Genomic DNA, 55,150 nt, shown 5'->3' on the forward strand with positions numbered 1-55,150 from the left:
CCGCTCGGCGAACCGGACGACGGCCGGGTCGACGTCCCGGGAGGCGAAGGAGTACCGCTTGATGATCCCGGCGAACAGGTCGGCGGTGGCCCGCCGCCCCTTCTCCACCAGGTCGGCCCGCTGCCCCAGCGCCTTGAGGACACCCGGCAGCACCCGCCGTACCGCGTTGACGCCCGCGACGGGCAGCCCGAAGTTGACCTCGCCCAGCCGCCCGGACGACGTGCCGACCAGGGCGACCGCTACCACCCGGTCACGGATCAGCTCGGGGTACCGGTCGGCCAGTGCCATGACGGTCATGCCGCCCATGGAGTGCCCGACGAGGACGATCGGTCCCTGCGGCACGGCCGCGTCGATGACGGCCTTCAGGTCCTGTCCGAGCTGGTCGATGTCGACCGGCACCCCGTCCTGCACCTGCCGCACACCCCGCCCGGACCGCCCGTGACTGCGCTGGTCCCAGTGCACGGTCCGTACGACACCCCTGAGCGCCGCGCGCTGGAAGTGCCAGGAGTCCTGGCTGAGGCAGTAGCCGTGGCTGAAGACGACGGTGACGGGCGCGGGGGCCTTGCGCCCGAACAGCCGGCGCCGGCGCGGCGACAGCGCGGGCGCGGCCTCCGGGTCGACGTCGTCGACCTCGTAGTACAGCTCGGTGCCGTCGTCGGCGTAGGCCTTGCCGGGGGTGCCGCGCAGGGAGCCGTACGGCCCGGTCGAGTCGAGGGCGAGCCGCGCCTTCTGTCGCATGCCACGCCCGACGGTGAGCCGCTCGATGGCCACGCCCGCCGCGGCTCCGGCGGCGACCACGCCTATCGCGGCGCCGGCGAAACCGGTCGCCCGGCGCCAGCCGGCGCCGGCCCCCGTCGCGGAGGCGAGGGCCATCGACGCGGCAGCGTCGACGACGGCCTCCGCACTGCTCTCGCTCACGTACCGCTCCTGTTCACTGGGTCGGGTGATACCGGTGTCGCACGACTGGCTGTTCTGACGCGCACTGTGCGGTTACCCCGCTTGTTCCTCGTTCACATAGACGCGGGGAACGCGCGTTCCGATGCGGGTCACGATTTCGTACGCGATGGTGCCCGCGGCCTGCGCCCAGTCCTCGGCGGTGGGCTCGCCCCGGTCGCCGGGGCCGAAGAGCACGGCCCGGGTGCCGGTGGGGGGCTCGTCGCCACCGAGGTCCACGACGAACTGGTCCATGGCGATCCGCCCGGCGACGGTGCGCCACTTGCCGTCGACCAGGACCGGTCCGGCCCCGGAGGCGTGGCGCGGGATGCCGTCCGCGTAGCCGACCGGCACGAGGCCGAGGGTCGTGTCGCCCGGGGTGACATAGCGGTGGCCGTAGCTGACGCCATGGCCGCCGGGGACCCGCTTGACCAGTGCGATCGACGCCGACAGCGTCATCACCGGGCGCAGTCCGAAGTCGCCGGGGACGCCGAGCTCGGGGCTGGGCGAGATGCCGTAGGTCGCGATGCCGGTGCGGACGAGGTCGAAGTGGCTCTCCGGAAGGGTGAGCGTGGCGGGCGAGTTGGCGATGTGCCGCACCTCGGGGCGCACGCCCCGGCCCTCGGCGTGCGCCAGCATCTCCCGGAAGAGGGTGAGCTGGGCGGTGATGGAGGGATGGCCGGGCTCGTCGGCGCAGGCGAAGTGCGACCAGAGCCCGGTGACGCGCAGGAGTCCTTCGGACTGTGCGCGCAGGGCCTCGGCGACCAGCTCGGCCCAGTCCTCGCCGGGCTGGCAGCCGTTACGCCCGAGGCCGGTGTCGGCCTTGAGCTGCACGCGCGCGGGGACACCTGCTTCGCGGGCCGCCGCGACGAGCTCCCGCAGCGCCCACATCCCGCTGACGGAGACGTCGAGGTCGGCCTCGATCGCCTCCCGCCAGGGGCCGCCGGGCGTCCACAGCCAGCACATGATCCGCCCCGGCAGCCCCGCCTTCCGCAGCGCCAGAGCCTCCTCCGGCGTGGCGGTGCCGAGCCATCGCGCGCCCGCCTCGACCGCGGCGCGGGCACAGGGCACCGCGCCGTGGCCGTAGGCGTCGGACTTGACCACGGCCATGAGGGCCGCGCCCGACGCGCGGGCGCGCAGGGCCCGCACATTGGCCCGCAGCGCGGCCAGGTCGATCTCGGCGCGGGCGCGCAGCGGTGCGGTCGGGGCGGTTGCTGTCTCGTTCATGGCGCCCCCAGTGTCTCAGAGGCGACCGACACCGCCGATGAGCACGTCCCGGAACGCACCCAGGACGCACCCACGCGCGCGTGACGCGTGGGTCACAGGCTCAGACCGTGCCGGGCCAGGTACTTCACCGGGTCGATGTCGGAGCCGTACGGGCGCCGGGCGCGCACCTCGAAGTGCAGGTGCGGGCCGGTGGCGCGCCCGGTGGCTCCGCTGCTCCCGATCCGGGTGCCGGCCTTGACCTTGGCGCCCCGCGCGACCGAGATGCGCGACAGGTGGGCGTAGACGACGTACCGGGAATCGCTCAGCTTGATCGTCACGGCTTTCCCGTACGCCCCCGACCAGCTGGCCAGGACGACCACGCCGGTGCTCACCGCGTAAACCGGGGTTCCCGTCGGCACCGCAAGATCCACTCCGGTGTGGTAACCGGCCAGCCAGTTTCCCCGCACCCCGTAGCGCATGGTCACCCTGGCCCGTTTCCGGATGGGGCGAGTCCACTTGGCCGGTGCGAGGGCGCGGTCGCTGACCTCGACATCCTCGGCGGCCGCCAGCAGCTCCTCGTATTCCTGGTCGTAGTCGCTGCCGCAGTTGCCGCCGGGCTCTTCCTCTAACGGTTCCGGGTGGTCCTCGCGGAAACCGAGAACGGGACTCCCCAGAACGACTGCCGCTCCTCCCAGCCATTCACGCCGGGTGGTGCCTCGTATATTTGGCTCATCCATGCGGCCAGCGAAACATCGCCCTTTCAGCTCCGCATATTCGGCCGACCGGTATTGGTCCCATCAGGTACTAGTTGGCGGCTACTCGTCCGTTTGCCGGTGTGCGACGGGGTGGGCGGTTGCCGGGGCGCGGCGGCGGGGGCATGTTTCGCCGCCACCGGCGGAAAGCCCTCACGCGTCCGTCACGTCCCGCCATGCCGACGGCACCGCCTCGGCCACGTCGTGCGCCCCCACCGGTGCCCCGTCCGCCGCGAACCGTCCGGCGAGACCGTGCAGGTACGCGGCCGTGCTGCCGGCGTCCAGGGCGCTCAGCCCCGAGGCCAGCAGGGACCCCGCGAGGCCGGACAGGACGTCCCCGCTGCCGGCGGTGGCCAGCCATGCCGTCCCGGTCGGGTTCACGCGTACGGCCCCGCCGCCCGCGTCGGCGACCAGCGTGGTCGACCCCTTGAGCAGCACGGTCGCCCCGTAGCGCCCGGCGAGTTCCCGCACCGAGGCCAGCCGGGCCCCCTCTACCTCCTCGCGCGGCACCCCGAGGAGCGCGGCGGCCTCTCCGGCATGCGGTGTCATGAGGGTCGGCGCGGTCCGCGCGCGTACGGCGTCCCGGTCGGCGAGCCGCAGCCCGTCCGCGTCGATGAGCACGGGCACGTCCGACGCCAGCACCTCCGCGACGGCCGAGGCGTCGCCCCCGGCCCCCGGTCCGACAACCCACGCCTGCACCCGCCCGGCCTGCTTCGGCCCCTGATCCGACACGAGCGTCTCGGGGAAGCGGGCGATCACGGCGTCCGCGGCGGGCCCGACGTACCGCACGGCCCCGGCGCCGCCCCGCAGCGCCCCGTACACGGCGAGCACGGCGGCCCCCGGATACCGCGCGGACCCGGCGGCGATCCCGACGACGCCTCGCCGGTACTTGTCGCTCTCGCCGCTCGGCACGGGCAACAGCTGTCGTACGTCGGCGTGTTGGAGGGCTTCCAGCTCCGGCTCGGCGGGCAGGACGGCCTTCAGCCCGATGTCGACGAGCCGCACCGAACCGGCGTACTCGCGCGCGGGATCGATCAGCAGCCCCGGCTTGTGCGTCCCGAAGGTGACGGTCAGGTCGGCCCGTACAGCCGCGCCGCGCACCTCCCCGGTGTCGGCGTCGACGCCGCTCGGCAGATCGACGGCGACGACGGCGGCCCGGGACCGTTCGGCCACCTCCGCCAGCCGGGCGGCGTCGGGCCGCAGCCCGCCCTTGCCGCCGATCCCCACGATCCCGTCGAGGAGCAGGTCGGCTTCCTCGATCAGCCGCTCGGCACCGTCGGTCCCGACGGCCCGCCCTCCGGCCCGCCGCAGCGCGGCCAGCCCCGCGGAGTGGGCGCGTTCGGGCGCGAGCAGCACGGCGGTGACACCGGCGCTCCGCCGCGCGAGGCGCGCCCCCGCGTAGAGGGCGTCCCCGCCGTTGTCCCCGCTCCCCACGAGCAGCACGACCCTGCGGCCGTACACCCGCCCCAGCAGGTCCGCGCAGGCGGCGGCCAGTCCGGCGGCCGCCCGCTGCATCAGCGCGCCCTCCGGAAGCCGTGCCATCAGCTCCCGCTCGGCGGCCCTGACCGTCTCCACGTTGTACGCAGTACGCATGGGTCCGAGTCTCCCCCGTCGGCGACGATCTCGGTCAGACCGGTTGACACTTTTCCGCCAGCCGCCATGGCAGCTCTCCTCGGCGTGTGGGGACCGACTCTGGCCTCGCCGCCGTACAGCCGGTTGCCCCGTTCGCCTGTCGCCCTACCAAGAGCCTTCCGGCACGGCGGTCCCTGCCGCCGCCGCGGTGGCCGTCACCCCTCCGCGATCACGACGGCGGACGCGATCCCGGCGTCATGGCTGAGCGACACATGCCAGGACCGCACCCCGAGCGCGGCAGCCCGCGCGGCGACGGTCCCGGTGACCCGCAACCGGGGCTGCCCGCTGTCCTCCACGAACACCTCGGCATCGGTCCAGTGCAGCCCGGCCGGCGCCCCGAGCGCCTTGGCCAGGGCCTCCTTCGCGGCGAACCGGGCGGCGAGCGAGGCGATCCCCCGCCGCTCCCCGCTGGGCAGCGTCAACTCACTGTCCAGGAACAACCGCCGCGCCATCCCCGGCGTACGCTCCAGCGACGCCGCGAACCGCTCGATCTCGGCGACGTCGATACCGACCCCGATGATGCTCATCCGGGCACTTTACGATCCTCCCGGCGCCCTCAGGGTCAGCCCTGCCCAGGCGTCATCACCGGAACCGTCGTCTCCACGGGATCGCCGGGCTGCCACGCACCCGAAGTCCACTCCGGCGTGGGGGTCGGCCGGGGTGGGGCGGGGGGAGGAGTCGGGCCGCGGTTGGGGTTCTGGGGGATGCTGCCGGATCCACCGCCCGAGCCGCCCGCAGTCGTACCGGAACCACCTGTACGAATCGATCCCCCGGACCCACCCTCCTGGGACGAGGAAGTCAGCGCCCGGCGCGTCGGCGCGGATGTCGGGCTTGCCGAGGGCGTGGGGGACGCGGAGGGGGATTCACTCGGGGACGGGGACGCCGAGGGCTTGGCCTTGAGGGCATGCGCAGTCGGGGACGCCGAACTCGTCGGCGAACCTTCCGCACCCTTCGAGTCGGTCGAGCATCCGCCCACGCACAGGACGGTCAGGACCGTGGCCAGCCCGAAGGCGACGACACCCAGTGGACGTGCCGGACGCACGGGACCCCCATGTTCAGAACCAAGAGCGAAGAGAGTTTTACGCCGTCTTTACGCAGCCCGCAAGATCCTTACATGATTGCGCAGGTCGAAGTGACCATGATCATGCCAGATGTCAAGGAGACCGCTCACCGTGGAGCTTGAGATGACCGGCACGGCCACCCGTTACCTCTATCTCGCCCGGCACGGCGAGGCGTTGCCGGACGAGAGCGGGCTGACCGAGGCCGGCCGGGAGCAGGCCGCACTGCTGGGCCGACGCCTCCAGGACATTCCCTTCACCGCCGTTCACCACGGCCCATTGCCCCGGGCGGCACAGACCGCCCGTCTGATCCACGATCAGTTGAAGAACGTCCCCCTGCGCGTCTCGGAGGTCGCGGGCGACTACGTGCCCTACTTCCCCCAAAAAGACGAACTCCCGCCCGAATCCGCGGACCTCTACCTCCGCTTCCTCGCCGACACCACCGACGACGAGCGGGAGCAGGGCGCGGCGCTGGCCCGCCAGGCACTCGACCTGTTCACCGGCCCGGTGCCCGGCGAGGAGGACCGACACGAACTGGTCGTCACCCACAATTTCCTCGTCGCCTGGCTGGTCCGGGATGCCATGTGCGCCCCGAAGTGGCGCTGGCTCGGCCTCAACCACGCCAACGCGGCGCTCACGGTCATCTGTTACGCGCCCGGTCGAGCGGCCTCCGTCCTCGTCTCCAACGACATGCGCCACCTGCCCACCGAGCTGCGCTGGACCGGCTTCCCTCCCGAGTCGCACATCTGACCCCGCACCGGTCAGGCCGCGGCCAGCTCGCACCACACGTACTTCCCCCGACTGCCGTGCCTGGCCAACGGCTGCCACCCCCACAGGTCGGCGCACGCCTTCACCAACGCCAGCCCCCTCCCCTCCTCCGCTTCCCGCAACAGGTCCAACTCCCCGGGCGGCTCTGGAGGTTCGGGGTCCGCGTCCCACGCCCCGATCCGCAGCACCCCGGCCGACCGGCGCACCCGCAGGGCGGCGGGGCCCTTCGTATGGCGTACGGCGTTCGAGACCAACTCCGCCGCAAGGAGCTCCGCGGTGTCCGTGAGGCGGATCAGGCCGTGCATCGTGAGGATGAGCCGGAGGGTGCGGCGGGCGACGGTGACGGCTCGGAGGTCGTTCGGGATGTACAGGGTGTACCCCCAGGCCGGGGGTTCGTTTTCGGGCATGGATATGGGTCAACTCCGTTCAGAAGGAGGGTGGTTGGAGGCGGTGGCGGTGCCGCAGTCGTCACAGCAGGACGGAGCGGTGCACTTCCGCAGAGTATGCGTTGCGTCACTGACGGTAGGGCTAACATGTGGACCGAAGCAAGCGGATCACGTGATCCGCCCCCGGACGAGGAGCACCCCATGGTCCTGAGGCGCGAACCCACCGCACGCCAGGTGCGACTGGGGACCGAACTGCGCAGACTTCGCGAGGCAGCAGGACTCACCGCTATCGAGGCCGCAGCGCTGCTCGGGGCGAATCGCGCCCAGATGAGCCACATCGAATCCGGGCTCGCGGGCGTGAGCGAGGAACGTTTGCGTCGCCTCGCGTCCCATTACGCGTGCGCGGACAAGGAGTTCATCGAAGCGTTGGCCGAGATGGCCACCGACCGGACCCGTGGCTGGTGGGAGGAGTACCGAGGCCTGCTGCCCACGTCCTTCCTGGACCTGTCCGAGCTGGAGCACCATGCCCGGTTCCAGCACCACGTTGCCATCCTGTACGTGCCGGGCCTGCTGCAGACAGAGGACTACGCCCGTGCCGTCTTCTCCGACAGGCTCCCCGAACTCACCCATGACGAGATGGAGTTGCGCATCCAGCACCGGAAGGCGCGCCAGCGGATCACCATCCCGTACACGGCGGTGATCCATGAGGCCGCACTTCGGATCAGGGTCAGCGACCGCACCGCCTCAAAGGCCCAACTCGCCCGACTCCTCGAGCTGTCCGAGGCGGACCACATCACCTTGCGTGCCATCCCCTTCGACCTGAACGGCTTCGCCAGAGCCTCAAGCACGATGACGTACGTGGGCGGCCCGCTGCCCAAGCTGGACACGGTGGTCCGGGACACGCCCCATGGCTCGATCTTTGTCGACGCCGAGGCCCAACTGCGCAGTTATCGGACGCGCTTCCATATGGTGGAAGCCGTATCACTCGCACCGGACCAGACCCGGGACTTCATCCAACGGCTGGCAAAGGAGCTGTGAGGGACACCATGGACAACTGGCGGAAGTCGTCCTACTCCGGCGGCGGCGACGGCAACGAATGCGTCGAGATCGCCACCCACCCCACCCACATATCCATCCGCGACTCCAAGACCCCCACCCGAGCCACCCTCACCCTCCCCACCCCCACCTTCACCACCTTCATCAACGCCCTGAAGAGCGCCCCCCATAACTAACCCGCGTAACCCACCGTGTAGCGACAAGGCCGTTCGGCGCCGCGCCCAGCGGCTGGGGGCAAGCGGACCTTCAGCGACTCCGAAAAACCAACTCGCCGCTTCTTGAACTCGCTCCCGTAAAACTCAAGCCCGCGTCACTCGAACCCGAACCATCGTGTGAGTCCGTCCACCAGCTGATGAAAGAGCTATGAGGCCCCCATGGACAGCTGGCGGAAGTCGTCCTACTCCGGCGGCGGCGACGGCAACAACTGCGTCGAGATCGCCACCCACCGCACCCACATATCCATCCGCGACTCCAAGACCCCCACCCGAGCCACCCTCACCCTCCCCACCCCCACCTTCACCACCTTCATCAACGCCCTCAAGAACACCCCCATAACCCAGTAACCCCGCGTAACCCCTCCTGCTAGCCTGCGCAGCACCGCGTATCGACCAGGCCAGGGGGACCGTCGTATGGGCGAAAGTACTGTCGGCGGGGGCACCCCCCTGGTGACCGACCCGTTCGACGCGGTGCCCGGACTCGCGCCGCTGCGCGCCGCCGCGTGGGACGGTGACTGGGCTGCCACGCGGGCGTTCTTCGAGGGGATCCCCGTCGCCGATGCCGAGGGCGTCTCCTTCGCGGCAGCGCTCCTCGCCGGGGTCGACCGGACCGAGTGGTACCTGGAGAAGGCGGCGAAAGCAGAGCCCGCCGACCCCCTCCCCCGCACCCTCCTCGCCGAGCGGTACATCCACCTCGGCTGGCGCGCCCGCGGCCGCGGTCTCGGCAAGGACGTCTCGCGGGACCAGGTCGAGTTGTTCCACGACTGGCTGCGCAAGGCGGAGTTGCTGCTGATCGAGGTGTGTGCGGAGCGGCCGGCGTACGTCCCGGCGTGGACCGCCCGGCTGGCGACCGCCCGCGGGCTGGTGCTGGGGCAGTCCGAGGCCCGGCGGCGTTACGACCGGCTGGCGGAGCACTACCCGCACCACGTCCTCGCGCAGTCACGGTTGCTTCAGCAGCTGTGCCCCAAGTGGGGCGGTTCGTGGGAGGCCGCGCACGGCTTCGCCCAGGAGTGCGCGAGTGCCGCGCCGGAGGGATCGCACGCCGGCGTCCTGGTCGCCGAGGCCCACGTGGAGCACTGCGCCGAGCTGGACGGTGCCCAGGCCAGGGAGTACCTGCGGGACGTGTCCGTCCGCGACGAACTGCGCCGCGCCGCCCGCGCGTCCGTCCTGCACCCCGACCACCGTCGCGACTGGCAGTGGACCGACAGCCACAGCACCTTCGCCCTGGCCTTCTCCCTGGGCGGCCATCTCGGCGACGCCGCCCGGCACTTCGCCGCCCTGGGCGACACGGTGTCCGAGTCCTTCTGGCGGAACGTGCCCGACTGGAAGACCCGGTTCACGGAGTACCGCTCCGCCGCGTCGGCGACGCTCTGAGGGAGACGACACCCGACATGACCACACACGAGCACCCGCCCGCCGCCCCGGAAGTCGACGCCCGCCCGCAACTCGACGCCCTCGTCCGCCACACCACCGTCGACGGCATCCCCACCCTCTTCGCCCCGCGCCCCGGCGAGATCACCGCCGGTCTCGCCTTCCGAGTGGGCCATGCCGACGAGACCCTGCCCACCGCCGGCATCACCCACCTCGTCGAACACCTCGCCCTGTTCCACCTGGGCCTGTCCGACCTGCACTACAACGGCGCCACCGCGAGCACGTACACCCTCTTCCACGTCACCGGCGACGAGACGGAGGTCGTCACGTACCTCAACAGCGTCTGCGCGGCCCTGCGCGACCTCCCGATGGACCGGCTGGAAACGGAGAAGGAGATCCTGCGCACGGAGGCGGGCAGCCGTGGGCAGGGGCCCATGTCCCAGATGCCGCTGTGGCGTTACGGCGCCCAGGGCTACGGCCTGTCCAGCTACGACGAACTCGGCACCCGGAGCCTGACGGCCGACCAGGTGCGCCACTGGGCCGAGACCCGCTTCACCAGGGACAACGCCGTACTGTTCCTCACCACGGACCACGTACCGGACGGCCTGGACCTCAACCTGCCCGCCGGCCGGCGCCTCCCCACCCCCGCCCCGACCAGCACGCTCCCCGTCACACCCGCCTACCTCCGCGGGGAGGACGGCCACCTCGTGTTCACCTCCGTCGTGCGCCGCTCCACCGCGGCCGCCGTGTTCGCCGAGGTGCTGGGCCGCGCCCTCTTCCAGGACCTGCGCCAGAAGGGCGGCTACTCCTACTCGGCGGAGGCCGACTACTCCTCGCGCGACGCCGACTTCGCCACGCTCACCGCGTACGCCGACGCGTTGCCGCAGAAGCAGGACGCGGCGGTCGGCGGCTTCGTCGACGCCTTCGCGCGGCTACGCGCGGGCCGGATCGAGCAGGCCGAACTGGAGTCCGCGCGCGGGAAGTTGCTCAAGCGCTACGACGTCCCCGACCTCGGCGCGGCCCTGCTGCCGTCGTACGCGCTCAGCCTGTTGACCGGCCACCGGATCCTGACTCCCGAGCAGCACAGGGACGAACTCAGGGCGGTCGGGATCGACGACCTGCGCGAGGTGGCCCGGGAGGCGTGGGACGGCGGGCTGCTCCAGGTCCCGGCCCGGGGCGCCGAGTGGGCGGGCCTCACCCCGGCCCCCCGCTTCTCGCCGTCCGGGGTCTCCGGCACCCTGCACCCGTCCCTGGAGGACGACGACGTCACGCTGATCATCGGAGAGACGGGTGTGACGCTGTCGACGCCGGGCGGCCTGGTCACCGTCCGGTACGACGCCTGCGCCGCGATGACCACCCGCCCCGACGGAGCCCGGTGCCTGACCGGCCTGGACGGCTTCCGGATAACCGTGGAGCCGACGCTGTTCGGGGACGTCACGGCCGAGCGGATCGCCGTACTGGACAAGGCCGTTCCCGCCGCCGCGGTCGTCCCCCTCCCGGGCCGCCCGGCGGAGGAGATCCCCCAGCCCCGGGAACGGACCGCCTCCGACGCGCGGACCCCGACCGGCGGCCGGAAGCGGTCCGGGGACCGCAAGCCGGCGGCCGGGCGTGTGACGGGCCACTTCGTCCTCGTGACCGCGCTGGCCACCCTCTGGCCCGTCCTCCTCGTCACCCTCGTCGTCAACGGGATCAAGGGCTCGGAACCGATGGGACTCGCCACGATCGCCGGATGCGCGCTGGAGTTCCTGCTGATCCGCTCCGCCCGCAACCTGTACCGGACCGGGCAGCCGACTACTCCACCGTGACCGACTTCGCCAGGTTCCGAGGCTGGTCCACCTCGTTCCCCCGGGCCGTGGCCAGCTCACAGGCGAACACCTGCAACGGCACGGTCGCCACCAGCGGCTGCAGCAGGGTCGGTGTGGCCGGAATCCGGATCAGGTGATCGGCGTACGGCACCACCGCCTCGTCCCCCTCCTCCGCGATGACGATCGTCCGCGCTCCCCGGGCCCGGATCTCCTGGATGTTGGACACGATCTTGTCGTGGATCACCGACCGCCCCCGGGGCGACGGCACGACCACGACCACGGGCAGGTCTTCCTCGATCAGTGCGATCGGCCCGTGCTTCAACTCCCCCGCCGCGAAGCCCTCGGCGTGCATGTAGGCGAGTTCCTTGAGCTTCAGCGCACCCTCCAGCGCCACCGGATACCCGACGTGCCGCCCGAGGAACAGCACGGTGTTCTTGTCGGCCAGCGACCGCGCCAGCTCCCGCACCGGCTCCATGGTCTCCAGCACCCGCTCGACCTCACCGGAGATGTGCGACAGGTCCCGGATGACGGCGGAGATCTCGTCGCCCCACTTGGTGCCCCGCACCTGCCCCAGGTACAGCGCCACCAGGTAACACGCCACGAGCTGGGTCAGGAACGCCTTCGTCGACGCCACGGCGACCTCGGGCCCGGCGTGCGTGTACAGCACCGCGTCCGACTCCCGGGGGATCGTCGAGCCGTTGGTGTTGCAGATCGCGAGCACCTTGGAACCCTGCTCGCGGGCGTGCCGCAGCGCCATGAGCGTGTCCATGGTCTCCCCGGACTGGGAGATGGCGATCACGAGGGAACGCGGTCCCAGGATCGGATCCCGGTAACGGAACTCGCTGGCCAGCTCCACCTCGCAGGGGATACGGGTCCAGTGCTCGATGGCGTACTTGGCGATCATCCCCGCGTGGAAGGCCGTACCGCAGGCGACGATGACGACCTTGTCCACCTCGCGCAGCTCGGCGGCGGAGATCCGGACCTCGTCCAGGGTCAGGGAGCCGACCGCGTCGATCCGGCCGAGCAGCGTGTCGGCGACCGCCTTCGGCTGCTCGGCGATCTCCTTGAGCATGAAGTAGTCGTAGCCGCCCTTCTCGGCGGCGGAGGCGTCCCAGTCGATGTGGAACGAGCGGACGTCGGCGGGGCGGCCGTCGAAACCGGTGACGGTCACCCCGTCCCTTCGCAGCTCCACGACCTGGTCCTGACCGAGCTCGATCGCGGAGCGGGTGTGGGCGATGAAGGCCGCCACGTCCGACGCCAGAAACGCCTCCCCCTCCCCCACGCCCACCACCAGCGGCGAGTTCCGCCGGGCGCCCACGACGACGTCCGGCTCGTCCGCGTGGACGGCCACCAGTGTGAACGCCCCCTCCAGGCGCCGGCACACCAGCCGCATGGCCTCCGCGAGGTCGGCGGTCGCGGAGAACTCCTCGGCGAGCAGATGCGCGACGACCTCGGTGTCCGTCTCGGAGGCCAGCTCGTGTCCCCGCTCCTCCAATTCGCCCCGCAGCGCGGCGAAGTTCTCGATGATCCCGTTGTGGACGACCGCGACCCGCCCCGCGTTGTCCAGATGGGGATGCGCGTTGGCGTCCGTCGGCCCACCGTGCGTGGCCCACCGCGTGTGCCCGATCCCGGTGAGCCCGGTCGGCAACGGCCGGTCCACCAGCTCCTTCTCCAGATTGACCAGCTTCCCGGCCTTCTTCGCCGCCGCCAGCCCACCGTCCGCCGCCACGGCGACACCGGCCGAGTCGTACCCCCGGTACTCCAGCCGCTTCAGCCCGGCCATCACGACATCGAGCGCCGACTGCGCCCCCACGTATCCCACGATTCCGCACATGCGCGGCAGCCTAGGGGGCGCGGGGCACCGGATCACGGCACTTCGTGCCCGGATTCGGATATTGCGGTACCGGCGAGAACGAGCCAACCCGTTCCGTCACTCCCCCATCACCTTCACCGGCCCATCACAGAAGAAGCACAGGTTTTCCTAGCCCTCAGGGGGCTCACGCCCTCTTACGACAGCGCCCGACCTGGGGCGGCTTCACGCCAGGCAGCGGAAAGCCCTTGCCCGCACTCCCGACCACCTGCCTAAAGTGGCCCCGCTTGACCAGATCATGACCAATCTGGGAGGGCATGCACGACAGTCAGCGACCGGGGGGACAGTGTCGCTACGGGGGAGGGACCTTCTGTGCCGCACCATCTGCAATCCGCGTGTCCCACGCCCGCCTGCCAAAGGCGTCCCTGACGCCTGGCAAGACGAGGCCGACTCGTCAGTTCTTCACGACCCCTGAGCCGCCATCGGCGGGCTCCCGGTCGGTTCCTTGCGACGAAAAGGATGCGCTCTTGCGTTCCAGACCACCCGCCTTCCTGATATCGGCATCAGGAAGGCAAGGGGTTTTCGCCCGTGTCGTTCTCCTTCTGAGCGCAGTCGCGATGCTGGCGACGCTCGCCGTTCGGCCCGACCTCGCGGGACTCCTCGCGGGTGACGCCACGACCCGTTCCAGCGACAGGCGGGACGACTGGTTCGAAACCACGTCCGACGAGCAGTTGCGCTTCGACCAGTGCCTGATGACCGATGCCGTACGTCTGGGCGGGCCGGGCATGTACGGCCTCGCCCAGGACGCCTTGAACCAGACGCCGGCGAAACTGCGCGAACTCGCCGCCATGGACGGCGGCGGGTTCGACGGTCCCCTGCTTCAGGCCCATGAGAAGGACGAGAGCGCCTGGAAGGCCAACTGGGAGCGTCTCTACGCGAAGAGGAACGCCTGGGAAAAGCCCCTGGACGGCCTGGCGACCCCGCACGGGTTCAATGAGTCGACCTTCCACGATGTGCCCGGCGTCCACGACGGCGAGGACTTCTACGACCAGACCGGTCTGGGCAAGTGGGCCGGCGGCCCCGACTGGAACAAAGATTTCACCTTCTACGACCCCACCCCCGAGGCTGATGACAAGACCCTCAAGGCCGTCAAGGACCTCGGTACACCCCTTTACGCCGAGAAGCCCTACGACCCGTCCCTCCCGGCCGGGGAGCGGGATCGGCAGTACTACGAACAGCAAGCGTTCGAGGCGCTGTTCGACTCATTCCACGGCAAGGGTGCCGACGACGCCCGTCTCTTCCTGGCCTCCGGCGGCTTCCCCCGTACCTCCCCTGAGCCGGGCACTGTCGAGTACCGCATCGCCGTAGAGGACATGAAGACCCGCTTCGCCTCATGCGGATGGCGGGATCCGATCGACCCGAACAAGACCCTGCGCCAGGTGGAGGACACCGCCACGCAGGAGTGGCAACAGGAGATCGCCTCCCAGGCCGCCCAGCGCAACCAGATCCTCACCGCCAACCGCGACGCCACCACGGCCCTGACCAAGGGCGCCGAATCGATGGCCGATCTGCTCGGCCAGTCGTGGATCGCCGATCACCTGGCCCGCTGGCAGGACTACTGGGCCCCCGGTGGCCTCGGCTGGATCGGTGACTCTCCGGCGGTCATCCAGGTCGAGGCGGCCCAGGGCAAGTGCCTCGACGTGGCCGGTGCGAAGAAGACCGACGGCACCCCCGTACAGCTGTACACCTGCAACAAGACGGCGGGACAGCAGTGGAGGTTGGAGGCGTCCAACAACGCCTACGCCCTGATCAACGAAAACTCCCAGAAGTGCCTCGACGTCCAGAGCAGCAACCCCGCCAACGGCACGAAGATCCAGATCTGGACCTGCAACGGCAGCAAGGCCCAGCAGTGGAACTTCGACGTCCGCGCGGCGGGCGAGCTCCGCAATGTGGTCACGGACAAGTGCCTGGACCTGCACACCTTCGACAACAGCCAGGACTCGTGGCTGTGGACGTGCAACGGCACGAACCCGCAGAAGTTCCGGATCGTCCCCCAGGGCCACAAGGGCACGGACAGCCTGAGCTACCCGGACAAGGCCCAGTTCGACAAGGCCAAGGCGGGCATCACCGCGGCGCAGACCCAGGCGAAGAAGCAGCTCGACGCCATCAAGGCGCAGTTGGCGGCGGCGAAGAAGGCCGGCACCGCGAGCGACACCGCCGAGCAGGCCGCCTACCGGATCGCGGACGCGGGCGGCGCCCCGCGCGGCCGGGGTCTGCTGGTGGGGCAGCAGAAGGCGCAGGTGACACAGGGGGCCGTGGCCGGCCTGGAGGCCCTGGTGAAGGCCGCTGAGACCGCCGAGGCGGCCACCCGAGCCTCCGCCGGGGACAGCAAGACGATCGCCCAGCGGGCGCTGGCACAGGCGGCGCAGTCGAAGGCCGAGTTCCGCAAGGCCGCCGCCGCGGTGGCCGAGGCACAGGCCAAGGCCGCCGCCGATGCGGCCAAGCTGCACCGCGACAACGCCAAGAAGGACAAGGAGACCGCGGAGGCCAAGCTCGCCGAGACCCTCAAGGCCGAGGGCGACGCCAAGGCGGCTGCCGCCGACGCGCGCGCCAAGCGGCTGGCCGCCGAGGCCGAGGAGAAGACGGCCAAGGCGGAGAAGGAAAAGGCCGCGGCCAAGCAGGCCGAGGCCAACCAGCACAAGCTGAACGCCCAGGCAGAGGCAACGAACGCGCAGAACTCGAAGGAGAAGGCCGAGGCCGCCGAGCGAACAGCGGTCGCGCGCAAGAACGATGCCGTCACGGCCCGCGACCACGCCAAGGCCAAGCGCGACGACGCCTGGGAGGCCGAGCAGAAGGCCGACGCGGCCCGTGCCAAGGCCGACGCCAAGGGCGCCTACGCCGATTCGCTGGACGCGGGCGACGCGGCTACCGCGGCGCGCGCCGCCGCCGACGAGGCCGACCGGCACGCGAGCGACGCGGAGGCGGCCGCGGGCCGGGCCCGCTCCGAGGCCGACGCGGCCACGCGGGCCGCAGCCGAGGCGGACGCGGCGGCCACCCGTGCCGAGGCTGCGGCCAAGCGGTCCCGCGCCGCTGCCGATGCCGCCCAGGCCGCGAAGCTGAGGGCCGACGCGGCGGTCAGGACGGCGACCAGCGCCACGGCGGACGCGATCGCGGCAGCCCGGCACGCCGCCTCGGAAGCGAAGACAGCGGTCCAGCTGGCTGCCGAGGCCGGGGCGCACGCCAGGACCGCCAAGTCCCAGGCGGACGCGGCGAAGGCGGAGCTCGCCAAGGCCATGGCCGCCTCGGCGAGGGCCGCGGGCTTCGCCCACGTCACCGCACAGGCCGCCGTGGACGCCGGAAAGGCCGCCGCGCAGGTCGCCACGCCGGCCAATGACGCCATCCAGCTCGGCTCCCCGTACGTCGACACCGACTCCGCCGCGAGCCTGGTCGTCCTGACCGGGCAGGCGTCGAAGTCGATCGCCGAGCAGCAGAAGGCCGTCGCCGACGCCCACGCCAAGAACGCCCAGGCGGAGGCCGACGCGGCCAAGTCCCTCGCCGATCAGGCGAAGGACGACACCAAGGCCGCCTACCAGCACGCCGCCAACGCCGCCGGCTACGCGAGGGACGCCCGCGGCTACGCCAAGGAGGCCCTGGGCTACGCGGCCGGCGCGGCGGAGGCAGCCGCCAAGGCCACCCAGTCGCTGGCCCGCACCACCGAGTACGACCGCCAGGCCGGCGAGGACGCCGCAGCAGCCGACGCGGCAGCCGGCCGCGCCGAGAACCACGCCACCTCGGCCCGAGCTTCAGCCGACCAGGCCGCCCTCGACGCGGAAGCGGCCCACGCGGCCGCGGCGGAGGCCGAACAGGCAGCGAGGGACGCCCGAGCGGCAGCCGACCGCGCGGACGCGGCAGCGACCGAGGCGGAGGAGGCGGCGAAGGACGCCGACAAGTACGCCAAGGAGGCCCAGGAGGCGGCCGACCGGGCCGAGCGGCAGGACAACGCGAACCAGATCGAGACGGGCACCGTCCCCGACGAGACCGGTGCGCTCATCGGCGGCATGTTCTACGTCGTCGACCACATCGAGAAGGCCGGCGAACCGGACGTCACGAAGAAGACGGACGGCTGCGACGGCTGGTGGGACAAGCTGTTCTACGACGGCGACTGCACGATGACCACGAAGATCCACTTCAAGGCGGTCCTCGACCTGTACATGTGCAGCGCGCAGGACCTGGACCTGTCGCAGTACAAGTGCCCTTCGGGCGCCACGAAGTACCTCGGCCAGTATCCGACCAAGGAGATGACGACCGAGGTCACGCACACCATCACGATCGCCGAGTACCAGAAGAACATCGATCCGATCGACATCCTCTTCGGCAGCTGGATCAAGTGCGCCCAGAAGGTCACGCCCGGTGGGGCGGGCGGGAGCTGGAGTGGCTGCGCCTGGGCGGCCGTGGATGTGGCGAGCCTCTTCGCCGGCAAGATCCTGCGTCCCATCGCGGACGCCGTAAGGGCGGTGGACGCCGCCGCGCGCACCGGCATCGGCTTCGCGGACGCCTTCAAGGCCCTGCGTGCCCTCCCCCTGGCAGACGACGTCGTCCTCGCGCTCGGGGTCAAGGGACTCGACGAACTCGTCACGACCTGCACCAGGGTCCGCGCCCCGCTGCCCATGGCAAGAACGGCCGTGGCCGCCGGGGGCTGCCCCGAGGCACTGATCCTCTACAACAGTGAGGAGATGAGCCAATGGGCGTACAAGTACAGGGTCAAGTCCGGGTTCTTCGAGGGGGATCACAACATCGCCGTGGCCAAGGTGAAGGGCTGGGGCGACCCCATTACCGGTGACTTCGTGATCGCCAGCAGCAGCTTCGCGGGCCACTCGGAGACGAAGATCCTGGACATGCTGAAAGCGAGAAACATCGATCCCAGCGAGATCTCCGCCCTGTACACGGAGCGGCAGCCCTGCCCGGCCTGTGCATCGGAATTGTCCGGTGCCCTCAAGCCAGGCACACCGATCACCTACTCGGTCCCGTACCACCCCGACTTCGCGGACGCGGCTCGGGAACTGCTCGACCGATATGTTCGGCAGGCGGGCGGGCGGAGTCTGGCACGTCGCGCGACGAGCGACCAGCGAACCGAGGAACAAGCTGCACATGACTGAGCCCAAATTCGACCTGCCTCCCAAAGCCCCGCCGGAGGTCGTCGCCGAGCGTGACGCGCTGGCTGACGAGGTGTGCCGGGAACTGGCCCGAACCGGGCTCCCGGTGCACCGCGGCGACCTCGACGACAGCGCGGAAAAGAGACCTGGGGCACGTGTGCATGTCACGCCGTTCGTCGACGGCGGGGTGTATGTGAACTGGACGACGAATGCGGAGCTGAGGGACACGGCCCTCGACCTCTTCGCGCAGGGAATCGACTACGCCGACCCACCTCCGGTCCTCCGCCACTACAACAGCGTTCTCCAGCACATGCGGGCCGCCCTGTCGGAGATCTTGGCCTCGGCGGGATTCGAGGTCACAGAACCGGACCGGCACGGGCACGGAAGCATGATCCAAGTAAAGGGCTTCCGGCCCTGACCAGCCGCTGGTCAGGCCCCGCCGAATCCAAGCCGCCACCGGCTTCGGCGGGGCCTGCCCCAGGAGCGACGTGAGTCACAGCCTGTACCTCTGCCGTTTCGTCCACGGACAACCCAGCCCCATGGACGAAAACCCCGATACGCGATGTCCTCGGCCCGGTCACCGTGGGCGGAATGCCGGCCACGGGTCTCCGGGAGTCCTGGGATCTCGAAGCCGAGGACGGCGGTGGATCGGAGGTCCACGGCGACGCTCTCGGCCTAACCTTCAGCCGTTTCTCCCCCGGCCAGATCCTCGATCACATGGCCGAACTCGCCCGCCGCACCGGTGCCGCCGTCATACCGCTCGGATGCCCGGCCATCCTCACGAGCGAGGCCGACCCGAAACACCTCCCGGAGAGCCTGCGCGCGGAGGCGATCGTCGTGGCGCCCGAGTCCCTGACCGGCCAGGCGATCCAGCTCGTGATCACCCCGCGCCCTGAGCCCCGCCAACGCCCCGCCCTCCCCCAGTTCCCGTACCACCCCAACCCCGTCGCCACCGGCTCCGTCACCATCTCCGACGCCCCGGACAGGGGCATCGCCCGTACTGCGTCGCCTTCGGCAAGGCCGCCGAGCGATACGACGCCACCTTCGCCGACGGCATCGAGGGGGACGTACCCGAAGACGTCGGAACGACGATCCTCAGGCGCACCCCAGGATTCCTCGCCTGGCAGTCACCGACCTGGCTCACGCACTGCGGCGACGGCGCCGAGTTCCTCGGTCTCGCCGGAGCGAAGGAGCTCGAGAAGTACCCGGACGCCGTCGGCCACCTCCGCCAACGGTGGCCGGATGACCGGTTCGACGACTTCCTCGCCTACGCGGATTTCACCTGACGAGCCCCACGGCCGAGCCCCGCGTGACGCACCCCACCCCCCACCCCGTTCAAACTCCGTTAACAATGGACTGTGATCTCTCCGGTCTCCCCGATGCCCCGGAGCGCCCACCGGCACAAGCCGGAGGCGACTCCCTACGTCGACCTCACCCGCTCAGAGTGGAGTGCGCTGCGCGAGAAGACGCCCCTCCCGCTGAACGCCGAAGAGGTCGAGAAGCTGCGCGGCCTCGGTGACGTCATCGACCTCGACGAGGTGCGGGACATCTACCTCCCGCTGTCCCGGCTGCTGAATCTCTACGTCGGCGCCACGGACGGCCTCAGAGGCGCCCTGAACACCTTCCTCGGCGAGCAGGGCTCCCAGTCCGGCACCCCGTTCGTCATAGGGGTCGCGGGATCGGTGGCCGTGGGGAAGTCGACCGTCGCCCGCCTCCTCCAGGCCCTGCTGTCCCGCTGGCCCGAGCACCCGCGCGTCGAGCTGGTCACGACCGACGGCTTCCTGCTCCCCACCCGGGAGCTGGAGGCGCGCGGGCTCATGTCCCGCAAGGGCTTCCCCGAGTCGTACGACCGCCGCGCGCTGACCCGGTTCGTCGCCGACATCAAGGCGGGCAAGGACGAGGTCACCGCCCCCGTCTACTCCCACCTGATCTACGACATCGTCCCGGACCAGCGGCTCACCGTCCGCCGCCCCGACATCCTGATCGTCGAGGGCCTCAACGTCCTGCAGCCCGCCCTGCCCGGCACGGACGGCCGCACCCGCGTCGGTCTCGCCGACTACTTCGACTTCAGCGTGTACGTCGACGCGAGCGCCGAGGACATCGAGCGCTGGTACCTCAGCCGGTTCAAGAAGCTCCGGCAGACCGCCTTCCAGGACCCCGACTCGTACTTCCGGAAGTACACCCAGGTCTCCGAGGAGGAGGCCGTCGACTACGCCCGCACCCTCTGGCGCACCATCAACAAGCCCAACCTGGTGGAGAACATCGCCCCCACCCGCGGCCGCGCCACCCTCGTCATCCGCAAGGGCCAGGACCACAAGGTGCGCAGGCTCAGCCTCCGTAAGCTCTGAGCGCCGTACGCCCCTCGACGTAAGCCTGTTAAAAAGGCGTCATGCTGCATCTGCGCCTGATCACCCCGGCCGAGAAGACCGACGACGTGGTCCGACTGATCGAGAGGACGGTCGGCACCACCCACCTCGTCGTGATGCCGGGCGTCGCGCGCAACCCCGCCGGCGACGTCGTGACGTGCGACGTGGCGCGTGAGGCGGGTGACGAACTCCTCACCGAACTCCAGGGGTTGGGCCTCGACAGGACCGGCTCCATCGCGGTCGAGAACATCGACCTGTCCCTGTCGAAACGCGCCGACAAGGCCGAGGCGGAGGCTCCCGGTGAAGGGGCGGACGCGGTCCTGTGGGAGCACCTGGCCGACGCCACGCACGAGGAGTCGACGCTCTCGGCCACCTACCTCGCCTTCATCACCCTGGCCACGATGATCGCGGCCTGCGGTGTGGTGCTCGACAACGCGGTCCTCATCGTGGGCGCGATGGCCGTGGGCCCGGAGTTCGGCCCGCTCGCCGGCATCTCCACCTCGATAGTGCAGCGCGCCCCCCGCCTGGCCCTGCGCTCACTGATCGCACTCCTGGTGGGCTTCGCCGCGGCCATGGTGGTGACCGTGGGCTTCAGCCTCTTCATGGACGCGCTGGACCTGTTCAGCAAGGACCAGCTGGAGGCCGACCGCCCCCAGACCGGCTTCGTCTACGCCCCCGACGCCTTCTCCTTCATCGTCGCCGTCCTGGCCGGCGCCGCCGGCACCCTCTCCCTGACCTCGGCGAAGTCCGGTGCCCTGGTGGGTGTGGCCATCTCGGTCACCACGGTCCCCGCGGCCGCCAACGCGGCGGTGGCCCTCAGCTACGGCGACACCGAACAGACCTGGGGCTCAACGGAACAACTCCTCCTGAACCTCCTGGGCATCATCCTGGCGGGAACGGTGACCCTGCTGCTCCAGAAATGGGCCTGGCGGAAACGCACCTGACGCGAAGGCCGGCCCCGCACCCGCACATCAGCCCAGCGCCGACTTCACCGCGTCAGCCAGCCGCCCGCAACCGGCCGAGCCTCCGTCGCCCCGAGTTCCCGCTCGGCCTCGGACACCACCGCGGCGCCCTTAGGGGCGCGGGGAACTGCGCGACCGGCCCCCACGCACGCGCACCCGCACCCAACCCCGCACGCGCACCCGCCCCCGCACCCGCACCCGCACCCGCACCCGCACCCGCACCCGCAAATCAGCCCAGCGCCGACTTCACCGCGTCCGCCAGCCGCCCCGCGACCGACCGGGCCTGGTCGATGTCCGCCGCTTCGACCATCACCCGAACCAACGGCTCGGTACCGGACGGCCGCAGCAACACCCGCCCCGTCGCCCCGAGTTCACGCTCGGCCTCAGTCACCGCCGCTGCCAGCTCGCCGGACGTGGCGACCCGAGTCCGGTCCACGTCCGGGACGTTGATCAGCACCTGCGGCAGCCGCTCCATCACAGAAGCCAGCTCCTTCAGCGACCGCCCGCTCTCCGCGACGCGAGCCGCCAGCATCAGCCCGGTCAGCGTCCCGTCCCCGGTCGTGGCGTGATCCAGGATGATGACGTGTCCGGACTGCTCACCGCCGAGGGCGTACCCGTGCTCCTTCATCTCCTCGAGCACATACCGGTCACCCACCGCGGTCTGGACGAGCCGAAGCCCCTCCCGCTCCAGAGCCAGCTTGAACCCCAGGTTCGACATGACCGTCGCGACGACGGTGTCGGACCGCAGCGCCGACCGGTCCCTCATCGCCAGCGCGAGGACCGCCATGATCTGGTCGCCGTCCACCTCCTCGCCGGTGTGGTCGACGGCCAGGCAACGGTCCGCGTCCCCGTCGTGCGCGATGCCGAAGTCGGCACCGTGCTCGACCACGGCGGTCTTCAGCAGCCCGAGATGCGTGGAGCCGCAGCCGTCGTTGATGTTGAGCCCGTCCGGCTGGGCACCGATGGTGATGACCTCGGCGCCGGCCCGGGAGAACGCCTCCGGCGACACCCAGGCGGCAGCGCCGTGCGCCTCGTCGAGGACGATCTTCAGCCCGTCGAGGCGGTTCGGCAGTACGGCGATCAGGTGCGCCACGTACTTGTCGAAGCCCTCGGTGTACTCGCGGACCCGGCCGACGCCGCCGCCGGTCGGCCGCTCCCAGGGCTCGCCGCCCTTGTGCTCCTCGTAGACGGCCTCGATGCGCTCCTCCAGCTCGTCGTCGAGCTTGTGCCCGCCCCGCGCGAGGAACTTGATGCCGTTGTCGGGCATGGCGTTGTGGCTGGCGGAGAGCATGACACCGAGGTCGGCGCCGAGCACACCCGTGAGATACGCCACCGCGGGTGTCGGCAGCACGCCGACCTTCAGGACGTCCACACCGGCGCTCGCGAGGCCCGCGACCACGGCGGCCTCCAGGAACTCCCCGGACGCACGCGGGTCCCGTCCGACCACCGCCGTCGGCCGGTGGCCCTGGAACGTACCCGCCTCGGCCAGCACGTGCGCCGCCGCGACCGACAGACCGAGCGCCATCTCGGCCGTCAGATCCGCGTTGGCGACACCGCGCACGCCGTCCGTGCCGAAGAGTCGTCCCACTTGTCCTCCTGAGGAAGCGTCAGTTACGGAGATCATCCGATCACATGAGCCTTTGAGCGCCTTGTGCCGTTATACGCCTAAGGCTGTGATAAACGAACGCCCCGGCGGCACTGTGGCGTGCCGCCGGGGCGAACGGACGTACTGCTGGCTCGTGGGAACGAGCAGGTACGAGCAGAACAGGCAGCGAAGATTAACGCTTGCTGTACTGCGGGGCCTTGCGGGCCTTCTTGAGACCGGCCTTCTTGCGCTCGACCGCACGGTCGTCGCGACGGAGGAAGCCGGCCTTCTTGAGGGCGCCGCGGTTGTTGTCCACGTCGGCCTCGTTCAGCGCGCGGGCCACGCCGAGGCGCAGGGCACCGGCCTGACCGGAAACACCGCCACCCGCGATGCGGGCGATGACGTCGTAGCGGCCCTCGAGCTCGAGCACCTTGAAGGGCTCGTTGACTTCCTGCTGGTGCACCTTGTTGGGGAAGTAGTCCTCAAGGGTGCGACCGTTGATCTTCCACTTGCCGGTGCCCGGGACGATCCGGACGCGGGCGATGGCGTTCTTGCGACGGCCCAGGCCGGCCGCGGGCTGCGGGTCGCCGAAGCGGCCCGCGAGCGACTCCGAGGTGTACTCGCCCTCGACGGGGACCTCGGACTCGGTGGTGTAGCTGTCGATGTCGACGATCTCTTCGCCCTCGACGGGCGTCTCGACGGTGGTCTCGGCCACGATTCTCCTCAGATTCTGTTCAGTCTTAGGGGGTGGCCGGACTTACTGCGCGACCTGGGTGATCTCGAACGGCACCGGCTGCTGCGCAGCGTGCGGGTGCTGGTCGCCCGAGTAGACCTTCAGCTTGGAGAGCATCTGACGGCCCAGGCTGTTCTTGGGGATCATGCCCTTGATGGCCTTCTCGACGGCCTTCTCGGGGTTCTTGTCGAGGAGCTCGTCGTAGCGGACGGAGCGCAGACCACCCGGGTAGCCGGAGTGGCGGTACGCCATCTTCTGGGTCCGCTTGTTGCCGGACAGGTGCACCTTGTCGGCGTTGATGATGATGACGAAGTCGCCCATGTCCATGTGCGGGGCATAGGTCGGCTTGTGCTTGCCACGGAGGAGGTTCGCGGCAGTGGTAGCCAGACGGCCCAGGACGACGTCCTGAGCGTCAATGACGTGCCACTGGCGAGTCACATCGCCGGGCTTAGGGCTGTACGTACGCACTTCGCAGCCTTCTTCTTCAGTGGATGGGTGCTGAGACATGGCATCACTGAAGCGATCGTGCAGCTGGGGACGACAATGGCCGGGGCACTGCCCGTATGCCGCCCACTGGTAACTGCTCCAGGGAACCTAGGTAAAGGTCTCTCGCATAAGAACGAGCGAGCCAATACACAACGAAGATGCAGGATACCCGGGGTCCCACGGACGGGTCAAAACGAGGCCCTCACGACAGGCCCCACGACACCTCCGCGGCCGAGATGTGCACGGGTGCCGGAAAGGTCCCGAGGCCAGTGTCCACAGGCCCCACAGCACCTCCCGTACCCCGTCTAAGATGCGCCCCATGAGCTTTGGGCAGCAGGGGGGACCCCCGTCCCAGTGGGATCCCTGGAAACCGCAGTCACAGCAGCCGTGGAGCAGCGGCGGGGGCGAGCAGACCCCGGACTGGGCCGCGCTCGCCGAGGCCTCCGAGATCCGCAACAGACGGCGCCGGCTGTTCTTCATCGTGGGCGGCGCGCTCGCCACGGTCGCGATAGGCACCGCCGTGGCGATGGCCGTCGTGTCGGCGGACGGCAACGACGAGGCGAACAAGCCTACGTCCTCGCTGTCGGCCGCCGCGATCCCCAGCGCGACCGGGACCGCCCCGTCGTTCGCGCCGACCAGCGCCCCGCCGCCGCTGGACCCGAAGGACTTCATCGCCAGCAAGGCCAAGGACACGGCCCCGCTCAGCGCGAAGATCCTCTTCCCGGGCACCCAGCTGACCATGGGCTCGACCGTGTACAAGAAGGGCACCACCTCCGACACGAAGAACTGCGCCGCCACCGACACGGTCCAGCCCACCCTCGGCAAGATCCTCACGGGCAACGGCTGCACCCAGTTCATGCGCGTCAGCTACACCAAGGACGGCGTCTCGGTGACGGTCGGCGTGGCCGTCTTCGACACCGAGGCCCAGGCGGCGAAGGCGAAGGGGCAGGTCAACACCAAGAAGGACATCGTCAAGTCGCTCTCGGGCGGCGCGGTCAAGCCCTTCTGCAACTCCGCGATCTGCCGCACGACCTCGAACTCCTACGGCCGGTACGCCTACTTCACCATCGGCGGCTTCGCCAGCGGCAAGAACGTCACGGAGAAGGACACCGCGGTCTTCAGCATCGGCAACAACCTGGCCGAGTTCACCTTCCGCCAGATCCACCGGCGGGGCCAGGCGCAGGCCTCCACGGCAGCGGGCGAGTGACCCGGCGCGCACAGGCGCGGGACTGCTCGTGAGACCGGCATAGCGTCTTGGACATGCGAGGGCGGGTCCGGCTCATAGGGGCCGCGGCGGGGGCGGCACTGCTGGCCCCGCTGGGGATATGGGCGTGGCCCGGGGACAGCGCCCCGGGTCCCCGGCTCGTCCCCACCGAGCTGCGCGACCGGGACCCCGAGGCGACCCCCGCGGCCCGCCGGGTCTACGCGACGCTGGCCGGCCTGGAGAACGACGCGCGCCGCGGCCGACCGTCCCGCACCCTGATCGGCCAGCACGTCGAGCTGCAGAACGAGCGGTACAACGCGGAGTACGGCGACTACCGGGGCACCAAGCAGCCCGGCTACTACTACCGCAAGGCACGGGACATCACCGGGAAGCTGCCCGCCTTCCTGGAGCTGGACCTCGGGCCCGGATACGGCCAGCCAGGCTGGGCGGTGGGCGAGGCCCGCTCCTACAACCGCGCCTGGCCGAGCTGCCGTCGCGCGTGGGGGTACGTCGAGGACGCCGTGGACCTGGCCGCCGGGGTGTGGGCGGGGCTGCCGCGGGCCGACGACGGTTCGTACCGCCCCTCCGGCACGCACAGGGAGTGCGCCACCGGCACGGAGGTCTCCCTGCCGGACAACGGGGGCCGTCCGGCGGGCCTGGTCGGCTTCTCCTTCCACCAGCCCTACCCGGGCAGCCCGGTCAAGGGCTTCCCGCAGACCCGGCACCGCGACTCCCCCGCCGCGAAGGACCCCGGCTGGTTCGGCCGGGTGGTCACCGAAGGTACCCCCGAGCACCTGGCCCTGCTGCACGACCTGGCCTTCCTCGCCGACCACCTCGGCTACCTCGCCGGCCGCGGGGTGCCGGTGCTGCTGCGGCCGTACCACGAGATGAACACCGCGCCGGGCCACGGCTTCTGGTGGGCGGGACAGGACCCGGCCGCCTTCCACAGGCTGTGGCAACTGACGTACGACTACCTCGTGCACCGTCGCGGCCTGCACAACCTGGTCTTCGTCTGGTCGCCGAACTCCTGGAACGGCCCCTACGGCCGCGACCCCCGGCCGTACTACCCCGGCGGCCGGTACGTCGACGTCGTCGGAGTCGACGACTACAGCGACACCCCGGCCGAGCCCTTTGGCGGGGGCGCATGGACCGAGGTCTGGTACCGCGGCCTGGAGGAGTACCGCAGACCGCGCATCGTGGCCGAGTCCTTCCACGTACCGCTCAACGCCCACCAGCCCAGAACGCTGTCCCGGACCCCGTGGGTGCTGTGGACGGTCTGGGGCCAGGCGCTGACGTACGACAACGTCTCGGAGCCGCGCGGCAAGAACACCGCGGCCGACGTGAAACGCACCTATGGGTCACCGAAAGTGACCATCGGCGGACACGCTGCAGAGCGGACGCCTTGGGCGGAGATCACCACACAAGACGTGACTTGATTAACTTTTGAACACATCATCCTCACAAGCGTTTTCACTTTCACGCGGTTGTGTAAGGATCTGTGTCTTATCGATCAGTCTTCGGGCGCCCGGGGGGGCATCTGAGCGCGGCTGACCGAGAGCGCCAAAGAAGGCGTTGAGGGGATGGACCCGGAACCACACCAGTCGTCACGGTGCGCACTCATGCCGTGACGCAGATCCGTCGTGCCTCAACGCGCCACTGATCTCAAGGGGAGTTCCGCAGTCGTCATGGCATCGACAGCCGTCGAGGGGGGCGTGCCGCATTCCCGGCACAGTCAGAAGCTCGCGAAACGTACCGCCGCATGGAAGCCGGGAATTCTCCCGTTCCTGATCCCGCTGGTCTTCCTCACCGTGTTCAGCCTGTGGTCGTACACGCCCAGCCACTCACCGCTGGCATGGCTGATCACCATCTGCTGGGCCCTTCCGGTGCCCGGTGTACTCGTGTCCGTCCAGGGCTTCTTCCTCATCCGCCGCCGGATCCGCAAGGCCCACCTGATGACCCCGCCCGCCCTGGTGGAACAGGACTTCCTGATCTGTCTCGTGCCCACCATCGGCAGGCACGACACCTACCCCGCCCTGGAGCGCTCGGTCCTCTCGTACGTCGAGCACCTCCCGGAGTGGTTCCCGTACATGCGGGTGGACGTCCTCACCGAGGAGGGCTGCGAGGCCGCCGAGCGGATCGACGAGCTCGCCGCGACCAGTCCACTGATCCGTGTGGTCACGGTCCCGAAGGCGTACGAGACGAAGAACGGCACCCGCTTCAAGGCCCGCGCCAACAACTACGCCCATGAGCTGCGCATCGCGGAGGGCGAGGCCCTCGAGCACGTGTGGGTCCTGCACATGGACGACGACACGGGCGTCGGGCCCGACACGTCGGCCTCCCTCGCGCAGTTCATCAACCGCCAGCGTCGCGCGACCCCCGAAGAGGTCAAGCACATGGCACAGGGCATCCTGACCTACCCGCGGGAGAACGCGGTGAGCATGCTCACCTGGTTCGCCGACGCCATCCGCCCCGCTGACGACATCGCACGGTTCCGCGCCTTCACCGGCCTCGGCACCCCGGCCGCCGGTGTGCACGGCGAACTCCTGGTCATCCGCGCCTCCATCGAGGCCGAGATCGGCTGGGACTTCGGGCCCAAGGAGATCGTCGAGGACGCCCGGCTGGCCCTGACCTTCTGCCGTATCTACCCGGGCCGCAGCGACTGGTTCAACGGCCGCTGCTACGGCGCCTCGCCGGCCAACACCAAGGACTTCATCAAGCAGCGCGAGCGCTGGGCCTGGGGCCTGGTCGCTCTCTGCTTCAACCGCAAGGTGCCGCTGCGCTACCGCTGGTTCCTGACCATCTGCGTGACGAGCTGGATCCTGGGCCCGCTGCAGCACGTCGGCACGATCCTCTTCGTCGCCTGGTTCATCGGCGACATGAACACCTCACCGGTGACCCAGTCCGTGGTCATCCTGTGGTCGCTCAGCTTCGCGTATGTGATCTGGGCCTACTGGGAAGGGCTGCGGCTCAACGCGATCGCCTCGGCGAACGGCAGGCGCAAGTGGTGGGAGCCTTTCGCGGTCCTGCTCCTGCTGCCCTTCTTCTCCCTCATCGAGGGGATCGGCGGCATCAAGGGCCTGTGGAAGTTCGTCCGCCGCGAGGAGAACAAGTTCGTCGTCATCGCGAAGCCCGCCTGAGCCGGAAGAGACCGACACCTCATGAAGCGCGCCCGCTTGCCCCTGCTCGCCGTGCTGCCCGTCAGCGTCATCTCCTTCGTGATCGCGGTCCCGTTTGTCGCGGGTGACCACCCCTTGCGCTGGGAATCGGGCTCACTGCTGCCCAAGCTCGTCCTCAACGGCGAGGACAGCACCCCCGTCGGCGGTGCCACGGACTCCGACGGCACGACCTCCGCGTCCCCCTCGCAGACACACAAGGCCGCCAAGGTGGACAAGGAGTGGAAGAAAGGCATGCCCCAGTGGGGCGTGCAGCTCTACTGGGAGGACAATCCCAGGCACTCCCTGGAGTACGTCGAGAAGCAGGCCCGGCTGCACGCCGATTACCTGGTCGGCCTGCACGCCAACTCCGTCAGCGTGTCCTTCCCCTTCTTCACCGGGGACCGCCGGTCGACGAAGATCTTCGAAGGCGCCAAGACCCCGACGCCGGCCCGGCTCGCCCGGGTGCTGGAGATCTTCCACGAGGCCGGGCTGCGCACCACCGTGCGGCCCCTCATGGACGAGCGCTCCCTGGACGCGGAGGACGGCTGGCGAGGCAACATCAAGCCCGCCGACCGCGACACCTGGTTCGCCTCGTACGAGGCATTCGCCGCCCCGTACCTGAAGGCCGCGGAGAGCGAGAAGGCCGCCACCTTCGTCATCGGGACCGAGCTGAACTCCCTGGAGGGCGACGCCCGCTGGGACGGGGTCGTGGACCACGCCGAGAAGCTCTTCAGCGGCGAGGTCGCCTACGACGCCAACTGGGACAACTACGTCAGCGGTCCCATCTCGATGCCCGTCAGCCACCTCGGCATCGACGCGTACTTCCCGGTCAAGGTCGCCGACGACGCCTCCGTGGACACCCTGGTCAAGGGCTGGAACAACTGGCTGGACAAGAAGGCCACCGGCAAGCTGCCGAAGATCACCATCTCCGAGGCCGGCATCGGCGCGATGAACGGCGCCTACCACGCTCCCGGTGACTTCTACACCAAGCGGGCCGTCAACCCGACGGTGCAGGCGAACTGGTACAAGGCCGTCTGCCAGGTCGTCCAGGAACGCAGGATGTCCGGCGTCTACTGGTGGTCGATCTACTTCGACACCGACCCGAACGCCAAGCCCGACGACAAGGTCGCCTCCCGGCTCGACTTCGCCGGACGCCCCCTCTCCGAGAAGGCCGTCAAGTCCTGCTTCAGCTCCGGCTACGCAGGCCCCGGTACCGACACCGCAAGCTGACCGAGCGGAGGCAATCATGCAAGAAGCCATCATTCTGGTGGGCGGCAAGGGAACACGCCTGCGCCCCCTGACGAACCACACCCCCAAGCCCCTGCTGGGCGTCGCGGGCTCCTCCTTCATCCGTCACCAGATCGCCAAGCTGATGGATGCCGGCGTCGAGCACGTGGTGTTCGCGACCTCGTATCTCGCCAGCCTCTTCGAGGAGGAGTTCAAGGACTTCACCCGGGAGCTGAAGATCTCCTACGCCGTCGAGGAGGTGCCGCTCGGCACGGGCGGAGCGATCCGCAACGCCGCCCGCCTGCTGGACGGTCCGGCGGACGCGTCGGTGCTGGTCCTCAACGGCGACATCCTCTCCGGTGTCGACCTGAACGCCCTCCTGGAGCGCCACGCGGAGCGGGAAGCGGAGGTGACGCTTCACCTCACCCGTGTCCCCGACCCCCGTGCCTTCGGGCTCGTCCCCACCGACGGGTCCGGCCGGGTGCTGTCCTTCCTGGAGAAGCCCAAGACCGCCGAGGAGTGCGTCACCGACAAGATCAACGCCGGCTGCTACGTCTTTCGCCGGTCCGTCCTGGACGCCATCCCCGCCGACCGCGAGGTCTCGGTCGAGCAGGAGACCTTCCCGCAGCTCGTCGCCCGGGGCGGCCGTGTCTTCGGCCACACCACGGACGACTACTGGCGGGACCTCGGCACCCCGCTGGCCTTCGTCCACGGCTCCGCCGACCTGGTCACCGGCAAGGCGGCCTCGCCCCTGGTGGGACGGCCGGCCGAGGCCCTGGTCCACCCCACGGCCGTGGTCGACCCGACCGCCCGTGTCACCGGCGGCTCGACGATCGGCCCGCGCGCCGTCATCGGTGCCCATGTGGTCGTCGAGCACTCGATCATCAGCGGCGGCGTGACCGTGGGCGACGGCGCCCGGATCCACGAGTCCGTGGTCGACCACGACTCCTCGATCGGCAGCGAATCGGTTCTTCGTGAGGTGGTGGTGGGCTGCCACGCCCACATCGGCGCGCAGAACGAACTGCCCGCCCAGCTGCGGCTGTCGTGCGGCATCCGCATCCCCGCCCAAGGGGTGCGCGTCAGCGGTACGGCTGTCGCCTGCCCGACGATCCACTGAACTCGTCCGTCCGCCGAACGGCCCGCCCGCACAGCTACTGGAGAACCGTGACCCGCCATCGTTCATCGGCCGCGCAGACAGAGGGTCTTCGCAAGTACCGGCCGGACATTCAGGGCCTGCGTGCCGTCGCCATCATGATGGTCGTCGCCATGCACTGCGGCATCCTCGACATCCACGGCGGTGTGGACGTCAGCTTCGTACTCAGCGGCTTCCTCATCGGCGGCCAGCTCCTCGCGGAGATCGACAGGACGGGGAAGGTCTCACTGAGCAAGTTCTGGGCCCGCCGCTTCCGGCGCCTGGCTCCGGGGATGACCGTCGTCGTCCTCGCCACCGCGTCCCTCGCCTGGATCTACGGCAGCCCGCTCAGGTTCCGCGACACCATGGAGGACGGCCTCGCCTCCGCGCTCAGCGTCATGAACTGGCGGCTCGTCGAGACCGGCACGGACTACTTCGCCAACGACGGCACCCAGTCGCCGTACCAGCACTTCTGGTCGCTCGGCATCGAGGAGCAGTTCTATCTGGCGGCTCCGCTGGCCCTGTTCGCCATGGCCTGGCTCAGCCGTGTCGTCTTCCGCAACCGCGTGCTGGTGGGACTCTTCCTGGGGGCGGTGATCGGCGGCTCCTTCTACGTGGGCTACACACAGACCAGCGTCAACCAGCCGCTCGCCTACTTCGGTACCCACACCCGCATCTGGGAACTCACCGTCGGCATCCTGATCGCCCTCGGCGCACCGCTGCTCTCCCGTATGAACCGGGCAGTGGCCGGCGTGATCTCCTGGCTGGGCCTCGCCACCGCGATCGGCACCGCGCTCCTCATCACCCCGGAGACCCCGCTGCCGGGGTACGCGGTGGCCGGCCCCGTCCTCGGCGCGGCCATGATCATCGCCGGCGGGTGCGCGGCCCCGCGCTTCGGTGCGGAACGGCTGCTGGACAACCCGGTGCTCAACTCGGTCGCCAACGTCAGCTACGGCTGGTACCTCTGGCACTGGCCGATCCTGATCCTGTGGCCGGACATCACCGGCCACGAGCTCTCCTACTCGGACCGCTTCCGCGTGGCGTCCCTGTCGCTGATCCTGGCCTACGCGATGTTCTACGTCGTCGAGCACCGCTTCAGGACCAACGCCCAGCTCGTGGCCCGCCCCTGGAAGGGCATCTTCGCCGGTGGCACGGCCGTCGCGGGTACGGCCGGTGCCGCGGCCTTCGCCATGACCGTCCTGCCGCTGAACCTCTCGGCCTCGGCCGTGGCCGCGGGCTCCGGCACCGTGGGGTGGAGCGGTACGGAATCGGTGCGCGGCTCCGTGGTCCACAAGCAGCTGTCCGCAGTCGCCCGGGGCGCCCTGCCGAAGTCCCCCGACGACCAGACGCACTACGGATGCATCGACAACACCGATGTCGAGGAGTTCGTCCTGCGCGACAACTGCGTGATCGGCGACAGGACGGGCGAGAGGTCCGTCGTCGTGATCGGCGACTCGCACGCCTGGCAGTGGGGTGACGCCTTCGACGAGATCGGCCGGAAGCTGCACGCCAAGATCGTGACCATGGCGAAGGGCGGCTGCTCCCCCGAGGTCTACGCCATCAAGAACCCGGAGCTCAACCGCGAGTACTCCGAGTGCGACAGCTGGCGCAGGACGGCGTTCGAGGAGATCAAGAAGCTCAAGCCCGATGTCGTCGTCGTCACCAACCGGGTCCGCCAGGAGGCGACCGAAGCCGGAGCCGAGAAGGCGTTCCAGGCCCTGGAGGAGTCGGGGGCCGAGATCGTCTATCTGACGGACACCCCGCAGCCCGGCCGGAACGTACCCGACTGTCTCGCCACCCACATCGACGACGTCACGGCCTGCAATCCCGCCCAGGACAAGGCCATCGAGTACACCGACTACCGGGCCATGGAACAGAAGGTGGCCGAGCGCCACGGTGGCGTGGTCATCGACACGCTGCCGGCGTTCTGCGCGGACGACGTGTGCCCGACGGTGATCGGCGACCAGATCGTCTACTTCGACGCCAGCCACATCACGGCCGGCTACGCGAAGTCCCTGGTGCCCTTCCTCCAGCCGACCCTCAAGAAGGTCCTGGCCGGCTGACCCCGAGCACCTCTCCCCGTACCCGGCGGGCCTGAAGCTGCCTCTCGGCAAGCTGGTCGTCCGCCGGGTACGCGACCTCCTCCAAGGTCAGCCCGTGCGGCCGTACGACATGGACGGCACTGTCCCGGACACCCGCGTCCAGCACCTTCCGCGGCCACTCCACACCCCGGTGCCCGTCCCCCACGAACAGCAGCGCCCCGACCATGGACCGCACCTGGTTGTGGCAGAAGGCGTCGGCCCGGACCTCGATCTCGACGACCCCGTCCGCCCGCCGCCGCACCCCGAAGTCGAGGATCTCGCGGATCGTCGTCGCTCCCTCACGCCTCTTCGCGTAGGCCGCGAAGTCGTGCTCCCCCACGAGGGACTTCGCGGCGGCGTCCATGACAGCGACGTCCAACTCCCAGTCGTGCCACAGCACATGGTTGCGCAGCAGCGGATCCACGCCACCGGGCTGGTCCCCCACCCGGTAGACGTACCGCCGCCACAGAGCGGCGAACCGCGCGTTGAACCCAGCCGGAGCCTCCCGCAAGGACCACACCCGCACATCCTTCGGCAGCCGCCCCGCCAGCCGCTTCAGCAGCTTGTCGCGATGCTCCGCCCACAGCCCCTCGGGCAGATCCACGTGCGCCACCTGCCCCCGCGCATGCACCCCGGCATCGGTCCGACCGGCCACGGTCAGCTCGTACGTCACGTCCTTCGACCGCGTGACCGTCCGCAACGCGTCCTCGATCTCGCCCTGTACGGTCCGCCGGCCGCCGGCCTGCTTGGCCCATCCGGAGAAATCGGACCCGTCGTAGGAGAGGTCGAGACGGACACGGACGTCACCGGGCTGTACTTCGTCGCTCACCCCTGGATCCTCTCAGGAACGCGAGACGGGCCCGCCCCGAGGGGGGCGGGCCCGTCACAACGCGAGAGCGTCAGGCGTCCTTGGACTCCTCGGCCGGAGCCTCGGTGGTGTCCTCGGCCTCGTCGGCCTTGGCCGTGTCGACCTTGGTCTCCTCGGCGGCCGGAGCAGCCTCGGCGTCCTTGGCGGCACGCTTGGTGGCGGCCTCGGCCTCACCCGTCGCCTGCTGCGCGACCGTCAGCGCCTCGACCAGCTCGATGACAGCCATGGGCGCGTTGTCGCCACGGCGGTTACCGATCTTGGTGATGCGGGTGTAGCCACCGGGACGGTTCTCGTAGCGCGGGCCGATCTCGGTGAAGAGCGTGTGCACGATGCTCTTGTCCGTGATCACCTGGAGCACCTGACGGCGGTTGTGAAGGTCGCCCTTCTTCGCCTTGGTGACCAGACGCTCGGCGTACGGACGCAGCTTGCGCGCCTTCGCCTCGGTGGTGGTGATACGGCCGTGCTCGAAGAGGCTCTTCGCAAGGTTCGCGAGGAGCAGCTTCTCGTGCGCGGCGCTGCCGCCCATACGGGCACCCTTGGTGGGCTTCGGCATTTTCTATCTCCTGTGTGTCTGCCCCGGCCGTATCAGGTACCGGGGTCAGGAACCCGATGAGCGGATGCTCACCGGCAAACGACCGATCAGTACTGCTCGGTCTCCACGAAACCCGCGTCCGCGTCGTCGTCGGCGCCGAAGGCGTCGGCAGCGGCCGTGGGGTCGAATCCGGGCGGGCTGTCCTTCAGGGCCAGGCCCATGCCGGCCAGCTTCGCCTTGACCTCGTCGATGGACTTCGCACCGAAGTTGCGGATGTCCAGGAGGTCGGCCTCGGAGCGCGCCACGAGCTCACCCACGGAGTGGATGCCCTCACGCTTGAGGCAGTTGTAGGAGCGGACCGTGAGCTCCAGCTCCTCGATCGGCAGCGCCAGGTCGGCGGCAAGAGCGGCGTCCGTGGGGGACGGGCCCATGTCGATGCCCTCGGCGTCGATGTTCAGCTCGCGGGCGAGACCGAACAGCTCGACCAGGGTCTTGCCGGCCGATGCCATCGCGTCTCGGGGACGCATGGCCTGCTTGGTCTCGACGTCGACGATCAGCTTGTCGAAGTCGGTGCGCTGCTCGACACGGGTCGCCTCGACCTTGTACGTGACCTTGAGCACCGGGCTGTAGATGGAGTCGACCGGGATACGGCCGATCTCCTGGCCCACCTGCTTGTTCTGCACGGCGGAGACGTAACCGCGGCCACGCTCGACCGTGAGCTCCATCTCCAGCTTGCCCTTGCCGTTGAGCGTGGCGAGGACGAGGTCGGGGTTGTGCACCTCGACACCGGCCGGGGGCGCGATGTCGGCGGCGGTGACCAGACCCGGGCCCTGCTTGCGCAGGTACATCACGACCGGCTCGTCGTGCTCCGAGGAGACGACCAGCTGCTTGATGTTGAGGATCAGGTCGGTGACGTCCTCCTTGACGCCCGGCACGGTGGTGAACTCGTGCAGGACGCCGTCGATGCGGATGCTGGTGACAGCGGCACCGGGAATCGACGACAGGAGGGTACGGCGCAGGGAGTTGCCGAGGGTGTAACCGAAGCCCGGCTCCAGCGGCTCGATCACGAACCGGGAGCGGAACTCGTCGACGACCTCTTCGGTCAGGGACGGACGCTGAGCGATCAGCATGTGTGGATCAGATCCTTCTTTCGTGGACGCCCGCTATTTGACGCCCGACGGACCCGCACCGGTGAAAGCGCGGGGTACTGCAAGGGTACGGGCGGCACCGCTCCGAAGAGCCGTACCGCCCGCAACCTCAAGACAACCAAGCCTCAGACGCGGCCTGCGTCAGACGCGGCGGCGCTTGGGCGGACGGCAGCCGTTGTGCGGGGTGGGGGTGACGTCCTGGATCGAGCCGACCTCGAGGCCGGTGGCCTGGAGGGAGCGGATCGCGGTCTCACGGCCGGAGCCGGGACCCTTGACGAACACGTCCACCTTGCGCATGCCGTGCTCCTGCGCGCGGCGGGCGGCCGACTCGGCGGCCATCTGCGCGGCGAAGGGGGTGGACTTGCGCGAGCCCTTGAAGCCGACGTGGCCGGCGGAGGCCCAGGAGATCACGTTGCCCGAGGGGTCCGTGATCGAGACGATCGTGTTGTTGAACGTGCTCTTGATGTGGGCGTGCCCGTGAGCGACGTTCTTCTTTTCCTTGCGGCGCACCTTCTTGGCAGCGCCCTGACGACCCTTGGGGGGCATCTACAAACTCCTACGGGGAGGTGGTCGGTCCTACAGCGAAGACCGCTGATGAAGCGTTGTCCGCTGAGGACTACTTCTTGCCCGGCTTCTTCTTGCCGGCGATGGCGCGACGCGGGCCCTTGCGGGTACGAGCGTTCGTGCTGGTGCGCTGACCACGGACGGGCAGTCCACGACGGTGACGCAGACCCTGGTAGCAGCCGATCTCGACCTTGCGGCGGATGTCGGCCTGGACCTCGCGACGGAGGTCACCCTCGGTCTTGAGGTTGTTGTCGACGTACTCACGAATCGCGACGAGCTCCTCCTCGGAGAGGTCGCGAACGCGGGTGTTCGGGTTGATGCCGGTCTCGGCCAGCGTCAGCTGCGAAAGGGTCCGGCCGATGCCGAACACATAGGTCAGGGCGACCTCCACGCGCTTGTCGCGCGGGATGTCAACACCGGAAACGCGTGCCATTCAATGGCTCCTGGTGATCTTCGGAGGTCTTCCACAGAACCGGTTCCCAGCCGCCGTACCAGGTACGAACTGGGTCCCCGGCCTCCGAACCGGGGGTGTCAGACGAAAGACGTCTGGGCTCTGCGTATGAACAAATTCAGCTTGCGTCGCGCGAATCCCTGCGAGAGCAGAGGGTTCGGTCCTGCGTCAGCCCTGGCGCTGCTTGTGGCGCGGGTTCTCGCAGATGACCATGACCCGACCGTGACGGCGGATCACCCTGCACTTGTCGCAGATCTTCTTGACGCTCGGCTTGACCTTCATGGGATTGAGGTTCTCCGGGTCAGTGCCACCACCCCGCCGCAGCGGGATGCGGGCAAGATCTACTTGTACCGGTAGACGATCCGGCCACGTGTCAGGTCGTACGGAGACAACTCCACCACGACCCGGTCGTCAGGGAGGATACGGATGTAGTGCATACGCATCTTTCCGCTGATGTGAGCCAGGACCTGGTGGCCGTTCTGGAGCTCGACCTTGAACATGGCGTTCGGAAGAGACTCGACGACAGTGCCCTCGATCTCGATGGCACCTTGCTTCTTGGCCACGCTTCGCCCTTCGAATCGACTACCTTGATCGACTCTCCTGCGTTTCCCCTAGGGGCGCATGCGGACATGCGGGTGCACGAGAGCCGACGAGTCAGTCTACGTCAGCGCTCACCGAAAGACGAATCGAGGAAGGATGCCCCGGAAGGTAGATCATTAAGCGAGCGGATCGGGCGCGGCGGTGATCCCGTGCTCCGCCAGCTTCGCCCTGCCGCCGTCGGGAGCCGTCAGAACCAGCGGTCCCTCGTCCGTCAGCGCCACCGAGTGCTCCCAGTGGGACGACCACGTACCGTCCGTCGTGATGACCGTCCAGTCGTCCGACAGGACCTCCGTCCTCGGTGTGCCCAGGGACACCATCGGCTCGATCGCCAGGCAGAACCCTGTGACCAGCTTCGGCCCCTTCCCCCGGCGCCGGTCGACGTAGTTCAGCAGGTGCGGGTCCATGTGCATCTCGGTGCCGATGCCGTGGCCGCCGTAGTCCTCGATGATCCCGTAGCGGCCGCCGCCCGGCTTCGGCTGGCGGCGGATGTACGTCTCGATGGCGCGGGAGACGTCGACGAGCCGGTTGCCCTGCTTCATCGCCGCGATGCCGGCCCACATGGACTCCTCGGTCACCCGCGAGAGCTCCAGCAGCTCCGGAGCGTGCCCCGAGCCCACGAAGGCCGTGTAGGCCGCGTCCCCGTGCCAGCCGTCGATGATCGCACCGCAGTCGATGGAGATGATGTCGCCGTCCTTGAGGACGACCTCGTCGGACGGGATGCCGTGGACGACGACCTCGTTCACGGAGGTGCAGATCGTCGCCGGGAAACCGCCGTACCCCAGGAAGTTCGGCTTGGCGTCGTGCTCCGCGAGGACCTTGCGCGCGACCTGGTCGAGATCCCTGGTCGTGGCCCCGGGCACCGCGGCCTCTCGGGTCGCCGCGTGGATGGCGGCGACGACCAGCCCCGCCTCGCGCATCTTGGCGATCTGCTCGGGGGTCTTGATCTGCACCATGCGGCGGAAGCCTTTCTGAAACCGAGGAAATCTTGAGGGACGGGTGCCGTCAACGATACGTGCACCCACACAGCAGCCGCGGCCCCCTCGGAAGGGAACCGCGGCTGTCGTACGCGGAAGACCGCTGCGGAAGACCGCTACGCGGCGTCGCCCTCGTGCTGGAGCGCCTCCATGGCACGGCCGGTCACGTCCTCCACCTTGCCGAGCGCCGAGATCGTGACCACCAGGCCCTGGGCCTTGTAGTAGTCGATGATCGGCTCGGTCTGGGTGTGGTAGACCTCCAGGCGCTTGCGGACCGTCTCCTCGGAGTCGTCGTCGCGCTGGTACAGCTCGCCGCCGCAGACGTCACAGACGCCGTCCTGCTTCGGCGCCTTGTACGACACGTGGAAGACGTGCGCCGAGTCGTTGCGGCAGATGCGGCGGCCGGCGATGCGCTTGACGACCTCCTCCTCGGGTACTTCGAGGTCCAGCACCGCGTCCAGCTTCATGCCCTCGTGCTGCAGCATCTCGTCGAGCGACTCGGCCTGCGAGACGTTCCGCGGGAAGCCGTCGAGCAGGAAGCCGTTCTCGGCGTCCGGCTGCTCCATGCGGTCCTTGGCCATGCCGATGGTGACCTCGTCCGGAACCAGGTTGCCCGCGTCCATGTAGGACTTCGCGAGTTTGCCGAGGTCCGTCTGCCGGCTGATGTTGGCGCGGAACAGGTCGCCCGTGGAGATGTGCGGGATCGACAGGTTCGAGGCGAGGAACGCGGCCTGCGTTCCCTTACCGGCGCCCGGCGGCCCGACGAGGACGATACGCATCAGCGGAGGAACCCTTCGTAATTGCGCTGCTGGAGCTGGCTCTCGATCTGCTTCACCGTCTCGAGACCCACACCCACGATGATGAGGATGCTTGTCCCGCCGAAGGGGAAGTTCTGGCTTGCCCCGAAGCCGACCAACGCCATCGTTGGCACAAGAGCGATCAGACCCAAGTACAGCGAACCCGGCCAGGTGATCCGGTTGAGTACGTAGGAGAGGTACTCAGCGGTCGGTCGGCCAGCCCGGATGCCCGGGATGAAGCCACCATACTTCTTCATGTTGTCGGCGACTTCCTCGGGGTTGAAGGAGATCGCCACGTAGAAGAACGCGAAGAAAACGATGAGCAAGAAGTACAGACTGATGTAGATCGGGTGGTCGCCCTTGGTGAGGTTGGCCTCGATCCAGGTCTTCCAACTCGATGTGCCACTCGAGAACTGCGCGACCAGCGCCGGGATGTAGAGCAGCGACGACGCGAAGATGACCGGAATCACACCGGCCTGGTTGACCTTCAGCGGGATGTACGTCGACGTACCGCCGTAGGAACGACGGCCGATCATCCGCTTCGCGTACTGCACCGGGATACGGCGCTGGGCCTGCTCGACGAAGACCACCAGACCGACCATGACCAGGCCGACCGCGATGACGGTGCCGAACTCGATCCAGCCGTCGGCCAGGGTGCCCTGCTTCTTGATGGCCCACAGGGCGGACGGGAAGGTGGCGGCGATCGAGATGAACATCAGGATCGACATGCCGTTGCCGATGCCGCGGTCGGTGATGAGCTCACCGAGCCACATGACGACGGCCGTACCGGCGGTCATCGTGATGACCATGACGATCGTGGTGAAGATCGCGCGGTCCGGGACGATGCTCGACGCGACCGTGCAGCCCGAGAAGAGGGCGCCGCTGCGGGCGGTGGCCACCAGGCCCGTGCCCTGCAGGATGGCGAGCGCCACCGTGAGGTAACGGGTGTACTGCGTGATCTTCGCCGTGCCGGCCTGGCCCTCCTTCTTGAGGGCTTCCAGGCGCGGGATGACCACGGTGAGCAGTTGCAGAATGATGCTCGCCGTGATGTACGGCATGATGCCGAGCGCGAAGATGGTGATCTGCAGCAGCGCGCCACCGCTGAACATGTTGACCAGACCGAAGAGTCCCTGGTTGCCGGACGCCTGGTCCACACACTCCTGGACGGACTTGTAGTTGACGCCAGGGATCGGGACGTGGGTACCCACGCGGTACACCACGATGATGGCGAGCGTGAAGAGCAGCTTCTTGCGCAGGTCGGGCGTCCTGAACGCCCGGGCGAACGCGGTGAGCACGGTGCCTCCTGCGACCCCCGCGCTACTGCGTCAAGGGTGACGGTCTTGAGGTTCGACGAATATGTGGGAAAGCAGTGCAGGCCACCTTACCCGGGCCGCCGCCTGCCGTGGAACGACCAACCGGGGATACCTCGTTGTGAGGTATCCCCGGTGGGTACTGCTTCAGGTCATCGCGCTCAGACGAGCTCGGTGACCGTGCCGCCGGCGGCGGTGATCTTCTCCTTGGCGGAGCCGGAGACGGCGTCGACCGTCACCTGCAGCGCCACGGAGATCTCGCCCTGGCCGAGGACCTTGACGAGGCTGTTCTTGCGAACGGCACCCTTGGCCACGAGGTCCTCGACGGTGACCTCGCCACCCTCGGGGTACAGCGCGCCCAGCTTGTCGAGGTTCACGACCTGGAACTCGGTCTTGAACGGGTTCTTGAAGCCCTTCAGCTTCGGAAGACGCATGTGGAGGGGCATCTGGCCACCCTCGAAGCGCTCCGGAACCTGGTAACGGGCCTTCGTACCCTTGGTACCACGACCGGCCGTCTTACCCTTCGACGCCTCACCACGACCCACACGGGTCTTGGCGGTCTTGGCGCCCGGGGCGGGACGGAGGTTGTGGATCTTGAGCGGGTTGTTCTCCGCCATGATCAGTCGACCTCCTCGACCGTCACGAGGTGGCGGACGGTGTGCACCATGCCGCGGAACTCGGGACGATCCTCCTTGACGACCTGCGTGTTGATGCCCTTGAGACCAAGGGAACGCAGGGTGTCACGGTGGTTCTGCTTGCTGCCGATGTACGACTTCGTCTGCGTGATCTTGAGCTGAGCCATTACGCAGCACCAGCCCCGGCACGCGCACGCAGCAGAGCCGCGGGAGCGACGTCCTCGAGGGGCAGACCACGGCGAGCCGCGATCTCCTCGGGACGCTGCAGGCCCTTCAGGGCCGCCACGGTCGCGTGCACGATGTTGATCGCGTTCGACGAGCCGAGCGACTTCGACAGGATGTCGTGAACGCCGGCGCACTCGAGCACGGCACGCACCGGGCCACCGGCGATAACGCCGGTACCGGGGGACGCCGGCTTGAGCAGGACGACGCCCGCCGCCTTCTCACCCGTGATCGGGTGCGGGATGGTGCCCTGGATACGGGGGACCTTGAAGAAGTGCTTCTTGGCCTCCTCAACACCCTTGGCGATGGCGGCCGGCACCTCCTTGGCCTTGCCGTAACCGACACCCACGGTGCCGTCACCGTCGCCCACTACGACGAGCGCAGTGAAGCTGAAGCGACGACCACCCTTCACAACCTTGGCGACGCGGTTGATCGCGACAACGCGCTCAACGTACGCGGTCTTCTCGGCGGCAGCAGCGCCGCCGTCACGGCCCTTCCGGTCCCGCCGCTCGCCGCCACCGGCACCGCCACCGCGGCGCTGGGGTCCAGCCATTGGAATTACCTCTCTCTTTTTCCGCTAGCTACGAACGGCTCAGAACTTCAAGCCGGCTTCGCGGGCGGCGTCCGCCAGGGCAGCGATGCGCCCGGCGTACTGGTTGCCACCACGGTCGAATACGACAGCCTCGACACCGGCGGCCTTGGCGCGCTCGGCGACCAGGGCGCCGACCTGCTTGGCCTGCGCGGACTTGTCGCCCTCGCCACCGCGGACCGTGGTGTCCAGGGTGGACGCCGACGCCAGGGTGTGACCCTTGATGTCGTCGATCACCTGGGCCACGATGTGGCGGTTGGAGCGGGTAACGACCAGACGGGGACGCTCCGCCGTACCGGAGATGTTCTTCCGGATCCGGATGTGACGGCGCTTGATCGCGGCGCGCTTGTAGGCGTCGCCCTTCAGGATCTTCTGTCCGTATGCCATGGCTTACTTACCCGCCTTTCCGACCTTGCGGCGGATGACTTCGCCCTCGTACTTGACACCCTTGGCCTTGTACGGGTCGGGCTTGCGCAGCTTGCGGATGTTGGCCGCAACCTCGCCGACCTTCTGCTTGTCGATGCCCTCGACCGAGAACCGGGTGGGGGCCTCCACCTTGAAGGTGATGCCCTCGGGGGCCTCGACGGTGATCGGGTGGCTGTAGCCGAGAGCGAACTCGAGGTTCGAACCCTTGGCCTGCACGCGGTAACCGACACCGCTGATCTCGAGCTTCTTCACGTAACCCTGGGTCACGCCGGTGATCATGTTCGCCACCAGCGTGCGGGACAGGCCGTGCAGGGCCTTGTTCTGACGCTCGTCGTTGGGGCGGGTGACGTTGAGAACGCCGTCCTCACCCTTGGCGATGTCGATCGGCGCAGCGACGGTGTGCGAGAGGGTGCCCTTGGGGCCCTTCACCGACACCGTGCGGCCGTCGATGGTGACGTCCACGCCGGCGGGAACCGTGATGGGGAGCTTGCCAATACGCGACATAGCTGTTTCCTCCGATTCCTTTCCGCTACCAGACGTAGGCGAGGACTTCTCCGCCTACGCCCTTCTTGCCGGCCTGCTTGTCGGTGAGGAGACCGTGCGACGTGGAGATGATCGCCACGCCCAGGCCGCCGAGCACCTTCGGCAGGTTGGTGGACTTCGCGTAAACCCGGAGACCGGGCTTGGAGATCCGCTTGATGCCCGCAATGGAGCGCTCACGGTTCGGGCCGAACTTCAGCTCGAGAACGAGGTTCTTGCCGACCTCGGCGTCCTCGACCTTCCAGCCCGTGATGAAGCCCTCCTGCTGGAGGATCTCCGCGATGTGAGACTTGATCTTGGACGCCGGCATCGTCACGGAGTCGTGGTACGCCGAGTTCGCGTTCCGCAGACGCGTAAGCATGTCTGCGATCGGATCAGTCATGGTCATGAATTGGCCTTCGGCCTCTCTCGCCGGGGTTTCCAGGTGCCCATCCCTCTCCTCGATCCGAGACGAGGCGGGTGCGGTGCGGTGGACCTACGGCGTAGTAAGTCGTATGGGCGTCCAGGCGCCCAACCCTCCTAGCCTAAGCCATGGAGGGGTGGGCACCTGACCGAGCCCTTTACTTACCGAGAGCTTCGGAATCCCTGAAAAGCGGGATTACCAGGAGCTCTTGGTCACGCCCGGCAGCTCGCCACGGTGAGCCATCTCACGAAGGCACACGCGGCACAGGCCGAACTTGCGGTACACGGAGTGCGGACGGCCGCAGCGCTGGCAGCGCGTGTAGCCGCGTACACCGAACTTGGGCTTGCGAGCAGCCTTGGCAATCAGAGCCTTCTTCGCCATCTCGCTCACGCCTCCTTGAAGGGGAAGCCGAGGTGACGAAGGAGCGCGCGGCCCTCAGCGTCGTTGGTCGCCGTGGTCACCACGGTGATGTCCATGCCCCGGGTACGGTCGATCTTGTCCTGGTCGATCTCGTGGAACATGACCTGCTCGGTGAGACCGAAGGTGTAGTTGCCACGGCCGTCGAACTGCTTGGGGGACAGACCACGGAAGTCGCGGATGCGCGGCAGCGCGAGCGACAGGGTGCGGTCCAGGAACTCCCACATGCGGTCGCCACGAAGCGTGACGTGGGCACCGATCGGCTGGCCCTCACGCAGCTTGAACTGCGCGATGGACTTACGGGCCTTGGTGACGGCCGGCTTCTGACCGGTGATCGTGGTGAGGTCGCGAATCGCGCCGTCGATCAGCTTGGAGTCGCGGGCGGCGTCGCCCACACCCATGTTGACCACGATCTTGACGAGACCGGGGATCTGCATGACGTTCTCGTACTTGAACTCGTCACGCAGCTTGCCCGCGATCTCCTCGCGGTACTTCGTCTTGAGACGCGGAGTCGTGGTGGTAGCCATCAGATGTCCTCACCCGTCCGCTTGGCAACGCGGATCTTGTTGCCCTCGTCGTCGAAGCGGTAACCGACACGCGTGACGACCTTGTTGCCGTCCTTCTCAACGACCAGCTGGACGTTGGAGACGTGGATCGGCGCCTCGGTCGTGACGATGCCACCGGCCTGCGAACCGCGAGCGGTCGGGCCGGCCTTGGTGTGCTTCTTGACCCGGTTGACACCCTCGACCAGGACACGGTCCTCGCGGGGGAAGGCCGCGATGACCTTGCCCTGCTTGCCCTTGTCCTTACCGGTGATGACCTGGACCAGGTCGCCCTTCTTGATCTTCATGCTTACAGCACCTCCGGCGCGAGCGAGATGATCTTCATGAACTTCTTCTCGCGCAGCTCACGGCCGACAGGGCCGAAGATACGGGTGCCGCGAGGGTCGCCGTCGTTCTTCAGAATGACGGCGGCGTTCTCGTCGAAGCGGATGTACGAGCCGTCCGGACGGCGGCGCTCCTTCACGGTGCGAACGATGACCGCCTTGACGACGTCACCCTTCTTCACGTTGCCACCGGGGATCGCGTCCTTGACGGTGGCGACGATGACGTCACCGATGCCCGCGTAGCGGCGACCGGAGCCACCGAGCACACGGATGCAAAGGATCTCCTTCGCACCAGTGTTGTCGGCGACACGCAGTCGCGACTCCTGCTGGATCACGTCTATCTCCTGTTTGTCTGCCGGTTCCCGGGGCGGGCGTGCGCATGGCACACCCGCCCCGAGCCTGGCGGAACTGACCTGCGGGATTGGCCCCGCAGGAAATTACTTGGCCTTCTCGAGGATCTCGACGACGCGCCAGCGCTTGGTCGCCGACAGCGGGCGGGTCTCCGCGAGGAGGACCCGGTCGCCGACGCCGGCAGCGTTCTGCTCGTCGTGCGCCTTGAGCTTGTTGGTACGGCGGATGACCTTGCCGTACAGCGCGTGCTTGACGCGGTCCTCGACGGCGACGACGACGGTCTTGTCCATCTTGTCGCTGACGACGAGACCCTCACGGGTCTTGCGGAAGCCGCGGGCCTCTGCAGTCTGCTCAGTCACGTTGCTCTCACTCATCAGGCGCTCTCCACCGTCTCGATGCCCAGCTCGCGCTCACGCATCAGGGTGTAGATCCGCGCGATGTCCTTACGGACGGCCTTGAGCCGACCGTGGTTCTCGAGCTGACCCGTCGCCGCCTGGAAGCGGAGGTTGAACAGCTCTTCCTTGGCTTCGCGGAGCTTGTTCAGCAGCTCCTCGTCACCCAGTTCGCGCAGCTCGGACGCCTTGGTACCGGCCGACATCACGCTTCACCTGCCTCGCGCTTGACGATCCGGCACTTCATCGGCAGCTTGTGAGCGGCGCGAGTCAGGGCCTCACGGGCGATCTTCTCGTTGGGGTAGGACAGCTCGAACATGACCCGGCCCGGGTGCACGTTCGCGATCCACCACTCGGGAGAACCCTTACCGGAACCCATGCGGGTCTCGGCAGGCTTCTTCGTGAGCGGGCGGTCCGGGTAGATGTTGATCCAGACCTTGCCGCCACGCTTGATGTGGCGGGTCATCGCGATACGGGCCGCCTCGATCTGGCGGTTGGTCACGTACGCCGGCGTGAGGGCCTGAATGCCGTACTCGCCGAACGCGACCGTCGTACCGCCCTTGGCCTGACCACGGCGCTTCGGGTGGTGCTGCTTGCGGTGCTTGACCCTACGGGGGATCAGCATGTCGGTCAGGCCTCCGTTCCGGTGCTCTCAGCCGGAGCGGCGGCAGCGGGAGCCTCGGCCTTGGGGGCCTCGGCGCCGGCAGCCTGCTGCGGCTTACGACCGCGCCGCTCGCCGCCGCCACGGCCACCACGGGCCGGGCGGTCGGCGCCGCCGCCACCGCGAGCCGGGCGGTTGCCCGCACGGGCGGCAGCGTTCTCAGCGCGGACCTCGGCGATGTTCTTGACATCGCCCTTGTAGATCCAGACCTTCACACCGATGCGGCCGAAGGTCGTCTTGGCCTCGAAGAAGCCGTAGTCCACGTTCGCGCGGAGCGTGTGCAGGGGCACGCGGCCCTCGCGGTAGAACTCCGAGCGGGACATCTCGGCGCCGCCGAGGCGGCCACCGCACTGGATCTTGATGCCCTTGGCGCCGGCCTTCATCGCCGACTGCATGCTCTTACGCATGGCACGGCGGAAGGAGACGCGGGAGGAGAGCTGCTCGGCGACGGCCTGGGCAACCAGCTGAGCGTCGGTCTCGGGGTTCTTGACCTCGAGGATGTTCAGCTGGACCTGCTTGCCCGTGAGCTTCTCGAGGTCACCGCGGATGCGGTCGGCCTCGGCGCCACGGCGGCCGATGACGATGCCCGGACGAGCGGTGTGGATGTCCACACGCACACGGTCACGGGTGCGCTCGATCTCCACCTTCGAGATGCCGGCGCGCTCCATGCCGGACGTCATCATCCGACGGATGGCGACGTCTTCCTTGACGTAGTCCTTGTACAGCTTGTCGGCGTACCACCGGGACTTGAAGTCCGTGGTGACACCGAGCCGGAACCCATGCGGGTTAACCTTCTGGCCCATTACCGGGTTCCTTCCTTGCTGCTGACGACCACGGTGATGTGGCTGGTCCGCTTGCGGATCCGGTAGGCACGGCCCTGGGCGCGCGGCCGGAACCGCTTCAGGGTCGGGCCCTCGTCGACGTACGCCTCGGAGATGACGAGGCTGCCGGCGTCGGTGTGGTCGTAGTTGTGCGCGGCGTTGGCGATGGCGCTGTCGAGCACCTTGCCGACGGGCACTGAGGCTGCCTGCGGAGCGAATCGCAGAACAGCCTGAGCCTCCGTGGCGTCCATGCCACGGATAAGGTCCACCACGCGGCGGGCCTTCATGGGCGTAACGCGGATGTACCGCGCCTGGGCCCTGGCTTCCATGGTTGTCCCTCTCAGTTACTTACGTGTCTGAATGCGATCCGCGTTTAGCGGCGCTTCGACTTCCGGTCGTCCTTGACGTGACCCCGGAAGGTGCGCGTCGGCGAGAACTCGCCGAGCTTGTGGCCGACCATCGACTCGGTGACGAACACCGGGATGTGGGTCTTGCCGTTGTGCACCGCGATCGTGTGGCCGAGCATGGCCGGGACGATCATCGAGCGACGGGACCAGGTCTTGATGACGTTCTTGGAACCGGCTTCGTTCTGGGCGTCCACCTTCTTGATCAGGTGGTCGTCGACGAAGGGCCCCTTCTTGAGACTCCGCGGCATCTAAACCCGCTCCTAGCGCTTCTTGTTCGTCTTGCGGCGGCGGACGATGTACTTGTTCGAAGCCTTCTTCGGCGAACGAGTACGACCCTCCTTCTGACCCCAGGGGCTGACCGGGTGGCGACCACCGGAGGTCTTGCCCTCACCACCACCGTGGGGGTGGTCAACCGGGTTCATCGCCACACCGCGAACGGTCGGGCGGACGCCCAGCCAGCGCTTGCGGCCGGCCTTACCCCAGTTGATGTTGCTCTGCTCGGCGTTGCCGACCTCGCCGACCGTGGCGCGGCAGCGCTGGTCGACCAGGCGGATCTCACCGGAGGGCATACGAAGGTGGGCCATCGTGCCCTCCTTCGCCAGCAGCTGCACGGAGGCACCGGCGGAGCGGGCGAACTTGGCGCCGCCACCGGGACGGAGCTCGATCGCGTGGATCGTGGTACCGACCGGGATGTTGCGGAGCGCCAGGTTGTTGCCCGGCTTGATGTCGGCCCCGGGACCGTTCTCGACGCGGTCACCCTGCTGCAGGTTGCGCGGGGCGAGGATGTAGCGCTTCTCGCCGTCCGCGTAGTGCAGCAGCGCGATGCGCGCGGTGCGGTTGGGGTCGTACTCGATGTGCGCGACCTTCGCCGGCACGCCGTCCTTGTCGTGACGACGGAAGTCGATCACTCGGTAGGCGCGCTTGTGTCCGCCACCCTGGTGGCGAACGGTCACACGACCGGCGTTGTTACGGCCGCCCTTGCTGTGCAGCGGGCGGACCAGCGACTTCTCCGGCGTGGACCGCGTGACCTCGACGAAGTCGGCGACGCTGGAGCCACGACGGCCCGGCGTAGTCGGCTTGTACTTGCGGATTCCCATTTCTCAGTCCTCGTCCGATATCGGACGATCCGACCCGCTTACGCGGACGGACCGCCGAAGATGTCGATACGGTCGCCCTCGGCAAGGGTCACGATCGCGCGCTTGCTGTCGGCACGCTTGCCGAAGCCGGTGCGGGTCCGCTTGCGCTTGCCCTGGCGGTTGATCGTGTTCACCCCGGTGACCTTGACCGAGAAGACCGCCTGGACGGCCTGCTTGATCTGGGTCTTGTTGGCGCCGGGGGCCACGATGAACGTGTACTTGCCCTCGTCGAGGAGCGCGTAGCTCTTCTCGGACACGACCGGCTTCAGCAGGACGTCACGGGGGTCCGTGAAGGCCTTGCTGGGCGCGGTGACGACGGTGTTCTTGCCCTCGGCCTCGTGGCGGCGCGCCTTGGCGACGCGCGCGGCCTTGGCGGCCTTGGCAGCCTTGGAGGCGATGCTCGGGTGACGCGTAGCCATCAGGCCTCGCTCCCTTCGGTGTCGTTGGCCTTCGGGCCGGACACGAAGGACTCGAAGGCGGCCTGGGTGAAGACCACGTCGTCCGAGACGAGAACGTCGTACGTGTTCAGCTGGCCCGGCTCCAGGATGTGAACCTGGGGCAGATTGCGGGCGGACAGCCACGCGGCCTCGTCGGCACGGTCGATGACGAGCAGCAGGTTCTTGCGCTCGCTGATCTTGCCGAAGAGCGTCTTCGCGGCCTTCGTCGAAGGCGACTCGCCCTCGATGACGCCGGAGACGACGTGGATGCGGTTGTTGCGGGCCCGGTCGGTGAGGGCGTGGCGCAGGGCCGCGGCCTTCATCTTCTTCGGGGTCCGCTGCGAGTAGTCACGCGGCGTGGGGCCGTGGACGACGCCACCGCCGGCGAACTGCGGCGCACGGGTCGAACCCTGACGGGCGCGGCCGGTGCCCTTCTGGCGGTACGGCTTCTTGCCGCCACCGCGGACCTCGCCACGACGCTTGACCTTGTGCGTGCCCTGACGGGCGGCGGCCAGCTGCGCGACGACGACCTGGTGAAGCAGCGGGATGCTGATCTTCTCGACGTCGAAGATCTCGGCCGGGAGCTCTACGGTCCCGGCGGTGTCGCCGGAGGGCGACAGAATGTCAATGGTGCTCATAGTCCTCAGGCCCCCTTGGCCGCGGTGCGGACCAGGACGAGGCCGCCGTTCGGACCAGGAACCGCGCCCTTGATGAGCAGCAGGCCCTTCTCCGCGTCAACGGCGTGAACGGTCAGGTTCTGGGTGGTGACCCGCTCGTTGCCCATGCGACCCGCCATGCGGAGGCCCTTGAACACGCGGCCCGGGGTGGCACAGCCACCGATGGAACCGGGCGAGCGGTGCTTGCGCTGGGTGCCGTGACCGGCGCCGAGGCCCTTGAAGTTGTGACGCTTCATGACACCGGCGAAGCCCTTGCCCTTGCTCTTGCCGGTCACGTCGACCTTGATGCCGGCCTCGAACACCTCAGCGGTGATCTCCTGGCCGAGGGTGTACTCGCTGGCGTCAGCGGTACGGATCTCGACGAGGTGGCGGCGGGGAGTGACGTCGGCCTTGGCGAAGTGGCCCTTGAGGGGCTTGTTCACCTTGCGCGGGTCGATCTCGCCGAACGCGATCTGGACGGACTCGTAGCCGTCGGCGTCGTTCGTGCGGACCTGGGTCACGACATTCGGGCCGGCCTTGACGACGGTGACCGGAACAACACGGTTGTTCTCGTCCCACACCTGCGTCATGCCGAGCTTCTCGCCCAGGATGCCCTTGATCTGCTTAGCCATTCTCAGATCACCGGCCTTCAGAGCTTGATCTCGATGTCGACACCGGCCGGGAGGTCGAGTCGCATCAGAGAGTCAACGGTCTTGGGGGTCGGGTCGAGGATGTCGATCAGGCGCTTGTGCGTGCGCATCTCGAAGTGCTCGCGCGAGTCCTTGTACTTGTGCGGCGACTTGATGACGCAGTACACGTTCTTCTCAGTGGGCAGCGGCACCGGGCCCGCGACCGACGCACCAGTGCGCGTCACCGTCTCGACGATCTTCTTCGCCGAGGAGTCGATGACCTCGTGGTCGTAGGCCTTGAGCCGGATGCGGATCTTCTGTCCCGCCATGGCTACTCGTTAGTCCTGTCTCTCTACAGCTCTGGAACCCGGTGTTCCCTTGACTTCCGCCGACCCACGCGGTCGGGTGTGTCGCACTCTCACTGACACAGATGTCCCTTGTCCGAACATCTTTTGCCTGAGAAAGAGGTTCACCGGGTGCCTGGTCGGCGCCGCACTGACACTTCCCGAAAGATTCCCGTACGTCCGTCCCAGCGCTGCCTTACGGCAGTTGGAACGACGAGTACTGTGGGACTCGCTTCCGGTCCTCCCGGCGGGAGGCGCGCAGCATCAACACTCGACCGAGCAACCCCGCTAGTCTGCCATACGGGGCGGGGGCCTGGCCAATCGAGCCGGAGACAATACCCCGGACGTGACGCAGGTCAAACACAGCGCTCCAGGGCATGGGCATGCTGGCACACATAAAGCGGACCACGGTCGAGCGCCACGAGGCGGCGCGACGGGGCATAACGGTCTCCGAGTGGACCCGGGAGGCCATCGCGGCCCACCTGCCCGGCGGACAGCACCAGGCCGACGAGGCACCCCGCCGGGCCTTCCGCTCAACGCCCCACCCGAAGCCCGGAGGCCCCCGCCGAACTCCTCGACACCGCCGCCCGGCTACCGCCAGGACAGCGAGGGCATCCTCGAACTGGTCGCACACTGGCGCGAGGCAGCTCTCGAAATCGGCGAGTTCACCCCGCCACCCCCCTCGCTGCGACTGATCAGTGACAACGACACGGCACCGCCCGCCTGGCCACCCCCTCCAGGGCGAGGGCCTACACCCGCCCCCGCCCGACGAGCATGCCCCCGTTCGACGGCTTTCAGCGCACGTCGACGTGGTCCCCGCCGCTCGTCGCGGCTCCCGTCGTGTCGTTCCCCCCGTACGCCCACCGCCAGGTCCCGTCCTTCGAGGCGGTGACCGTGGTCTTCAGGGCGCCGGTGCTGCTCGTCGTGACCTTCTTGACCGTGACGAAGGAGCTGGTGCCCGTCTCACGGAACTGGAGGGTGACCGAACGGCCGCCGTAGCCGCCGTACTTCTTGGTCGCCCAGTCCGCGCGGGTGAGCTTGCCCGTGACGGTGATCTTCTTGCCCTTGACGACCGGCTCCGGTGAGGCGTTCACGGTGACCTTCGCCGCCCGCTTCAGCTGGACGGTCAGGGGCCGGGTCTCGCGCTCGTGGGCCGCCAGGTTTCCGTTGGCCTTGAACAGGAGCAGGGAGACGCCGGTCTTCCACACGGTGGCGTCGTTGTTGGAGTCCACCTCGTCACGGCTCGGGTGGGGGTCGATGTAGAGGGACCCTTCGCACTCGGCCTTCTTGTCGCTCTGCTCGTAGCAGGTGTAGCCGCCGGGGCCTATGTAGTTCTCCAGGTCGGCGACCAGGTCCTGCGTCAGGCGTCCCCGGTAGAGGAAGGGCGTCGCGTCGTACCGGAACGGGTCACTCGTGCTGTACCCGGCCGGCAGCGTGATCTTGAAGGTGAGGGACGGCTCCACCACCTTCGACGTGCCGACCACGATCGGCTTGCCCTTGTTGATCACGATGTCGGTCACCTTGATCCCGGTGTCCTGGGCGTGGGCCGCCGGGGCGTTCAGAAGGGTGAGGGCGAGGGTCCCCACGAGTGCGGCCCCGGTGGCCGTACGTCTGCCAGTGGTCATTACCACCTCTTTCGTGGCGCGGAAAAGGAGGAGGCAGACTATCCCATGACCTGCACATGACTCTCACTTGGTCTACGGCCAGTCGACCAGCACCGTGAACACGACGTACACGCACGCCACCAGGACCGGTGCCGCGAGCGCGAACCCCACCCTGCGGGCCGTGCTTCGGCGCTCCCACGGCAGGGCCCAGCTGGCCGCGAGCAGGAACAGGGCGAGGCCCAGCCCGCCGAGCAGCACCGGGAAGGCGACGCCGAAGCTCGACTCGAAGCGGTCGGCCTCGGGGCCCGCGCAGGAGTCGCAGGCCATCGCGGACAAGCCGCCGACGAAGTAGACGAGCACACACGCGGGCAGGGTGAGGAGTGTCGAGAGCAGCGGGGCGACCCAGGCGCCGGTCGCGCGGTCGTCGTCGAGCGTGAGGTCCGGCATGGGTCCATCACAGCGCGCGGACACACCGGGCCGCATGAGTCTTCGTACTCAGAACATAGGGCCGCCTTACGGATGTCAGCCGCTCGCGTTCCGCAACCGCGCGAACGACGTGTCCAGCCCCCGCTTCAGCAGTCCCGCCGCCGGTCGCTCCACGAACCGGTGCACCAGCCAGCTCAGCAGCATGAACCCGGCGATGACGGAGACGACCAGCAGCCGGGCGTCCATGGTGTCGCGGAGGCGGTTGATGACCGTCGTACCGGCCGCGTAGTGCATCAGGTACAGCGGATACGTCAGCGCGCCCGCCGTCACCAGCCACCTCCCGCGGACGCGGTCCGTGGCGCCCAGGGCGATGGCGACCATGGCCAGCAGGAACACGGTGAAGATCAGCACGCTTCCCCGCCACCCCGACACATGCTCGACCTCGTCGATCCGGATGCCCAGTTCGCGCTGGCCCATCAACCAGGCCATCGCGAGGATGCCCCACAGCAGCAGGTCCTGGCCGAAGCGGTGCATCAGGTACAGGGAGAGGCCGGCGATGAAGTACCAGGCGCCCTCCGGGTTGGCGACCAGTTCGAGCAGGGGGAGTTCGGAGATCGGGGCGAGCATGGCCGCGGCGCCCCAGACGCAGCAGAAGACGACGACCTTGCGGTAGGTCAGGCCGGTCCACACCACGACCAGGAAGAGCAGGTAGAAGCGGAGCTCCGACCACAGGGTCCAGTAGACGCCGTCGACGTTCATGACGCCCGAACCGGACTGGAGCATCGTGACGTTGAGGAGTACGTCCCGGGTGCGCAGGCGGTCCCAGACGCCGGGCAGCAGCGCCAGCACGACGGTGGTGAAGGCGACGGCGAACCAGTACGCGGGGTAGAGGCGGATCACCCGTGACACGAAGAACTGCCTGGGACTGCGGCCCCAGCACGACATGCAGATCACGAAGCCGCTGATCACGAAGAAGATCTCGACGCCGATCCAGCCGTAGGAGGCGAACCGGAACACCGTCGGCATGATGTCGGAGACCGGGCGGTCCCAGATGCGGTTGCCCGGCTGGTCGACGCGGTTCGTGCCCGCGTAGTGGTGCACGGCGACCATCAGGGCGGCGAGGAGCCGGATGCCGTCGATGGCGTAGAGCCGACGGCCGGCGCGGTCGCGTACGACGGCGGCACGGGGGGTGGGCCGCACCGGCGCGGTGCCCGGCGGAAGCGGTTGGTGCAGGCCGCTCAGGACTCGTCGGGGTATCGACGTTCTGCGCTGCGCATCCTGCATCGACACCTGCGTGCCCGTCCGTCCTCACGAGGGAATCCCGGGCCGGGAGTGGCCACCGGACGCCTCAGGCTACGACTCTCACCACCACCCCACAGTGGCCAGACAGGAACATTCGGGGCAGCCCCGGCGGACAGTTGGCCGAAGCCTCGGGAAGACGTCCCGCGGAGTTCGCCCACTCTTCACCCGCCGGGCGGGCAACCCTCCACAGGCCCCCCAACGAAGGCGAAGGGGCCCGTACGACCGAAGTCGTACGGGCCCCTTCAGAGACCTACGGGTCTCGGAGACCTGTCAGGTCAAGATCAGGCGGTGATCTTGGTGACCTGGCCGGCGCCGACCGTCCGGCCACCCTCACGGATGGCGAACTTCAGGCCCTCTTCCATGGCGACGGGCTGGATGAGCTCCACCTTCATCTCGGTGTTGTCACCCGGCATGACCATCTCGGTGCCCTCGGGGAGGGTCACGACGCCGGTCACGTCCGTCGTACGGAAGTAGAACTGCGGACGGTAGTTGTTGAAGAACGGCGTGTGGCGGCCACCCTCGTCCTTGGACAGGATGTAGGCCTGGGCCTCGAACTGGGTGTGCGGCGTGACCGAACCCGGCTTGATGATGACCTGGCCGCGCTCGACGTCCTCGCGCTTGATGCCACGAAGCAGCAGACCGACGTTCTCACCGGCCTGGCCCTCGTCGAGCAGCTTGCGGAACATCTCGATGCCGGTGACCGTGGTGGTGGTCTTCTCGGTCTTGATGCCGATGATGTCGACGGTCTCGTTGACCTTGAGGACACCACGCTCGATACGACCGGTGACGACGGTGCCACGACCGGTGATCGTGAAGACGTCCTCGATCGGCATCAGGAACGGCTTGTCGACGTCACGCTCGGGCTGCGGGATCGCCTCGTCAACGGCGGCCATCAGGTCCAGGACCGACTGGCCCCACTCCTTGTCGCCCTCGAGCGCCTTGAGCGCCGAGACCTTGACGACGGGAACGTCGTCGCCCGGGAACTCGTACTCGGAGAGGAGCTCACGCACCTCGAGCTCGACGAGCTCCAGGATCTCCTCGTCGTCCACCATGTCGGCCTTGTTCAGGGCGACGACGATGTAGGGAACGCCGACCTGGCGGGCCAGGAGCACGTGCTCCTTGGTCTGCGGCATCGGGCCGTCGGTGGCGGCGACCACGAGGATGGCGCCGTCCATCTGCGCCGCACCCGTGATCATGTTCTTGATGTAGTCCGCGTGACCGGGGCAGTCGACGTGGGCGTAGTGACGCGTCTCGGTCTGGTACTCGACGTGCGCGATGGAGATGGTGATACCGCGCTGGCGCTCCTCGGGAGCCTTGTCGATCTGGTCGAACGCCGAGGCCTCGTTCAGGTCGGGGTACGCGTCGTGCAGCACCTTGGTAATGGCGGCCGTAAGGGTCGTCTTACCGTGGTCGATGTGACCGATGGTGCCGATGTTGACGTGGGGCTTAGTCCGCTCGAACTTCGCCTTCGCCACGGGGTCCTCCTGTGGAGTGGTTCTGAACGCCTTGCTTCATCGGCGCCAGGTGATCTTTGCTGGAAAGCCTC

At 68.6% G+C, this 55,150-nt stretch carries 61 protein-coding genes (1 of these 61 running past the window's edge); 16 read left to right on the forward strand and 45 right to left on the reverse strand.

Annotated elements, in window-relative coordinates; translation table 11 throughout:
- The 5 genes from D1369_RS15920 to D1369_RS15940 all read right to left on the reverse strand — a co-directional run.
- A protein-coding gene (locus D1369_RS15920; RefSeq protein WP_037901161.1) for an alpha/beta hydrolase crosses the window boundary here: on the reverse strand, positions 1-918 show its 5' portion. Its footprint begins 336 nt before the window's first position; only the first 918 of its 1,254 coding nucleotides appear in the window; it begins with the start codon at positions 916-918; its stop codon lies beyond the left edge, outside the window.
- Positions 919-990: 72 nt separating this feature from the next.
- The gene (alr, locus tag D1369_RS15925; RefSeq protein WP_007384112.1) at positions 991-2,160 is read right to left on the reverse strand and encodes an alanine racemase; all 1,170 of its coding nucleotides are present in this window, start codon (positions 2,158-2,160) and stop codon (positions 991-993) included.
- A gap of 92 nt (positions 2,161-2,252) precedes the next feature.
- Positions 2,253-2,876 carry a M23 family metallopeptidase gene (locus D1369_RS15930; protein ID WP_007384111.1) on the reverse strand — a complete coding sequence of 208 codons (624 nt, stop codon included), beginning with the start codon at positions 2,874-2,876 and terminating at the stop codon, positions 2,253-2,255.
- A 168-nt stretch (positions 2,877-3,044) separates the two neighbouring features.
- Positions 3,045-4,484, reverse strand: coding sequence for an NAD(P)H-hydrate dehydratase (locus D1369_RS15935; RefSeq protein ID WP_118082504.1), 1,440 nt, complete (start codon positions 4,482-4,484; stop codon positions 3,045-3,047).
- 194 nt (positions 4,485-4,678) lie between these two features.
- Positions 4,679-5,050, reverse strand: a complete 372-nt coding sequence (locus D1369_RS15940; RefSeq protein WP_020118562.1) for a holo-ACP synthase — start codon at positions 5,048-5,050, stop codon at positions 4,679-4,681.
- 657 nt (positions 5,051-5,707) lie between these two features.
- Here D1369_RS15940 and D1369_RS15945 point away from each other — a divergent pair.
- Complete coding sequence (locus D1369_RS15945) at positions 5,708-6,331, forward strand: histidine phosphatase family protein (protein ID WP_037903600.1); 624 nt, start codon at positions 5,708-5,710, stop codon at positions 6,329-6,331.
- A gap of 11 nt (positions 6,332-6,342) precedes the next feature.
- Here the strand turns inward: D1369_RS15945 and D1369_RS15950 are convergent, their stop codons facing one another.
- Positions 6,343-6,756 carry an ATP-binding protein gene (locus D1369_RS15950; RefSeq protein ID WP_007384107.1) on the reverse strand — a complete coding sequence of 138 codons (414 nt, stop codon included), beginning with the start codon at positions 6,754-6,756 and terminating at the stop codon, positions 6,343-6,345.
- 180 nt (positions 6,757-6,936) lie between these two features.
- On the opposite strand from D1369_RS15950, the gene D1369_RS15955 reads away from it, so the two are divergent.
- The 5 genes from D1369_RS15955 (at position 6,937) to D1369_RS15975 (ending at position 11,182) form a co-directional block, all read left to right on the forward strand.
- Positions 6,937-7,773: a helix-turn-helix transcriptional regulator gene (locus tag D1369_RS15955; RefSeq protein ID WP_007384106.1), complete on the forward strand. Its 837-nt coding sequence runs from the start codon at positions 6,937-6,939 to the stop codon at positions 7,771-7,773.
- Between the two features lie 8 nt (positions 7,774-7,781).
- On the forward strand, positions 7,782-7,967 hold the full coding sequence (locus D1369_RS15960; protein ID WP_037901159.1) for a DUF397 domain-containing protein: 186 nt from the start codon (positions 7,782-7,784) through the stop codon (positions 7,965-7,967).
- Positions 7,968-8,165: 198 nt separating this feature from the next.
- Positions 8,166-8,354 carry a DUF397 domain-containing protein gene (locus tag D1369_RS15965; RefSeq protein ID WP_007384104.1) on the forward strand — a complete coding sequence of 63 codons (189 nt, stop codon included), beginning with the start codon at positions 8,166-8,168 and terminating at the stop codon, positions 8,352-8,354.
- 66 nt (positions 8,355-8,420) lie between these two features.
- A complete protein-coding gene (locus D1369_RS15970; protein WP_007384103.1) occupies positions 8,421-9,380 on the forward strand; it encodes a hypothetical protein in 960 nt (319 codons plus the stop codon).
- Between the two features lie 17 nt (positions 9,381-9,397).
- Complete coding sequence (locus D1369_RS15975; protein WP_007384102.1) at positions 9,398-11,182, forward strand: insulinase family protein; 1,785 nt, start codon at positions 9,398-9,400, stop codon at positions 11,180-11,182.
- On the opposite strand, the gene glmS is transcribed toward D1369_RS15975, so the two are convergent.
- On the reverse strand, positions 11,169-13,016 hold the full coding sequence (gene glmS / locus D1369_RS15980) for a glutamine--fructose-6-phosphate transaminase (isomerizing) (protein ID WP_007384101.1): 1,848 nt from the start codon (positions 13,014-13,016) through the stop codon (positions 11,169-11,171). The two genes, D1369_RS15975 and glmS, sit on opposite strands and share 14 nt — an antisense overlap.
- Positions 13,017-13,609: 593 nt before the next feature.
- On the opposite strand from glmS, the gene D1369_RS15985 reads away from it, so the two are divergent.
- The 4 genes from D1369_RS15985 to D1369_RS16010 all read left to right on the forward strand — a co-directional run bounded on the left by D1369_RS15985 (position 13,610) and on the right by D1369_RS16010 (position 21,455).
- Positions 13,610-18,148: an RICIN domain-containing protein gene (locus D1369_RS15985; protein ID WP_118082505.1), complete on the forward strand. Its 4,539-nt coding sequence runs from the start codon at positions 13,610-13,612 to the stop codon at positions 18,146-18,148.
- Positions 18,141-18,563 (forward strand): hypothetical protein, encoded by a 423-nt coding sequence (locus D1369_RS15990; protein ID WP_007384099.1) that lies wholly within the window; start codon positions 18,141-18,143, stop codon positions 18,561-18,563. The genes D1369_RS15985 and D1369_RS15990 overlap by 8 nt, the downstream gene beginning before the upstream one ends.
- A 961-nt stretch (positions 18,564-19,524) precedes the next feature.
- Complete coding sequence (gene coaA / locus D1369_RS16005) at positions 19,525-20,493, forward strand: type I pantothenate kinase (protein ID WP_037901151.1); 969 nt, start codon at positions 19,525-19,527, stop codon at positions 20,491-20,493.
- A gap of 41 nt (positions 20,494-20,534) precedes the next feature.
- On the forward strand, positions 20,535-21,455 hold the full coding sequence (locus D1369_RS16010) for a DUF389 domain-containing protein (RefSeq protein ID WP_007384096.1): 921 nt from the start codon (positions 20,535-20,537) through the stop codon (positions 21,453-21,455).
- A gap of 247 nt (positions 21,456-21,702) precedes the next feature.
- Here D1369_RS16010 and glmM read toward each other — a convergent pair whose 3' ends face one another.
- From glmM to rplM, 3 genes are all read right to left on the reverse strand, one after another.
- Positions 21,703-23,061, reverse strand: a complete 1,359-nt coding sequence (glmM, locus tag D1369_RS16015; RefSeq protein ID WP_007384095.1) for a phosphoglucosamine mutase — start codon at positions 23,059-23,061, stop codon at positions 21,703-21,705.
- A gap of 190 nt (positions 23,062-23,251) precedes the next feature.
- The gene (rpsI, locus tag D1369_RS16020; RefSeq protein ID WP_007384094.1) at positions 23,252-23,773 is read right to left on the reverse strand and encodes a 30S ribosomal protein S9; all 522 of its coding nucleotides are present in this window, start codon (positions 23,771-23,773) and stop codon (positions 23,252-23,254) included.
- A 42-nt stretch (positions 23,774-23,815) separates the two neighbouring features.
- Entirely contained in the window at positions 23,816-24,259 is a 444-nt protein-coding gene (gene rplM, locus D1369_RS16025) for a 50S ribosomal protein L13 (RefSeq protein WP_028807835.1), read from the reverse strand.
- Positions 24,260-24,596: 337 nt separating this feature from the next.
- Here rplM and D1369_RS16030 point away from each other — a divergent pair, with 337 nt between their 5' ends.
- The 6 genes from D1369_RS16030 (at position 24,597) to D1369_RS16055 (ending at position 33,058) form a co-directional block, all read left to right on the forward strand.
- A complete protein-coding gene (locus D1369_RS16030) occupies positions 24,597-25,484 on the forward strand; it encodes a membrane protein (protein WP_037901146.1) in 888 nt (295 codons plus the stop codon).
- Between the two features lie 53 nt (positions 25,485-25,537).
- The gene (locus D1369_RS16035; RefSeq protein WP_050789740.1) at positions 25,538-26,917 is read left to right on the forward strand and encodes a glycosyl hydrolase; all 1,380 of its coding nucleotides are present in this window, start codon (positions 25,538-25,540) and stop codon (positions 26,915-26,917) included.
- A 249-nt stretch (positions 26,918-27,166) separates the two neighbouring features.
- Positions 27,167-28,618, forward strand: a complete 1,452-nt coding sequence (locus D1369_RS16040; protein WP_202477065.1) for a glycosyltransferase family 2 protein — start codon at positions 27,167-27,169, stop codon at positions 28,616-28,618.
- Between the two features lie 21 nt (positions 28,619-28,639).
- The gene (locus D1369_RS16045; RefSeq protein WP_037901145.1) at positions 28,640-29,866 is read left to right on the forward strand and encodes a hypothetical protein; all 1,227 of its coding nucleotides are present in this window, start codon (positions 28,640-28,642) and stop codon (positions 29,864-29,866) included.
- Between the two features lie 16 nt (positions 29,867-29,882).
- Entirely contained in the window at positions 29,883-30,980 is a 1,098-nt protein-coding gene (locus D1369_RS16050) for an NDP-sugar synthase (RefSeq protein WP_007384087.1), read from the forward strand.
- 47 nt (positions 30,981-31,027) lie between these two features.
- Entirely contained in the window at positions 31,028-33,058 is a 2,031-nt protein-coding gene (locus D1369_RS16055) for an acyltransferase family protein (protein ID WP_106433519.1), read from the forward strand.
- On the opposite strand, the gene truA is transcribed toward D1369_RS16055, so the two are convergent.
- The 35 genes from truA to tuf all read right to left on the reverse strand — a co-directional run bounded on the left by truA (position 33,036) and on the right by tuf (position 55,079).
- A complete protein-coding gene (gene truA, locus D1369_RS16060) occupies positions 33,036-33,905 on the reverse strand; it encodes a tRNA pseudouridine(38-40) synthase TruA (RefSeq protein ID WP_007384085.1) in 870 nt (289 codons plus the stop codon). The genes D1369_RS16055 and truA overlap by 23 nt on opposite strands.
- A gap of 70 nt (positions 33,906-33,975) precedes the next feature.
- Positions 33,976-34,497, reverse strand: a complete 522-nt coding sequence (rplQ, locus tag D1369_RS16065) for a 50S ribosomal protein L17 (RefSeq protein ID WP_007384084.1) — start codon at positions 34,495-34,497, stop codon at positions 33,976-33,978.
- Positions 34,498-34,583: 86 nt separating this feature from the next.
- A complete protein-coding gene (locus tag D1369_RS16070; protein ID WP_003966937.1) occupies positions 34,584-35,606 on the reverse strand; it encodes a DNA-directed RNA polymerase subunit alpha in 1,023 nt (340 codons plus the stop codon).
- Positions 35,607-35,765: 159 nt separating this feature from the next.
- Positions 35,766-36,170, reverse strand: a complete 405-nt coding sequence (gene rpsK / locus D1369_RS16075) for a 30S ribosomal protein S11 (RefSeq protein ID WP_003956432.1) — start codon at positions 36,168-36,170, stop codon at positions 35,766-35,768.
- 70 nt (positions 36,171-36,240) lie between these two features.
- On the reverse strand, positions 36,241-36,621 hold the full coding sequence (gene rpsM / locus D1369_RS16080) for a 30S ribosomal protein S13 (RefSeq protein ID WP_007384083.1): 381 nt from the start codon (positions 36,619-36,621) through the stop codon (positions 36,241-36,243).
- Between the two features lie 186 nt (positions 36,622-36,807).
- Positions 36,808-36,921 carry a 50S ribosomal protein L36 gene (rpmJ, locus tag D1369_RS16085; protein WP_003998809.1) on the reverse strand — a complete coding sequence of 38 codons (114 nt, stop codon included), beginning with the start codon at positions 36,919-36,921 and terminating at the stop codon, positions 36,808-36,810.
- A gap of 59 nt (positions 36,922-36,980) precedes the next feature.
- On the reverse strand, positions 36,981-37,202 hold the full coding sequence (gene infA, locus D1369_RS16090; RefSeq protein WP_003948620.1) for a translation initiation factor IF-1: 222 nt from the start codon (positions 37,200-37,202) through the stop codon (positions 36,981-36,983).
- A gap of 153 nt (positions 37,203-37,355) precedes the next feature.
- Positions 37,356-38,192: a type I methionyl aminopeptidase gene (map, locus tag D1369_RS16095; protein ID WP_007384082.1), complete on the reverse strand. Its 837-nt coding sequence runs from the start codon at positions 38,190-38,192 to the stop codon at positions 37,356-37,358.
- Between the two features lie 137 nt (positions 38,193-38,329).
- Positions 38,330-38,992, reverse strand: coding sequence for an adenylate kinase (locus D1369_RS16100; RefSeq protein ID WP_007384081.1), 663 nt, complete (start codon positions 38,990-38,992; stop codon positions 38,330-38,332).
- The gene (secY, locus tag D1369_RS16105; RefSeq protein WP_007384080.1) at positions 38,992-40,305 is read right to left on the reverse strand and encodes a preprotein translocase subunit SecY; all 1,314 of its coding nucleotides are present in this window, start codon (positions 40,303-40,305) and stop codon (positions 38,992-38,994) included. Before secY ends, D1369_RS16100 begins: the two co-directional genes overlap by 1 nt.
- Positions 40,306-40,481: 176 nt before the next feature.
- On the reverse strand, positions 40,482-40,937 hold the full coding sequence (rplO, locus tag D1369_RS16110; protein WP_007384079.1) for a 50S ribosomal protein L15: 456 nt from the start codon (positions 40,935-40,937) through the stop codon (positions 40,482-40,484).
- A gap of 2 nt (positions 40,938-40,939) precedes the next feature.
- Positions 40,940-41,122, reverse strand: coding sequence for a 50S ribosomal protein L30 (gene rpmD / locus D1369_RS16115; RefSeq protein WP_005481207.1), 183 nt, complete (start codon positions 41,120-41,122; stop codon positions 40,940-40,942).
- Entirely contained in the window at positions 41,122-41,730 is a 609-nt protein-coding gene (gene rpsE / locus D1369_RS16120) for a 30S ribosomal protein S5 (protein WP_007384078.1), read from the reverse strand. Before rpsE ends, rpmD begins: the two co-directional genes overlap by 1 nt.
- A 39-nt stretch (positions 41,731-41,769) precedes the next feature.
- A complete protein-coding gene (rplR, locus tag D1369_RS16125; protein ID WP_007384077.1) occupies positions 41,770-42,153 on the reverse strand; it encodes a 50S ribosomal protein L18 in 384 nt (127 codons plus the stop codon).
- Between the two features lie 3 nt (positions 42,154-42,156).
- Positions 42,157-42,696 (reverse strand): 50S ribosomal protein L6, encoded by a 540-nt coding sequence (gene rplF, locus D1369_RS16130; protein WP_007384076.1) that lies wholly within the window; start codon positions 42,694-42,696, stop codon positions 42,157-42,159.
- 25 nt (positions 42,697-42,721) lie between these two features.
- A complete protein-coding gene (gene rpsH, locus D1369_RS16135) occupies positions 42,722-43,120 on the reverse strand; it encodes a 30S ribosomal protein S8 (protein WP_007384075.1) in 399 nt (132 codons plus the stop codon).
- A 210-nt stretch (positions 43,121-43,330) separates the two neighbouring features.
- Positions 43,331-43,516, reverse strand: coding sequence for a type Z 30S ribosomal protein S14 (locus D1369_RS16145; protein WP_003948630.1), 186 nt, complete (start codon positions 43,514-43,516; stop codon positions 43,331-43,333).
- Between the two features lie 5 nt (positions 43,517-43,521).
- A complete protein-coding gene (gene rplE, locus D1369_RS16150; RefSeq protein WP_007384074.1) occupies positions 43,522-44,079 on the reverse strand; it encodes a 50S ribosomal protein L5 in 558 nt (185 codons plus the stop codon).
- Positions 44,079-44,402: a 50S ribosomal protein L24 gene (rplX, locus tag D1369_RS16155; RefSeq protein ID WP_003992365.1), complete on the reverse strand. Its 324-nt coding sequence runs from the start codon at positions 44,400-44,402 to the stop codon at positions 44,079-44,081. The genes rplE and rplX overlap by 1 nt, the downstream gene beginning before the upstream one ends.
- A 2-nt stretch (positions 44,403-44,404) precedes the next feature.
- Positions 44,405-44,773, reverse strand: coding sequence for a 50S ribosomal protein L14 (gene rplN, locus D1369_RS16160; RefSeq protein ID WP_003998823.1), 369 nt, complete (start codon positions 44,771-44,773; stop codon positions 44,405-44,407).
- Positions 44,774-44,875: 102 nt separating this feature from the next.
- Positions 44,876-45,163, reverse strand: a complete 288-nt coding sequence (gene rpsQ, locus D1369_RS16165) for a 30S ribosomal protein S17 (RefSeq protein ID WP_007384073.1) — start codon at positions 45,161-45,163, stop codon at positions 44,876-44,878.
- Positions 45,163-45,387 carry a 50S ribosomal protein L29 gene (gene rpmC, locus D1369_RS16170; protein ID WP_005481220.1) on the reverse strand — a complete coding sequence of 75 codons (225 nt, stop codon included), beginning with the start codon at positions 45,385-45,387 and terminating at the stop codon, positions 45,163-45,165. Before rpmC ends, rpsQ begins: the two co-directional genes overlap by 1 nt.
- Positions 45,387-45,806 carry a 50S ribosomal protein L16 gene (gene rplP / locus D1369_RS16175; protein ID WP_004927269.1) on the reverse strand — a complete coding sequence of 140 codons (420 nt, stop codon included), beginning with the start codon at positions 45,804-45,806 and terminating at the stop codon, positions 45,387-45,389. The genes rpmC and rplP overlap by 1 nt, the downstream gene beginning before the upstream one ends.
- Positions 45,807-45,811: 5 nt before the next feature.
- A complete protein-coding gene (gene rpsC / locus D1369_RS16180) occupies positions 45,812-46,645 on the reverse strand; it encodes a 30S ribosomal protein S3 (protein WP_007384071.1) in 834 nt (277 codons plus the stop codon).
- Positions 46,645-46,992, reverse strand: coding sequence for a 50S ribosomal protein L22 (gene rplV / locus D1369_RS16185; RefSeq protein WP_006604878.1), 348 nt, complete (start codon positions 46,990-46,992; stop codon positions 46,645-46,647). Before rplV ends, rpsC begins: the two co-directional genes overlap by 1 nt.
- A gap of 44 nt (positions 46,993-47,036) precedes the next feature.
- Positions 47,037-47,318, reverse strand: a complete 282-nt coding sequence (gene rpsS / locus D1369_RS16190; RefSeq protein WP_007384069.1) for a 30S ribosomal protein S19 — start codon at positions 47,316-47,318, stop codon at positions 47,037-47,039.
- 12 nt (positions 47,319-47,330) lie between these two features.
- On the reverse strand, positions 47,331-48,167 hold the full coding sequence (gene rplB, locus D1369_RS16195; RefSeq protein WP_007384068.1) for a 50S ribosomal protein L2: 837 nt from the start codon (positions 48,165-48,167) through the stop codon (positions 47,331-47,333).
- A gap of 38 nt (positions 48,168-48,205) precedes the next feature.
- Positions 48,206-48,625, reverse strand: coding sequence for a 50S ribosomal protein L23 (gene rplW, locus D1369_RS16200; protein WP_007384067.1), 420 nt, complete (start codon positions 48,623-48,625; stop codon positions 48,206-48,208).
- Positions 48,625-49,281, reverse strand: a complete 657-nt coding sequence (rplD, locus tag D1369_RS16205; RefSeq protein WP_007384066.1) for a 50S ribosomal protein L4 — start codon at positions 49,279-49,281, stop codon at positions 48,625-48,627. Before rplD ends, rplW begins: the two co-directional genes overlap by 1 nt.
- Before the next feature lie 5 nt (positions 49,282-49,286).
- Positions 49,287-49,931, reverse strand: coding sequence for a 50S ribosomal protein L3 (gene rplC / locus D1369_RS16210; RefSeq protein WP_007384065.1), 645 nt, complete (start codon positions 49,929-49,931; stop codon positions 49,287-49,289).
- A 17-nt stretch (positions 49,932-49,948) separates the two neighbouring features.
- Entirely contained in the window at positions 49,949-50,257 is a 309-nt protein-coding gene (gene rpsJ / locus D1369_RS16215; RefSeq protein ID WP_003948644.1) for a 30S ribosomal protein S10, read from the reverse strand.
- Positions 50,258-51,066: 809 nt separating this feature from the next.
- On the reverse strand, positions 51,067-51,897 hold the full coding sequence (locus tag D1369_RS16225; RefSeq protein ID WP_037901140.1) for a hypothetical protein: 831 nt from the start codon (positions 51,895-51,897) through the stop codon (positions 51,067-51,069).
- 72 nt (positions 51,898-51,969) lie between these two features.
- Positions 51,970-52,323, reverse strand: coding sequence for a hypothetical protein (locus D1369_RS16230; RefSeq protein WP_037901137.1), 354 nt, complete (start codon positions 52,321-52,323; stop codon positions 51,970-51,972).
- 75 nt (positions 52,324-52,398) lie between these two features.
- Positions 52,399-53,586 (reverse strand): acyltransferase, encoded by a 1,188-nt coding sequence (locus tag D1369_RS16235; RefSeq protein WP_106433627.1) that lies wholly within the window; start codon positions 53,584-53,586, stop codon positions 52,399-52,401.
- Positions 53,587-53,885: 299 nt separating this feature from the next.
- Complete coding sequence (gene tuf / locus D1369_RS16240) at positions 53,886-55,079, reverse strand: elongation factor Tu (RefSeq protein WP_007384061.1); 1,194 nt, start codon at positions 55,077-55,079, stop codon at positions 53,886-53,888.
- Between the last annotated feature and the right edge of the window lie 71 nt (positions 55,080-55,150).

It is taken from the genome of Streptomyces sp. CC0208 (assembly GCF_003443735.1).
Classification (GTDB): domain Bacteria; phylum Actinomycetota; class Actinomycetes; order Streptomycetales; family Streptomycetaceae; genus Streptomyces; species Streptomyces sviceus.

What these genes read in the sequence shown, in the direction of transcription:
- rpsS (WP_007384069.1), bottom strand. Translation starts at nt 47,318, where the DNA reads ATGCCGCGGAGTCTCAAGAAGGGGCCCTTCGTCGACGACCACCTGATC.
- rplX (WP_003992365.1), bottom strand. Translation starts at nt 44,402, where the DNA reads ATGAAGATCAAGAAGGGCGACCTGGTCCAGGTCATCACCGGTAAGGAC.
- D1369_RS16010 (WP_007384096.1), top strand. Translation starts at nt 20,535, where the DNA reads ATGCTGCATCTGCGCCTGATCACCCCGGCCGAGAAGACCGACGACGTG.
- rplR (WP_007384077.1), bottom strand. Translation starts at nt 42,153, where the DNA reads ATGGCATACGGACAGAAGATCCTGAAGGGCGACGCCTACAAGCGCGCC.
- rplQ (WP_007384084.1), bottom strand. Translation starts at nt 34,497, where the DNA reads ATGCCGAAGCCCACCAAGGGTGCCCGTATGGGCGGCAGCGCCGCGCAC.
- map (WP_007384082.1), bottom strand. Translation starts at nt 38,192, where the DNA reads ATGGTGCAGATCAAGACCCCCGAGCAGATCGCCAAGATGCGCGAGGCG.
- D1369_RS15990 (WP_007384099.1), top strand. Translation starts at nt 18,141, where the DNA reads ATGACTGAGCCCAAATTCGACCTGCCTCCCAAAGCCCCGCCGGAGGTC.
- rplC (WP_007384065.1), bottom strand. Translation starts at nt 49,931, where the DNA reads ATGGCTAAGCAGATCAAGGGCATCCTGGGCGAGAAGCTCGGCATGACG.
- rpsM (WP_007384083.1), bottom strand. Translation starts at nt 36,621, where the DNA reads ATGGCACGCGTTTCCGGTGTTGACATCCCGCGCGACAAGCGCGTGGAG.
- D1369_RS15960 (WP_037901159.1), top strand. Translation starts at nt 7,782, where the DNA reads ATGGACAACTGGCGGAAGTCGTCCTACTCCGGCGGCGGCGACGGCAAC.
- D1369_RS16045 (WP_037901145.1), top strand. Translation starts at nt 28,640, where the DNA reads ATGAAGCGCGCCCGCTTGCCCCTGCTCGCCGTGCTGCCCGTCAGCGTC.
- rplW (WP_007384067.1), bottom strand. Translation starts at nt 48,625, where the DNA reads ATGGCTACGCGTCACCCGAGCATCGCCTCCAAGGCTGCCAAGGCCGCC.
- D1369_RS16030 (WP_037901146.1), top strand. Translation starts at nt 24,597, where the DNA reads ATGAGCTTTGGGCAGCAGGGGGGACCCCCGTCCCAGTGGGATCCCTGG.
- rpsQ (WP_007384073.1), bottom strand. Translation starts at nt 45,163, where the DNA reads ATGAGTGAGAGCAACGTGACTGAGCAGACTGCAGAGGCCCGCGGCTTC.
- rpsK (WP_003956432.1), bottom strand. Translation starts at nt 36,170, where the DNA reads ATGCCCCCCAAGGGTCGTCAGGGCGCTGCCAAGAAGGTGCGCCGCAAG.
- D1369_RS15965 (WP_007384104.1), top strand. Translation starts at nt 8,166, where the DNA reads ATGGACAGCTGGCGGAAGTCGTCCTACTCCGGCGGCGGCGACGGCAAC.
- D1369_RS15955 (WP_007384106.1), top strand. Translation starts at nt 6,937, where the DNA reads ATGGTCCTGAGGCGCGAACCCACCGCACGCCAGGTGCGACTGGGGACC.
- rplP (WP_004927269.1), bottom strand. Translation starts at nt 45,806, where the DNA reads ATGCTGATCCCCCGTAGGGTCAAGCACCGCAAGCAGCACCACCCGAAG.
- D1369_RS15935 (WP_118082504.1), bottom strand. Translation starts at nt 4,484, where the DNA reads ATGCGTACTGCGTACAACGTGGAGACGGTCAGGGCCGCCGAGCGGGAG.
- rplO (WP_007384079.1), bottom strand. Translation starts at nt 40,937, where the DNA reads ATGGCGGAGAACAACCCGCTCAAGATCCACAACCTCCGTCCCGCCCCG.
- rpsJ (WP_003948644.1), bottom strand. Translation starts at nt 50,257, where the DNA reads ATGGCGGGACAGAAGATCCGCATCCGGCTCAAGGCCTACGACCACGAG.
- alr (WP_007384112.1), bottom strand. Translation starts at nt 2,160, where the DNA reads ATGAACGAGACAGCAACCGCCCCGACCGCACCGCTGCGCGCCCGCGCC.
- D1369_RS16050 (WP_007384087.1), top strand. Translation starts at nt 29,883, where the DNA reads ATGCAAGAAGCCATCATTCTGGTGGGCGGCAAGGGAACACGCCTGCGC.
- rpmC (WP_005481220.1), bottom strand. Translation starts at nt 45,387, where the DNA reads ATGTCGGCCGGTACCAAGGCGTCCGAGCTGCGCGAACTGGGTGACGAG.
- D1369_RS16145 (WP_003948630.1), bottom strand. Translation starts at nt 43,516, where the DNA reads ATGGCGAAGAAGGCTCTGATTGCCAAGGCTGCTCGCAAGCCCAAGTTC.
- rpmJ (WP_003998809.1), bottom strand. Translation starts at nt 36,921, where the DNA reads ATGAAGGTCAAGCCGAGCGTCAAGAAGATCTGCGACAAGTGCAGGGTG.
- D1369_RS15940 (WP_020118562.1), bottom strand. Translation starts at nt 5,050, where the DNA reads ATGAGCATCATCGGGGTCGGTATCGACGTCGCCGAGATCGAGCGGTTC.
- rpsH (WP_007384075.1), bottom strand. Translation starts at nt 43,120, where the DNA reads ATGACCATGACTGATCCGATCGCAGACATGCTTACGCGTCTGCGGAAC.
- D1369_RS15950 (WP_007384107.1), bottom strand. Translation starts at nt 6,756, where the DNA reads ATGCCCGAAAACGAACCCCCGGCCTGGGGGTACACCCTGTACATCCCG.
- D1369_RS15945 (WP_037903600.1), top strand. Translation starts at nt 5,708, where the DNA reads ATGACCGGCACGGCCACCCGTTACCTCTATCTCGCCCGGCACGGCGAG.
- rpsC (WP_007384071.1), bottom strand. Translation starts at nt 46,645, where the DNA reads ATGGGCCAGAAGGTTAACCCGCATGGGTTCCGGCTCGGTGTCACCACG.
- D1369_RS16040 (WP_202477065.1), top strand. Translation starts at nt 27,167, where the DNA reads ATGGCATCGACAGCCGTCGAGGGGGGCGTGCCGCATTCCCGGCACAGT.
- D1369_RS15985 (WP_118082505.1), top strand. Translation starts at nt 13,610, where the DNA reads ATGCTGGCGACGCTCGCCGTTCGGCCCGACCTCGCGGGACTCCTCGCG.
- D1369_RS15970 (WP_007384103.1), top strand. Translation starts at nt 8,421, where the DNA reads ATGGGCGAAAGTACTGTCGGCGGGGGCACCCCCCTGGTGACCGACCCG.
- rpsE (WP_007384078.1), bottom strand. Translation starts at nt 41,730, where the DNA reads ATGGCTGGACCCCAGCGCCGCGGTGGCGGTGCCGGTGGCGGCGAGCGG.
- rplV (WP_006604878.1), bottom strand. Translation starts at nt 46,992, where the DNA reads ATGGAAGCCAGGGCCCAGGCGCGGTACATCCGCGTTACGCCCATGAAG.
- rplF (WP_007384076.1), bottom strand. Translation starts at nt 42,696, where the DNA reads ATGTCGCGTATTGGCAAGCTCCCCATCACGGTTCCCGCCGGCGTGGAC.
- D1369_RS16035 (WP_050789740.1), top strand. Translation starts at nt 25,538, where the DNA reads ATGCGAGGGCGGGTCCGGCTCATAGGGGCCGCGGCGGGGGCGGCACTG.
- D1369_RS15975 (WP_007384102.1), top strand. Translation starts at nt 9,398, where the DNA reads ATGACCACACACGAGCACCCGCCCGCCGCCCCGGAAGTCGACGCCCGC.
- D1369_RS16225 (WP_037901140.1), bottom strand. Translation starts at nt 51,897, where the DNA reads ATGACCACTGGCAGACGTACGGCCACCGGGGCCGCACTCGTGGGGACC.
- rplB (WP_007384068.1), bottom strand. Translation starts at nt 48,167, where the DNA reads ATGGGAATCCGCAAGTACAAGCCGACTACGCCGGGCCGTCGTGGCTCC.
- rplE (WP_007384074.1), bottom strand. Translation starts at nt 44,079, where the DNA reads ATGGCTACCACCACGACTCCGCGTCTCAAGACGAAGTACCGCGAGGAG.
- D1369_RS15930 (WP_007384111.1), bottom strand. Translation starts at nt 2,876, where the DNA reads ATGGATGAGCCAAATATACGAGGCACCACCCGGCGTGAATGGCTGGGA.
- D1369_RS16230 (WP_037901137.1), bottom strand. Translation starts at nt 52,323, where the DNA reads ATGCCGGACCTCACGCTCGACGACGACCGCGCGACCGGCGCCTGGGTC.
- rplD (WP_007384066.1), bottom strand. Translation starts at nt 49,281, where the DNA reads ATGAGCACCATTGACATTCTGTCGCCCTCCGGCGACACCGCCGGGACC.
- D1369_RS16070 (WP_003966937.1), bottom strand. Translation starts at nt 35,606, where the DNA reads ATGCTGATCGCTCAGCGTCCGTCCCTGACCGAAGAGGTCGTCGACGAG.
- D1369_RS16100 (WP_007384081.1), bottom strand. Translation starts at nt 38,992, where the DNA reads ATGCGTATCGTCCTCGTCGGGCCGCCGGGCGCCGGTAAGGGAACGCAG.
- coaA (WP_037901151.1), top strand. Translation starts at nt 19,525, where the DNA reads ATGCCCCGGAGCGCCCACCGGCACAAGCCGGAGGCGACTCCCTACGTC.
- glmS (WP_007384101.1), bottom strand. Translation starts at nt 13,016, where the DNA reads ATGTGCGGAATCGTGGGATACGTGGGGGCGCAGTCGGCGCTCGATGTC.
- rpmD (WP_005481207.1), bottom strand. Translation starts at nt 41,122, where the DNA reads ATGGCTCAGCTCAAGATCACGCAGACGAAGTCGTACATCGGCAGCAAG.
- D1369_RS16235 (WP_106433627.1), bottom strand. Translation starts at nt 53,586, where the DNA reads ATGCAGGATGCGCAGCGCAGAACGTCGATACCCCGACGAGTCCTGAGC.